Genomic DNA, 57,671 nt, shown 5'->3' with positions numbered 1-57,671 from the left:
GCGTCAGGAAGGCTTGCGTCAGACGGTTTTAGAAGCCTTAGACGAAACGAGTATCGGAGCTTTGCAATACATGATTAAAGTGCTGATAGATAATAAGCTGACCCGTTTTTCATCGGTTGTGAGAGCAATTGATACGTGGACAGGTTTGGGATGGGAATCTGAAAAAGAAACTACGGTTCGAAATATTATCGATTTAGCTCATGGATATTTTACCAATCCGGAAACGATTCCGAATGGTGTTAAAAGCAAAAATAATAACGAAGTGTATATGGCACTTTGGGTTCAGGGCGTTTTTGATGTAGAGAAAACAGTTCCGTATCTGAATGAACTACTACAAAACGGTACGGTTGAAAAGAAATCGCTGGCACTGAAATTTGCCGGAGAAACTAATGATCCGTATATCGAAATGCCGCTGTATTTTAAAGCATTAGAAGATGATAACCTACAGGTTTTGGCATTTGCAGTTCCAAGAATGAATGCTTTGCTGGAAGCGAACACAAAATCGAAGTTTTATATCGAAAATACAGATTATCCGAACTTCTTTGATAAAGTGTATCATCTCGCGCAAACTATTACCGAAAAAGAAAAAACGTTTGAAGGGAAAGTTTTTTCGTGGCTGAATATCAAGTTCGAAAGAGATACGCTTTATGCCGCAGCGATTAATTTGGTGGGTGATAACAACGAAAGATTAGAAGCCGTTCTGCAACATTTTGAAGGATTCTCCATTAATTTAAGAGAGAAACTGACCCGAAATTTATTAGGCAGTTTTTACAGCTATTCTTTCAACAGCCATCAAAACAATAGCGATAAAAAAGAACCAACCGATTTTCAGAGGAGTTTTGCGCTGCGAATTCTAAAGGACAGAGGGGAATCTCTTGTGGCTTCGGCGGTTAATGTTTTGAATAATCTGAGTTTAACGGAAGAGGAATTAGCCGGTTTTCAGGAATTATTTAAACGTAAAAATTCGAATTTAAAGAAGAATTTAACGGCAATTCTGATAAAGCAGGACGATCAAAAAGTGATCAATTTTGTTCATCAGACTTTAGAAAAAGGCGATTTAGAACAGCGTATGTCGGTTTTGGATTTGATGCTCCAGCTTCAGAAAAATAACAAACTGACAGACAAAGTAAACGACTGGGTAAAAGAATATCAGCAAAGACCGAAAATTACCGAGAAAGAAACCAAATTTATTGAGCAGTTAGAACCTTCTAAAAAGAAAGATCTTTTAAGTGCAGAAAACGGTTATGGGTTTTTTACGCCAAATGAATTTTCTCCTTACGAACTGCCAAGACCAAAAGCAGATTCTTTGTATGCTAAATCAGTAAAAACAGAACAATACGGTTTCTCCAAATCGATGTCGCATATTAAAACTGAGATTGCGAAGCTTTATAAATTATATGAAGCGAATAAAAATTACGAATACGAAATTGAAAACTATGACAACAGCAAATCGACTGTTTTACTTGGCAATACGTTTAGAACATTAAAAAATCTAAAGGACGAAAAAGACTCAGAATTAGCAGCAACCAATTATCCGTTGTATGAGGTTTGGGCGGACTGGTTTGAAAATTCAGGTTTAGCCGAAAGAGATTTGTTTTTAATGACGCTGGTAAGCAATTGCGACCGAAAAATCTGGAGGGATTTTCTGGAAAAACATGTTTTTTATTATAAAGAATTATTGCCGCACCAAAACAAAAGAGGTTACGATTGGGATAATGCTATTTTGCAGATTTTAAATGCTTTACAATTAAAATATTCCTTTGAAGAAAAAGCCGATTTCCTAATCGACGCCTGCAGCAATTTGTATGCTGATCTTCCGACATCGGTAATCGAGTTTGAATACAAACCTGCTAAAGACGAATATTATTACAATAACAACAATGGAAACGGCTGGCAGAGTCAGGGCTTTTTTGATATCTACCTGAACAAAATCGATTTACTTGATTTAACAGAAGAACAAAATACTAAAGTCTGGAATCTGCACAGGTGGAGACAATTAAACGGTTTAGAAAAAAACAGGCCTTTTGCTAAGCCGCCAATTCATTTGTATTGTGTTGCGTTTGAGCAAAAATTAATAACAGAAGGCGAATTGTACGAAGGAATTTTAGAAAGCGAAAGAATTTCTGTTTTAACAGGTGAAGGCAAACATTACAGACATTTTGGAAGTGAAGATTTAGCGAACAGATTTCCGTTTCTGGTCCCGATGATCAATAAAATCAGGGAAACATTTTTGGATGTTGAGGTAAAAAGAGGCGATTCTAATACTTCGGTAACACATTTGGTGCAGAGTTTCCAGAAGATTTTTGGCGCCAACCGTTTGGTCGAACTAATTACAGCACTCGGAAAAGCAAGTTTGTACAAAGGTTATATCTATTCTTGGGGTTATACCGATTTAACGAAACAGAAATTATTCAGTTTCTTATTGAAAAGATGTTATCCGTTGGAAACAGATACACAGGAAAGTTTTGATGCATTAATTAAAAAAGCCAAAATCTCAGAAGAAAGACTGATTCAGACTGCGATTTATGCGCCGCAATGGCAAAAGTTTATCAGCAGTTATTTAGACTGGAAGGGTCTGGATGAAGGAATCTGGTGGTTTCATGCGCACACCAAAACAGCGTCTTACAGTGCGACCAATTCAGAATTAGAAAGTGAAGCGGCAAGATTTTCGACTTTAGATTTGCAGGATTTTAAAGATGGTGCTGTAGATAAAGACTGGTTTACATCGGCTTACAAAAAATTAGGAAAAGCAAAATGGGAGCTTTTATACGAATCTGCCAAATATGTAACAGACGGAAACGGCCACAGACGTGCAAGATTGTATGCTGACACGATTACGGGAGATTTAAAAATCAGGGAAGTTACCGCCAAAGTAAAAGACAAACGCGATCAGGATTATTTAAGGGTGTACGGATTAGTTCCTTTGAGTAAGACAAGTCCGGAAAAAGATATTTTGGCACGTTACGAATATTTACAGCAATTCAAAAAAGAAAGCAAAGAATTTGGTTCGATGAAGCAGGCGAGTGAAGCTTTGGCGATTCGTGTAGCTTTAGAAAATTTAGCCAGAAATGCCGGTTACCCGGATCCGGTTCGTTTGACTTGGGCAATGGAAACGAAGCAAGTTCAGAATATCTTATCAAAAGAAACCGAAGTGGTTTTAGACGATGTCACAATTAGTTTGGTCATTAACAAAGAAGGAAAAGCAGATTTAGTTACGTATAAAGCAGGGAAGGAATTGAAATCGATTCCGCCGAAATACAAAAAAGACAAAGGCATTCTGGAATTGACAAATCACAGAAAAACCATGCGCGAGCAATGGACACGTTCCAGAAAAGGTTTGGAAGAAAGTATGATTCGCGGTGACGAGTTTTTATTCGCAGAAATGCAAAACCTTTTTGAACATCCAATTATTTCGAAACATCTGGAGAAATTAGTTTTTATTTCAAACGACGATCAGATTGGTTTTTATGTCGATGGAAGTTTGGTAACTGGTTTAGGCGAAATGATTGCTTTGAATGAAAAGCAGACTTTTAGAATTGCGCATTGTTTTGATTTGCATAAAAATAATGTATGGACAGATTATCAGAAATATTGTTTTGATACTAAATTACAACAGCCATTTAAGCAGGTTTTCAGGGAATTGTATGTTCCAACGCCAGACGAATTGAAAGAGAAATCAATTTCAAGACGTTACGCAGGACATCAGGTTCAGCCGAATCAAACTTTAGCTTTATTGAAAACAAGAGGCTGGAAAGTAGATTATGAAGAAGGATTACAGAAAGTTTTCCATAAAGAAGGTTATCAGGTAAAAATGTATGCCATGGCAGATTGGTTTTCGCCTGCAGATGTAGAAAGTCCAACTTTAGAAACAATCGAATTCCATTCTTTAAAAGAGTATAAAAACATTGCTTTTGAAGATATTAATCCGAGGATTTTTTCAGAAGTAATGCGAGATATCGATTTGGTTGTAAGTGTCGCTCATGTTGGAGGAGTTGATCCTGAAGCAAGTCATTCTTCTATCGAAATGAGAGGCGTTTTATTGAGAGAAACACTTCGACTGTTTAAAGTGAAAAATGTTGAGATCAAAGAAAATCATGCAATTATAAAAGGCCAACTGGCAGACTACAGCGTGCATTTAGGCAGTGCCGTTGTGCATCAGCTTCCGGGTAAATATTTATCGGTCCTGCCAATTCATTCGCAGCACAGAGGACGTTTATTCCTTCCATTTGCTGATGATGATCCGAAATCGGCTGAGGTAATGTCTAAAGTTTTATTATTTGCGAAAGATAATGAAATTCAGGACCCGACTATTTTAAGTCAGATTGATAAAACGTATGCCTAATTATTATTCATTTGAAAATCCGAAATTAAAAATTTCATAAAAATTTGTTAATTTAAGATATAAAGGACTACATTTGCGTCGAATTAAAATAAAAGAAATACACATGAAACTTTCAGTAGCACAAAATTTTGACCATTTAGCAGGATATCTTCCGGCTAAAGAATCAGGATGTAATATGTATTTTTATGAAATTGAAATGTAAAATTTAGAGTTAAAACTCAACATAAAGTATAAAAGCGTCCTCAATGAAGGGCGCTTTTTTTGTTTAAGACTAAGAAAAGCAAATCAAAAAATGAGTAAAAAGACTTTAATCAAAAATAATTTAAAAAAATTGTACAAAAAATGTTTAATGATTAATCAAAATAGCGAAATATAATCTTGAAAAGTAATCTGATGAGAGACAGTCATTTGATACAAAAAGGGATCTGCACAAGTATGCGGACAGGGATTTTTATGAATTTTAAATGCATTTAAGTAATTGATAATCAATAAAATAATTCAAAAAATAATTTGGATAATTGATTTTTTCGACTTTATCTTTGCCGAAGAAAATCAGAACAAAGATTTTCAGATAAAAATGATTTCAAAATATAATACAACACATAAAATGATTTTTGATTTAAAAATATACAGCTTAGAACAACTACACCCGGGACACGATCTTGGATGTAACACAATACAGGTGCATGGACATGGACAATAGGATACGTATATCTTATAAATCTTGTAAGCACCTTTAACCGGGTGCTTTTTTTATGCCCAAAAAATAATGGTTTTGTATAGCAATTGGTAGATAGTCAGCGAGTTTGCTGGAGATTGAAGGTTCGAGCCCTTCCAAAACCACTTGTTCTCTAGAAGGAACTGGCTCATTGGGGTTACTGGCTAACCTTCCCGACTGTCTCTCGGGAGAAACGGGTTCGACTCCCGTATGAGCCGCTTATTTAAAGGTGCTGAGGTTCTGAGGGACTAAGGTATTGAGGAAGGTGCTGAGGTACAAAGGAGCAGAGGTTAAAAACTTAGCCCCTTAGCATCTCAGAACCTTAGAACCTTAAAACTAACTGGGAAGATAACGGTGGTTGTTTACCCGCCTTGGACGCGGGAGGTCGCAGGTTCTCCCGATAGCTATCGGGACTCTTCCTGTACAAAAAGAAACGTTTAATTAAAAAAGAAACAATGAAAAAGATAAGCACATTATTTGCTAAAAACCCTGCTGATTTAGGAAGGGTAATTAATAAAATCAATATCGAAAACAATTGGGTTTTTGATGGAAAAGCCATTGCAACCAGAAAATTCGACGGTACGTCAGCAGCCATTATAGGCGGAGAATTGTTCAAAAGATTTGATGCCAAAAAAGGACGAACAATTCCGGAAGGAGCAATTCCGTGTCAGGAAGCAGATCCAGTTTCAGGACATCACCCGCACTGGTTAAAATGCGACAGATCAAAATCTGAGGATAAACATTTCTTCGAAGCTTTCGATCAATTAGAAAACAAAATTGATGGAACCTACGAATTATGCGGACCGAAAGTACAGGGAAATCCTGAAAAATTTGAGAAACATACTTTGGTAAAACACGGTGCAGAAATAGTAGATTTTGTAAGTCTCAATTTTGATGATTTAGAAAATTTCTTGTCGGAAAATGATATTGAAGGAATTGTTTTCCACCACATTTCAGACGAAAGGATGTGCAAATTAAGAAAAACAGATTTTGGAATTAAACGCCTAAAACTGGAAGCTGTTTAATACTAAACACAAACCGTTGGGCGTAATTCATAAAGAGTATCCAACACATAGAAACATAGATTTAAATTGAAAAAGAGTTTAAAAAAAACTAGTTTTTACACATAGCTATGTTTTTTTATACAAGTGAAACGCCTTTTTTGAGAACAGAAAATCTATGTTCCTATGTGTTAAAATGATTACGCGCAACAGATTAAAAACAAGTAACATTTAAAATTAAAAACGATGAAACAAAAATACAACCGAATTGGCCTTGTAGGTATCGAACAGGAAGAATATGATAGTATAAAAGCCCAATATTCAGGACATATTATCTGGCACCAGTCCATACCAAAAATTGTGGTGAAAGAGGGCGTTTTGTATATGGAAAAATCGAACGGAATTGGGATGTTGCCTGTAGATAAAGTAGTCTATTACGGAATTTATGATAATGATTTCGAATTTATTACGGGTCTTGCCATTTGGAATGGAGATTGTTATCCGAATGCAGCAGCAATGGTGGACTGCCGATTTAAGATTCCGTGTCTGGTAAAAGCTTTGTCTCTTTCGAGATTTAGTGCTCCAAGAGGTTTTGTAAGTGCAGGGGCTTCTGTAAATGCAACAAACGATACAGTTGCAAAATGGGGAAACTGGCATTGTGGCGAAAATAAGCATCGTTTTACCGGTGAATGGGAAAGTGAATTTACCGCCACTATTGAACCGTATTATGAAGGAGAAGCTGTTCGGATTATGATGATTGGCGATACGTATTGGCAGATCAAATTAGAAGGAGACGATTGGTTAAAGTCTATTCATCCTGAAAACGCAGGTTTTATGCCTGTCGATGATGATTTGCTTGCCGATACCCTTCATATAAAAGAAGCTTTGAAAATGGATATGATTGGAAATGATTACATCTTAGCAAAAGACGGTTCTAAATACTTACTGGAAGTAAATCATATTCCGAATATCACCAGATTTGAAGACGTAAGACAAGTTTACTTATCGACTGTTATGGAATGGATTAACAAATAAATTTTAAAATAAAATGAACTGCGAAAAATAATTGCGCAGTTGTTTTGAAATATTTGCTAAGAAAATAAAAAGAAAAACAATTTTTGATGAAGAAAGACGAAAATATTTTGAATTGAAAAGAGGAGTTTGTGTAAATCCTGATTTGGGGACCACGATTTTACAACATGAAAACTTGTATTGATAAATTTAAAGAGATTTTCGTTGAATGAGGAAAACCGCCAGTTTAAAGGCTGGTGGTTTTAGTAATTAATGATTAAAATTTAAATAAAATGAAAACTACAGATAAAATTATTATTATCGATTTAGAAGCTACCTGTTGGCAGGGAGCAGTCCCGCAGGGCCAGCAAAATGAAATTATTGAAATTGGTTTGGCCGTTTTGGATACAGAAAACGGTGCAATTTCTAAAAATAAAGGAATATTGATAAAACCAGAGCGTTCCAGCGTAAGCTTGTTTTGTACTGAACTGACCACAATTACCCAGGATTTGCTGGATAAAAACGGAGTGAGTTTTGAAGATGCAGTTAACCAGCTGATTGATGAATACAATCCCGATTTGTATACCTGGGCAAGTTACGGTCAGTACGATCTCAATATGCTTAAAAAACAGTGTAAATCGTTTGGCGTCCAGTATCCAATGGGAGAGGAGCACATTAATGTTAAAGAACATTTTGCCGAAAAATTTGGGCTGGTAAAGCCAACCGGAATGAACGGCGCGCTGCATTTGCTTAATATTCCTTTGGAAGGAACACATCACAGAGGTATTGACGATGCTAAAAACATTGCTAAAATTTTGAACTGGTGTCTTAAAAATTAGAGTTTAATTTGTTATTGACAGCTGTTGTTTACTAAATGATAGCTGCAGAAGGGAACTGCAGATATTTTTTATTTGCAGTTTCTCTTTTGTGAAAGGAGAAATCAAATCCGGATGATTTTTGAGAATAAATAATAGTTTTAACAAAGTTCGGATTTAATGATATATTTGTGAATATACAGTTTTGTGGGATTTTTTAACCTTCATAATTGATTAAAAACCATGCAATTTAGCAATATGAATAAGACAGAAACTCCTTTTTTGGATACCATTTATCACCTCAGAACAATCGAACAGATTATTTTGACTGATAAACTGACCAGTATTTCTAAAACAGAAGAGAATGATACGGTTTCATTTTTGGAAACTGAATATGAAAGAGAGATTTTAGAATATCCTGGCGTTGCACCCAGGTTTAATGCTGATGTGGGATTATGGGCAGCAAAAATAGTATATTTTGCAGCACAGCTTTTATTATATCGAGAGCATACAATTAGTGATTTGAATGTACTTTTACCTGATTTTTCAGGAAAAGAAAATGCGTCTGCTGCGCTTTCTGCAGATCTTTGTCTGCGTTTTTTACCTCAGATTTTAGAAGAAATGAAACGAATTGATGCAGATGATCCTGTGATTCCAATTCTCGAAAGACATTTATATCAATTTCATTATTCAGCAATTGGGTTTGAAATTGAAATTGAAAAAATAGATTTTGATACCGTTGCTTCAAACGATTGTCTGCAGCAGCTGTACATCGACCGGATTGTCTTAAGAAAAGCAATAAAATTTACCGAATCTGATTTTATAAAAAAGCAATTAGAAACAGGATTTGGAGATTATAAAAAGATATTCTGGGCCCAACTATAAATTATCAAACGAATAAAAATTAGAAGTTAATAAATGAAAGCTACCGATAAATTAAATAGTGTTTTAAAGCACATTAAAGAAACTTTTGTTGGAAAAAATGAAATTATAGACCTGTTAGGAATTGGTTTGCTGGCCAGGGAAAATGCATTTTTGTTAGGGCCTCCCGGAACGGCAAAAAGTGCGATTATCAGAGCTTTGTCAAACGGAATTGAAGGCGGAAAAAACTTTGAATATCTTTTAACCCGATTTACAGAACCTAATGAAATTTTTGGCCCGTTTGATATTCGTAAATTAAAAGAAGGGGAGTTGATTACCAATACCGAAGGAATGATGCCCGAAGCTTCGATGGTGTTTTTGGATGAAATCTTCAACGCAAACTCAGCTATTTTGAACAGTTTACTGATGGCGCTTAACGAAAAGATATTTCGTCGTGGTAAAGAAACAAAAAAACTACCGGCACTTATGTTTGTTGGTGCCAGTAACGTTTTGCCTGAAGATGAAGCGCTAAATGCTTTGCTTGACCGTTTCCTGATTCGTATAAAATGTGATTATGTAGAACCGGATTTATTGCACGAGGTCTTATTGGCCGGATGGAAATTAGAAAGTGCATTGACCAAAGAAGTTCCAACTATCACGGCAGATGAAATCAGGGAATTGCAGCAGCTTTGCCGAAAAATCGATTTAACGCCTGTTCGTAAACAATATGTAGATATCATTCACAGTCTTAGAAATACCGGAATAAAAGTATCAGACAGACGTGCCGTAAAACTACAAAACCTGATTGCGGCAAGTGCTTTGATGTGCGGAAGAAATCAGGCGGTTTTATCTGATTTATGGGTTTTAAAATACATTTGGGACAACGAAGAGCAGATCGAAATACTGGAAGGAATCATCAATCAGATTATCGAAATGGATGCTTCGGCAGAGGCACACCCGCAGGCATTATACAACAAAACGCCTGACGCAGAAAGTGTGATGAAAGAAGTGAATTTTCTAATCGAAAAATGGCAGGATGAGAACCTTTCGTTTGAGGAACAAAATGTAATCAAAGATAAATTGAGATACATTCAAACCCGTTGCGACTGGATTAAAGATACAGAACAGAAAAAATATATTCAGGATCATATAGAATCTTTGTGGCAAAAAATACTTCAAACTATTTAATATGTATTTTTTAGAAATAAAAATAGAGCACAAAGATTTTTTGGGCAGAATTCGGCATTGGGATAATCTAAAAGTTGCTTTTGAAACTGATACTGTCTGGATCAGAGATTTTTCATCAGAGCAGATAAATTCGGCAGAAATTCACCAGATTCCGTACAAAATTGTATATGAAGCAAAAGAGAATTTATTGTTTGAAAAAGGCAAACTTTTGCCGTCTAAAAAACTGCCTTCAGGATTATTGTGGAGTCCAATTTTGCGTGCTTTACCGGTTTCATTGCCTAAATTCAATCATAATTATTTTGGCATTGACCAAAGACTGAAAATGAATTTAAAGTCGTCTGAAAATGTAAAACCAGCTTTCGCTATGCTGGTCAGCTTTGAGGAATTGAAGTTATACATCGAATCGGCACCAAAGTACAGACTCGAACCTTTAAAATGGGTAGTAATTGATAAAAGAATACTCCTGTTTGGGTTTCCGTTATTGCCTGTAAAAGGGAGTACATTTTGGATGAATCATGATTTTTTACTGCCAACAGGATATGATTTTGAATGGTTTTCTTTAACCGGAACATTTCAGGAAAAATTAAATCCATCAAAAGAAAACCTAATACTCTGGAACGAAGATAACAGCTATTCAGTAATTCCAAAAGAAACCATAAAACCACTTTCAATCAGCTCATTTCGCTTAACTTTTTCATAAAATAAAATGGAATTTCAAAAGTATTTTCAATCATATAAAGACTATTTCTGGGAATGGGACAATCAGATATTTTCTGAAGAGAGTGTATTTGAGTCGATCACAATTCCGAATGGACAGACGATTGGGTACGAAAAATTTGTTTTTGAAATCTTAGAATTTCTTTCAGATGACAGTATTCCGCCATTCGGAAGTTTACTATTGGCAATATTGGCTACAAATCCGGAAAATGAACAGGCAATCGAAATGGTTCATAATTTGGTAAAAAGCAAGAATATAGTAACGGCTTTCCCGCAGTCTCAGTCATTTCGAATTGGTGCCAGTATTGATTTTTTAAAAATACTTTCTTGTTTGCCTGTTGCGTATAAAACGGGTGAAAACAGAAAGAAATTATTCCAGACTATTTTTCATGAATGTCACAACAGGGTTTCATCTGAGAAAGCAAAAAAAATCATTGAAGAATATAAAAATCATAGACATCATTTAGTTCGTGCGGCTGTAAAAGAAGAATTTAATGAAGCAAATTTCAGAAAAGATTTAAGGACACTTGCTTTACTGAAAGTTAGGTTTCCTACAGTGCAGTCTGTTTTACATGCGATGGAAAACATTCCGCATCAGGATTTAAATGAAAAATTGAGTGAGGAAGTTTTAGAAGAGAATAATTTATCCGGGAATACAACCGATTTTGTTGATCAGCTTATACAGGAAGATAAGACATTTCATACTGCAAGTCTGATTAAGCGGCTTTGGTCAGGATTAAATATTCCGCTTCACCACAGCCATCCTAGTGAACAGCCATTGGGAGGAATTTCGGATTTAACCAATAAAGGCGATTTTGATAAACTAGTGATTTCTGAATTTGCTTATGATGATGATGTTTTCATGTCGAGAATTGCGAATAACGAAGCACTCTATATTCAGCGGGAAGTTCCGCCAGAAGCAGATAAATTTAAACGTATTTTATTAATCGATAATACATTAAAAAACTGGGGAAATCCAAAAGTTTTGGCTTTTGCATCAGCTATTGCCATTGCGAGACATCCTAAAACAGATATTGAATGTCAGGTTTTTGTGGTTGACAAAGGTTTTAAAGAAATTCCGATTACAAACGTTGATGAAGTTATTATGGCGTTGAGTGAACTTAGCGGAAAACTGGATTGCGCAGCGGGATTGGATTTGTTTTTTGAAAGAAATAAAATCAATAGTAAAAATCAGGAAGTTTTCCTTTTTTCTTCAGAAGAAAGTTTAAAATCAGTTCCAATGCAGAGAGCTGTTAATACGTATTTTAATGACATTAAATACGTTTTCGCAATTGGCATGGAAAATATAAATGTCTATAAAAATCATAATAAAGGAAGAAAAATGCTTCAGCAGATTGTGCTGCCTTTGGATGAATTATGGAGAAGAAATTATAAGGAACAAAAAGAGAAAGCAAAAAAAATAACAGATGAAAGCATATCTCTGCTTTACCCTGTTGAACAGTCTTATCAAAATGTTTTTTCTTATGAAAATGCGTTTTATATGTATCTCAATGGTAGTTTATTTATGTTCTCTAATGATAGATTTGATAAAGGATTTGTGAAAATAGCATCAAATCTTCCGTTTAAAAATGGTCATTTTGCTTTGAAAACAAATGTAAGGGGAGAGAAAATACTTTGGTACCATTATTATGATTTGATACACTACGCAAGTACCATAAATCTTAGCACAAAAGAGTTAAGAAGCTATAAAGATTTTAACCGAAACATCAATCAAAGAGCACTTAAAGTGTTTGAATATAATAATGATTTTTATTTTGGCGGGGGAGTGATTGATCATTTGCCTGATTTTTACCAGATTGCTAATGACTTTCGCTTAACAACAATGAGAAACCAGAGAGTAAGAGAGGCTTTTAACAGCAATCTTGAGGAAATATCTTCCTTCATTAGAAATTATAAATACAGTAAAGTTAAATACAGTGTAATTAAAAGATTAAACCGTGTTGTAATAGAAAAAAATGTTTTGAAAATTAATGATTATCATATTTCGAATCTTGAATTTCAAAAAGCCAGTTCTTATTTTAGACCTGATGACGCAATAGTATTAGAAGAAATAGTCAATCTTATTTTAAAAAATAAAGGAATATCACCTTTGGCTGTTGTAAAAATACTAAAAGAGAATGCTGATAAAACTTTAAAGCAAGCTAAAGATATTATCGATGAACAACTTAGTATTATTTTGACACGTGTAACAAGAAACGCTGCAGAGAAATTGAAAAAAGAAATTGAAAAAGAAGGAGCAGTTTGTTATATAGAAACACAATATTTTGAGTCTAAAGATGGTAGTACAATTACAAATAGAGATGGAATTTTGGTTTTTGAAAGTAGTGATACAAGAATTGAAGAGTTTAATATTCCATTTGTAATTAACATGCGTACAATTATGGCAACGGCAGGGAAATATGCCGGAAATGATTACTTTATTCAGGGGCATACTAAAGAAAGTATAACTGAGGAAGTATTCATAGAAAAATATCTTAAACCATTTATTTTACACATTTTACATCATGGAGCTTAAGCTAAAGATAAATTCGAAAAATATATTTCCAAAAGGAGGCATTTTAATTAAAAGTGCCTCTGTGGAAGTGTGGCTTCATGAAATTCAAAACATGGGGTTAACTCCCGATGCAGTAAAAGTTTTCCCGGTTCCATCTGTGCATGCCAATGAATTATTCGGTTGTTTGGTAGTATGTAATCAAAGTAAAATTGTTGAGATTAAAAAAAATAACTTTTTTCAATTGATTGAAAATAAATTGTTTGTTCCTGAATATACATCAATAACACCAGAATTGACGCAGCAAGAATGGCATACATTGTTTTCAGATGAATATCATTTGCTGCATCCGGAAATTGGTTTGGTTGAATTGAAAGATGAAGTTAAATGGACAGATTTGATTCAGTTTCCAATATCAAAAGAAATTGAAGTAACTGCGCCTTCAAAGACAGTTTCAATACCGCATTTTATAACTTCAATGCGCATTGAGGTTGATCAGGAAAAGATTTTGGAGGGTATTGAAAACCCGGTTTCAGAAGAAGAAATGATTGAAAAATTGCCTTTTAACATGAAGAAACTGTTGAATGGCAATAACCGCGAAATGGATAAATTCCTGGCTTATTTGGAGAAAAATCCGGAAATGGCAATGAAATTGGCAATTCCGCTGGATACCCTGGGAACAGGAAGAGGAGGTTATGGAGGCAGTTTTTCTTTTAATACCGGAATTGGCAGCCATTTTAATTTTGGATGGATTGCGAGATTTTTTGATAATCTTTCAGCCGGAGGAAATAATGCTACAGGTTTTTTTAGATACGGTTTTGTCTTATTGTTTGTGGTTTTAGCCAGAAGTTGCAAAGGTTCTGAAATCAAATCGGAGCTTCCGTCCATTTTAGTTTTTATTGGAATCATCATTTTTGTGATTTTTATGATTTCGTTGTTGACAGGATCACAATCAGGTTCTTCACGTTCTTCAGGCGGAGGTTCATTTCTGGTTGATTCAAAAAGGTTTAATACCCTGCAAAGCAGATATGAGAAACTGGCAGAGGATTATATTGCCAGGGGACAATATGAAAAAGCTTCTCATATTTATTTAAAGCTTTTAAAAAACAATCATAAAGCCGCATCGGTTTTAGAAGATGGAAAATTATATCGTGAAGCCGGAGCGATTTATTTAAAGTATCTTCAAAACAAAAACAAAGCCGCAGAATGTTATGAGAAAGGGCATGCATACAGTGAAGCAATTGTATTGTATAAAGAACTCAACGAAAATGAAAAAACAGGGGATTTGTATTTGATTTTAAGAAACAAATCAGAAGCCAATACGTATTTTAATATAGTAATTGAAGAGTATAAAACTAATTTTCAATATGTAAAAGCGTCTTTAGTTTATAAAAATAAAATTGGAGACATAACAGAAGCTCAGGAATTACTTTTGCAAGGCTGGAAAACGAATAAGGATGCCGGAAAATGCCTCAATAATTATTTTGCAAACTGCAAGTCTGCAGAAGAGTTATCTCTTGCAATTACGACTATTTATAGGGAGGAAGTATCAGAAGCAAATGCTGCGGTATTTCTTCATTTACTGAAACATGAATTTACCAAACATGAAGAACTTGAAGAATCGATCAGAAATATCGCTTATGAAATTGCTGCTGATCGAATTGGTACAAATCCGGACGTTGCTTCAGAATTAGTACACTTTAATAAAAATAATAAGTTACTGCTAAAAGATGCGATGAAGTATAAACTTAAAATGAAAAAGTAAATTGACTTATATAATCAAATGAAGAAGCCGGCTTATGATTAGAGCCGGCTTTTGGTTTTTATGTGGTTACTTTTGCCTGCAATGCCATTCTGGTAGCCAGAATGTGCTCACAAGGTCCTTTTCGCAATTGATTTGATTTGTAAAAAGAACATTCACAGCTTCCTTCAATCAGACGATTGTCTTTGTCTAATACGGCAAGAGTATTGTATTTGAAATCTTTATCGTTTATTTTTCCTCTAATCTGCAAGGTATCAGCTTTGACAGTTGAATCGATTTTTATGCGATTTTCACTTATATAACGATTTGCGGCTTCTTCCTGTGGACTGGCAAAACGTAAGGTTTTCATATTTAAAGGTTCCTGAGTCAGCTCTCTTACACGGTAAAGACCTAAATTTAAATCGTAGATTACTCTTCCTGCCTGGGTGTATGCCGTTAACGATGCTGAAACTACAGACGGATCAAGATTTAGTTTTTTTGCTAAATTATCAGAGCTATCTAACCAGTTTTCTTTTAAAGCATTGAAAACTTTTTCCTGAGTAAATAAATCGACATTGCTTCTTGGCGCCATTAGATCAAAATTTCCGGCAGTACTCCAGTCATTTTTTGTCCAGCCGGAAAGCCCCAGTGTATAAGACATGTCTCCTAAATCAGCAATAAAAAAAGAAGGTAAACCAGATCCCAGTAAAACGACTTTAAAATTTCGGGCAACCGGAATCAGCCTTTCTAAAATTAATAAACGTCGTCGTCCCCAAATACGAATGGTTTTAGATTCATTTCCCTGAAAAAGAGAGCGGTGAAAGGTAATTTCATCGTATGAAGGTTCAAATACAGCTTTTATAGGTTTGTCCGGTTCGAGTACAAATCGCAAAGCCCTTGGTCCTTTTTTTTCTTTAAAACGTCGTAAATACTGGCACAAACTAAAAATATCCATAGGATGTAAATCCATTACAGTTGCAGGCAAAGTCATAGCTGAGCTTACCTGTAAAAATCCTCTAACCCATGAATCCGGCAGATCTATCTTTACTTCTTTATAAACTTGTTCATTGGTTGTTTTGGCTTCAAAACCTGACGGATCAATTTTGAATTCGGTTTCTTTATAATTTCTTATTTTCTGAAATTCATTGTACAATCCTTCCGAATAATCAATATTGGTAGTACCGCATTTAAAATCACTGATTTCTGTAAAGATATTATAGTTACAGCTCAGTTTTCCGTAAGAAGATTCATCCTTACTGAAACATTCAAAGAAAACTTCATCGGGATGTACCGTAATTACAGGGTCTAATACAAACCAGGCGTCTTTGTCATTTTTATATAAATAATCAAAATAAGCAGATTTGGCTTTGTTAAAAGGTCCTAGAACCCTTCCTTTTTCTTTCTGTACAACACTTAATTCTTCTTTCAATTCCTGAATGCGTGCGCGGACAGTTTCAATCTGAAAATCGGCCATATATTCGCTAAGCCATAATTTTTCCTGTTCAGCAGCCCATAATTTATACTGTTCTTTATCCTTTGGGAAAAAACGCAAATCCGAAATCACAACATCATGCAATGCAGAGATAGCTTCTCTAAAAGCTATTTTCTGGTTTAGTTTTCCAACAAAAAAAGTAGGTTCCCGCAAAGTATCAGGAGAAAAACTCATGCCTGTACTCGTTGAGGTGTTATTTACAATGGTGCTGCCGCTGTATTTATAGTCAAATAACATAACTTAGTTTTTAAGGATTAAATGGGTATGCAATTGCGGGAAAAGTGTTTTTAAATCGGTCAAAATTTCAATACAAGCCGCCTTATCCTGTATGGATGCCGTGGCAGAAACAGAATCAATAATTTCGGTTACAAAAATTGCTGCATCTTCACTTTTCTTTCCTTCCTGATGCAGGAATTGAAAAATACGCTGTTTTGCAATTCGGGATTTATGAACGCGGGTTAATACGGAACGGAAATAAAAATCAAGTTCCTTGATCTTAGATAAGTTATCTGTTGCATAGGTGCTGAGATAATTCGTGACAAAAAACTGAATATTGGCACTTGGATGCTGGCTTAATTTTGTTAAATAAGTTACACCATCATCAGGATTGAAATAGCGGGTAATCATTTCTTTTCCAAATTGTTCAACGGCAGGCAGTACAGAATCGACTATGTTGATGAGACATTCTAAATCCCAGTCGGTTTCATCGAATTCAGTTTTAAAAAAATGAAAAGCAAACGTTCTTGTATCATCCCAGGAAGTGTCTAAGATACCCAGCGCATTATTTCTTTCAGCACGGATGCGTTCTTTTTTATCCATAAAATAATTCCAGCACCATTGTCTTATGGCAAGAATTTCATGGTTTCCTAATGAGATAATCTGACGGATTGTAAAATCATCTTTACGGATATATTTTTTTAAGATTTCATACCCGGTCAGCTGGCTTTCTCTGTAGTGGGCATGGGTTAATTTGATAACATCCCGGGGTTCTAATGCTGTATTCCAATACTCGGTTGTTTCCTCAAGCATAAATCTTTTGAATATTTTATGTGCTCCTTCAAATTTTTCTTTTCGAATCATGGCATAAACCGTGTTGCGAAGTGCGATTGCAAAAAGGTCAGCATTTGATTTGCCCAATTGTTTGATGCGTTCGATAACAGATTCCAGGACATCCTGATATTCAGTGTTTAATAAATCTAATAAAGATTCACGATTGGTCAATAAATAATCTTCCTGATAGTTATTTAATAGCTGAATACCATTTTTTCTAATCTCAAAACTTTCATCTTGCAAAAACAAGGCGATTAGCGAGAACGGAATTTCTTTTGATGCTACTTTTTTAGATTTTAAAATTAAAATACTGCTGGCGAGAAGGTTGTTTGTTTTTAAATCGGAAGAAATTAAGCGTGCGATAATATCCCAGCTTAATTGCTCCAGCTGCGATAAAGCAATCTTTTTCAGTCGGTCTACAGCTAAAGCGGCTAAAGTATTATTTGCTTCAGATTCTTCAAATGAAAGAAGTTCGAGAATGATTTTTCCTGTAATTACTTTGGCTTTATCTTCAGTAAATGCAAAGCTTACCAAAGTATTTGTGATCCAGTTTTTTAAATCAGGAACGTTATTAAAGATCAGTTTTACAACACATTCAATATCATTAAGAAACAATGCTGTGTTTGATGCAATGTGGTTTTTTGACCAATTTCGTGCAGCCTCCGTTTTAGAATTCAGTACATTGGCAATAAAACTAATCTGAGATGCGAGTGTATCATTTTTCAGGATTATGGTTTCAAATCCTAAATAATTTGGAATAGCAAAATCACTATTCAATAAATTTAGAATACTGGTTTCATCAAAACGATCGATTAGAGTATTAAAATCGTTTCTTTCTTTTAAATTGTTATAAGCAAATTCATGAATGACATTCATTTGAGCCTCCATTAAAAGCTGAATGTAAGCTTCGGGAAAAGCGTCCCAATGTTCCGGAAATAATTCTAAACGATTTGATACAGTATCTGCAACAATTTTTTCTTCTTCCTGAACGATAAGACTCTGAGGCTTTTTTTCTGCCTTTTTACCAAAAAAAGTAGAGAATACTTTTTTGGCAGCATCCAGCACAGAGGTTGAACTTTGACCCGTTGCAGCATCTGAATTGTTTTTTCTCCCAGCTGTTTTATCCTGGACTTTGGTTACCTGACTGGGATTGAAATAATAATTTGAACTTGAGAAAATTTCCTGACCTAAAATGAATTTCATTTTTGAAGTCAAAATTCGGTTTTTGTCATTACCAAATAAGATGGTTGACAGCAACAATAAATCAGAACATTCAGGGTAATCTATTACTGTGAAATAATATTTTTTGTCTGTGTAATTGTATTGTCCATAAGTATCATAAGGACGTTTCTCAGCCTTAGTATAATTATCTTCGGTATATTTTAATAAAATAGATACTGCAAATTTGAGGTATTTTTTTGCTTCCATTTCAGAATTCAGTTCTTTCAGAAATCGAAGACTATTTTTTTGAAAATAGAGTTTGGTAAAATTAGAGAATGCAATTTTACTGTCTTTTCCTCTAAGCTCTTTTCCAATGTTAACTCTTTCGTTTATAGCGGTAATAAACTGAGAATTGTCGTATTCGCTTTCTAATGAAACAGTTCTGTTGAACATTGGAGATTCATTTTCAAAACGATAGGCAAGAACAGCAATTGCATCAGCATCGTTTCTCAAATGGGCCAGTTTATAAATAGCTCTGACATGTTTGAAATAAGGAGGCCTGAATGGAACTGCTTCCAGTAAAAAAACGACAATTTCGTGTAATTTTGCATCAAATTTTGCAGCCAGATATAATGCGGTTAGATATTTAATAGCATTATTTTCTAATTCTTCTTTTAGAAAAATGACTAACGAATCATAATCTTTTTTGTCAATGTAATATCTTGCTTCCTGAGGTATGGTCTCCAGAATTGATGCAATATGTTTTTGTAATTCGGTCTCTTTTAAGATTTCTAATAATCCTTCATGAGCCAGATTTCTAATGTATTCTTTTTGTTTTGCCTGTAAAGCGTATGATTTAAAAACTTCTTCTGCTGTAGCAGATTTTAGTTTTATTAAAGCCCAGATTGCAGAATAAGTTTGTAATTCATCTCCTTTTGAAGCTAACTTAATGATATAAGGAATGGCTTCCTGAATGTTTAGTAAACCTGCTTTCCAGATGACACGGCTGGTTTTCCATTCGGTATTAAAAGTTTGTCTGCCTGTCACGGCATCTTCTAAACGCTGCATAATTACACCGTTTACAGAATCGGGTTCAACACTTTCTAATGAAGGAAGATCAATAAGTGTTTCTATTTCTGATGCATATCCTTTAACTTTCTTTTCATTTTCAAGTTTATCAAAAATGATTTGCGCTTTTTCAGCCGAAACATATTCAGGGGTTTTGGTCCCTTCTTTTAAAACCGATCCTCTTCTTCCGTATCTAAAATTTACAACATAATTATCAGTGTCAATAGCGCATAAATCTATTTCGTATACTTTATCTGAATTCCCTTCTTTATAGAAAAGTTTAATCTGTTTAATTAATTTCATAATTGAAAAAGGGTATTAGTTAAAAAATATTCCACCAGTTTCCTGGCTTTTCATCAGGTACAATCGTTTCCTTTTTTTTCTCAGGAACAGAAGCAGGTATCGGAACTGTCTGTTCAGGAATACTTAGTTTGGTTATGGTGGGCTGACCATGCTTTGTTATGATGTTTTTCAAATTTTGTTTCAGAGTAGTTCCTTTTTCAGGATTCACCATATATACATAATTGATATAGCCTTCTATAGCATTGATTACACGAATCGCTTTTCCCCATTTTTGATCCTGCCATCCGTTTTTTTCAATGTTATGAAGCAGGGCGCGGAATTTTCGTAACTCATTACGGTCTATATTAAGTTTCTTATTCACGACCACTCCGGTAACTTTTTGCTGCATCCCTTTTCGCATAATGTGTATCTTATTGGGGTGAATTACAAAACCTTCTGATTCAATTATTTTTTTAGTGTAATATAATAGGCGGGAAACATTTTTACTGTTTTTTTCATTGGCAGAAAAAGTCATATCGTCTGCATAACGCGTATAACTGAAATTTAATTTTTTAGCCAGCCCATTGATTTTCTTGTCTAGTTTATAAACAATCATGTTGCTTATGGCGGGACTTGCAGGAGAACCTTGCGGTAATTTGCGTTCACCGGACTGTACATAATAGGTGATTCCGTCTAGCGAAGTTTCATTCATCTCAGAATAGGTGCATAATAGGGACAAAACAGTAGCGATTTGTTCAGAATAGCCAATTTTATGAAATAATCCTTTAACCCTTTTGTAAGTTACAGTAGGGAAGAAATCCTTTAAATCGATATTGACGACAATGTCTTTATTGATGTGTGGCTGTGCATTGGTTACAATAGACCGCTCTTTGATAAAACCATGCGCTTCAATTGTATGGGGTATTTTGTGAAGTATGTTTTCTAGAATCCAGGTTTGGATTTCTTTTAATTTAGATTTTGGAGCCGATATTTTTCGTTTGCCGCCTGATTTTTTTTCAACCTCAAAAGTATGATAATGACTAATTTTAGAAACCTTTCTGTTGTAAGCCAGATACTGTAAAGCTTTGAGGTCAAGCTGCATACTTTTTGCCAATGCTAATAGATCTTCAAAAACCGGAAGATTGTATTTTTCTAAAATTTTAGAATCAGTTTCTTTAGAATTTAATCCTTTAGATACTGTTTCTCCTAAATATAAAATTTGCTTTTCTTGTAATTGCTTCCAGTTTTCGGCTTTTTCCAGGCGTTTTTTTTCCTGGTTTAATTTGGTTTCGCCCCTTTTTTCTTTAGCAGCTTTCATTCTGGCTTTACGCATTTCGAGAACCATTGCTTCTCTGTTGCTAAACTTTCTATCCCTGGCCAAAAGCTCATTTAATTCCTGTTCAATCTTAGCTTCCTGATTAATCAGAATTTCAGAAAGTGTGGGTTCGGTTGCGGACTGCCAAAAACCTAAACGCTGCATTTCTTCTAATATATAGCTATCTTTTGAGGTAGCTCTTATTCTATCATAAATTTGTTGTTTACTAAGCTGTTCAGACATATTACAATTCGCTATTTTACATTAAAAAGCCCTATTGCAGTGAATAGGGCTTAAAGTTTAAAACCTTCGTATTTTCTAAGGACTATGTCTATCAACTCCCGAGAAAAGGTACTATGCGTACAGTTAATCTCGAGGAGGTGGAACCGAAACTGTACGCATAGTACCTTTTCTCATCCATAAGATAGAAGTAGTGCTGAATGTTAAATAATCTTACGCCGATGACGAAACATCATCATTTTCTTTATACAAGAAAAGCAAGGTATTTCTTAAACTCAAAACAAACATAATAAAAAACTTTTAATTGAATACCACTAAAATTGAAATAAGTTTTTTCTTTTTTTTAAGCATTTGTAACGGATGCTTTTACAAATGAATTTTGATATTTCAAGACAAATTCTTGTATAAAAAATAAAACGGCTGTCTTTTAGAACAGCCGTTTTCGTTTGGTTATATTATTTTGATTTAATTGTGACCGTATATTTTATCATAAAGATCTTTGTAGATTTCTCTTATCACTTTACGTTTTAATTTTAAGGTTGGAGTAAGCTGTCCGCCATCGATAGACCAAACATCCGGGGTTAATTCAAAACGTTTGATTTGCTCCCAGTGACCAAATTTCTTGTTTACTTCTTCAATTTCACTATCAATACGTTTAATAACATCAGGGTTTGTAGCAATTTCAGCATTCGTGCCTCCCAGAGTGATCTTGTGAATTTTCGCCCATTCTTTTACAAATTCAAAATTAGGCTGAATAAAAGCAGCAGGCATTTTTTCGCCTTCACCAATTACCATAATCTGTTCTACAAAACGGGATTGTTTCATAGCATTTTCAATAAGCTGAGGTGCAATGTATTTTCCGCCCGAGGTTTTGAACATTTCTTTTTTACGGTCGGTAATTTTTAGGAAGCCTTCACTGTCAATTTCGCCAATATCTCCTGTGTGAAAATAACCGTCTTTTAAAGCTTCAGCTGTTTTTTCTTCATCTTTGTAATAACCCAGCATGACGTTAGGTCCTTTACATAAAATTTCACCGTCTTCAGCAATTTTAACTTCAATATTACGAATTGGTTTTCCAACAGTTCCAATTTTAAAACCTTTGTTTCTTTGATCGTTTACGGCAATTACAGGAGAAGTTTCAGATAAACCGTAACCTTCCATAACCGGAATTTGTGCAGCAGCAAAAACTCTTGATAAGCGTGGCTGTAATGCGGCACTTCCCGAAACCATTAAATCCAGTTTACCTCCTAAACCTTCTTTCCATTTACTGAAAATCAATTTTCGGGCAATTTTTAACTGAAATTCATACCAGAAACCATTGGCACCGTAGGGTTCATATCTCAGACCTAAATCAATCGCCCAGAAAAACAGTTTTTTCTTAATGCCGGTTAATTCAGATCCTTTTGCGTAAATTTTATCGTAAACTTTTTCTAAAAGCCTTGGTACGGCAGTGATTACAGTAGGAGAAACTTCTTTTAGATTGTCGCTGATTTTTTCAATAGACTCTCCAAAGTAAACCGAAACGCCATAATATTGATAGATATACAAAATCATTCTTTCGAAAATATGGCAGATAGGAAGAAAACTTAATGCTGTGCTTTTTCCTGCGTCAAATGGAATTCTCGGCGCACTGTCCAAAACATTTGAAACAATGTTTTTATGGGAAAGCATAACGCCTTTTGGTCTTCCGGTAGTTCCCGAAGTATAAATTATAGTAGCTAAATCTTCTGTGTTTATACTGTTCTTTCTTGCTTCAACTTCTGTCTGATTACTTTCATCAGCACCCAAAGTCAATAATTCTGACCAGTGTTTGCAGCCAGCAATTTCGTTAAACGAATAAACCTCTTTTAAAGTAGGAACATTTGCTTTTATCGCATTTACCTTCTGAAGCACTTCTTCATCAGAAACAAAACAATAAATACTGCCACTGTGGTTTAAAATATATTCATAATCTTCTTCCGCAATAGTTGGATAAACAGGAACGTTTTGGGCTCCTGTCTGCAGGATACCAATATCCATTATATTCCACTCTGTGCGATTGTTAGAAGTGATTAAGGCAATTTTGTCATCTTTTTGAACACCTAGTCGCAATAATGCCCTTGAAACTGCATTGGCTTTAGCAATATAGTCATTGCTGGATGTTTTTTCCCAAGCCCCGTTTTTTTTGGTAGCTAATGCAACTTCAAGATTGTAAGTTTCTTGTTGGTAATAAGGAAAATCAAAAAGGTGTGTGATTGTAACCATTTATATGATATATTGAATTTTATTGCAAATTAAATAAAAATAAGGTATGATTTTTAATTTTACAAAATAAAAGCCGAAATTTTTAAATGGGTTTGTAAATCCAGCAAACGTTTTTATTTTTTGCTGTAACTTCCAATAAAAAACAAACGTTAATTAGATTCCGTATCCTTTACCTCAGTGCTATCACCATAATATTTTACACGATCTCCCATAAGATACATTTTTTTCTTGCCTGGAATAATCAAAAATTGCGTGTATAGCCATTCACCACTTCCTTTTATTTTGTACCAAAATGTATAAGAAGAACTGTCGAATCCTTCTTTGTAGATAGGAATTCCTTCATCACTGCATTTGATTCCCCATACCATCTCTTTTTTAGATAGATTTTCTAATTGAAAAATACCTGTACCATCAGCATTAATCTGGATAATGGGTTTTTGTTTTCCTTCAATTAAATAAATACCGGCAACAGGCTGACCTATGTCCGTAGTCATAAAATGTTCGTGAAATTTGTAGGTAATAGAGGTAACTTTAGCTTGCGAATGTAATTGTGATATACCTATAAAAAGGGCAAGAAAGAGTAGTTTTAAGGATTTCATCAGGATTGGGATTTAGTTTTTTATTCGTATTTTTTTTTTGCGATATTTTTTTTGCGAATATAGTTTAAATTGGAAAAGTTATTCAATTAATTGTAAAAAGCTTTTTTAAAATTTTATTTTCTTTAAAAAAAACTTTAAAAGTTCATGTGTTATAGCCCCTAAACTCCCCTAATATAGGATTTTGTTGAGTTTTTATTTACTGGAATAAAAGAATCAGAAGTGTTTTTGTCTTTAGTTTTCAACGATTTTTTTATCGAAAAATAAATATGTTTCTGTCTAAATGGTTATACATTTGCAATACTAAAAAGCAATATTTGTTGTTATATAGAAAAAGTTATATGAAAAATTTTTGGATTTTGTTTTTAATAAGCGCTATAGGTTTTGCGCAGGATTTTAATAAACTGGATGCCAACGGTAAAAAAGAAGGTGTTTGGAAAGGTACTTATGAAGTGTCAAAAAGACCTCGTTATGAGGGTACTTTCAGCCATGGAAAAGAAGTTGGAGTCTTTAAGTTTTTTGATGATACTAAAAAAGGAGATGTAATAGCAACCCGTGATTTTACAGCTAATGACGGAAGCGCCTATACTATTTTTTATGACCAGAAAAATAACAAGGTAAGTGAAGGGAAAGTGATTGGAAAAAATTATGAAGGCGAATGGAAATATTACCACAAGTCTTCAAAAATAATCATGACGCTTGAAAACTATAAAAACGGTAAGCTGGAAGGTAAAAGAACCGTTTATTATCCAAACGAAAAAGTGGCTGAAGAAATAACTTATAAAAATGGTCTGAAAGAAGGCATTTATAAAAAATTTGGGCAAAACGGTATTATTTTAGAGCAAACTACATATGCTAATAACCAATATAATGGTGATGCAATTTTTTATGATTCAGATGGAGTAGTAGCCTCAAAAGGTAAATTTTTAAACGGAAAAAAATCTGGAAAGTGGCAATTTTATCTGAAAGGGAAATTGACAAAAGAAGTCAATATGAGCGATCCTAAAAGCAACTATCGGGCAGATTCAAAACCTAAAATGGAATAGGTTTTTTCGTTATAAAAGGCTGTTTTAATTTAAAATAATAGTAAGTTTACTGCCTAAATCGATAATCTATGAAAGTTAAAACGCTACTATTATTTTTGTTTTTCTCAGCGACCTATGCACAAAACAAAGCCGAAGCTGAAAAACTTGTTGATGAAGGGATAGAACTTCATGACAAAGGAGATTACGACGGTGCAATTGGCAAATATAGCAAAGCTTTAGAAATCGATAAAGACAATTTATTGGCATTGACAGAAAAAGCAATGTCTTTAAATACGTCCGGTAAATATGATGAGTCCATACAGGTTGCTAAACACGCGATTTCTACCCACCCTAAAGAAGATCTCAGTACTGTTTATGTAAGTTATGCAAACTCATTAGATCATCTTCACAAACTTGATGAAGCACTGAAGATATATGATGAGGGAATTAAAAAATTTCCGGATTATTATCAGTTGTATTTTAATAAAGGAGTATGCTATGCTAACTCAAATAAATATGGCGAAGCTGTAGATTGCTTGCAAAAAGCACTTTTGGTAAACCCTAATCATGCAGGTTCATTAAATGCGATTGGAATCATGGAAATGAGCAGCAACAGAATTCCTGCCATTTTAGCTTTTTCAAGATTTTTAATAGTAGAACCACAAACGTCCAGAGCTAAAAAGAATCTTGAGAGTTTACAAAATTTGCTGATGCAGGGAGTGAAGCAGTCGGACGAAAAAATTACGATAAGTATTAATTCGGATATGTTAGCTGATCCAAAAGGCAAAAAGAAAGAAAATGATTTCTCTCAGACAGATTTGATCTTATCAATGGCGGCGGGCTTAGATTTTGATAAAAAGAATACAGCCAAGACAGATGTTGAAAAATTTATAGGAAAATTTGAAACAATCTGTGCCTCACTTGACGAAACAAAAAAAGGAAATTCAGGTTTTTATTGGCAAAACTTAGCACTTTATTTTATCGAAATGAAAGAGAAAAAATTGATTGAACCTTTTGCTTACATAGCATTTGCAAGTTCCGGAAAGGAAGATGTTTCTAAATGGCTTAAACAAAATCAGGCAGAACTTGAGAAATTTTATACATGGTCTACTGGATATAATTGGAAAAAATAATAAATATTCCGTGAAAGTAATCATTCTGACGGAATATTTTAAAAGGATAATTGAGTTAAATTTGCTTTGCTAATACTTTTTGACTAAATGGATTTAAACGAACTTACCGGAAGATTTTTTTTGTTGTTCTTTTCAATTTTGGTTTTGTATTTTTTTTCCAACCGAAAAGATAACGAAACCATAAATCCACTGATGGTCATTGTGGGACTTTGTACTTTCTCGCTTTGTTATTTGTTTACAAAAATTGAGATTGGGGTAGGAATTGGTTTTGGCTTGTTTGCCATTTTTTCAATTTTAAGATTTCGCACACAATCTTTTACCGTAAATGCTATTATCTTTCTTTTTGCCACGATTACACTTTCTATTTTAGATATTATGTATCCATATGAAAAAATAGAAATTCTGCTGTTTTTTCAATTCATTATAATAGGATTTTATATTGTTGCTTCCATAATAGTGAACAGAAAAGCATCCAGATATTTGAATACTGTCAATGTTAAAATTGCATTAGCCCCTAATTTTTCTTTAAATAATGAAACTATCAGGAAATCTATTCAGGACAAAATGAATATCAAAGATTTAGACTTTAAAATCATCAATATTAATACAGTTGTAAACGAAATTGATGTTTTAGTTTTTTACTGATTATTCATTAAAAGGTCTGACTTGTTTGATGTATAACTCTCTGTTTTTGCCAACAATTTTAAATTCAATATCGACAGGATGGTATTGGTTTTTTCTCCAGTAGCGATACATTTTTTCTTCAATTTTTTTACTGACTACAAAAAGATTATTGATTTCTTTTCTATTCAATATGGGTTCATTGTTATTGAGATTTGAATTAGAAGTATAATCTACATCAAAATCTGTATCCTTAGTTCCGGTATTAAAATGATAAATAACAAACTGTTCGCAAACTTCTCCTTTTTTAGGTTTAACAACCGAATTTTCTCCTTTTTGCACGTTAACCGTAATTCCGGAGAAATTGGTTCTGAATATATTTTTTGTTATCACAACGCCATTAGCCAATTCATCAGGAAAAGATCTATGCACCAAAACGCCCATTGCAATGTTTTGCTGGTCAATGCCAAAAAGCTCTCTTTCGTTATACGAAGCTTCATTCCATACACTTGCCCAAACCTGCTTAATTGCTTTTTCGAATGTCTTGATACTGTCACCTAAAATACCGGTTTTAGAATCGTATAAACCGGCACCGTTAAAATCATCGAGATCTTCTGCATTAGTAGAAGACCGAAATCTGAAATTTTTGAAAGCCACATTTTTAAAAGCTGTATTTAGCTTCGCAATCAGATTTGGATCGATTGGTTCTTTTTTAACAGCATCTCTTATCTTTTTTAACTGGAGATTAACCCATTGTACAGAATCTTTATGCGGATACGCTAAAAGTTCTTTTATCAAAGGTGCAATATTTTTCTTTTGAATGTGTTTTCTGTAGAAATAAAATGGAATTGCATGTGCGTCTTCCGGTGTTTTAAACGAAAATTCTTTTGAAGCAGCAATTAAGTAAGCCATGTTTTGTGCCTTTGAGCCAATGTAGTTCACCCCTTTTTTAGGGATTTTGGATAAATCCACCAATTGCGTTACACTGCTGTCTATAACCAGTTTTTTCTTTTTTGTATTGGTTTTCGGAACTATTTTTTTGTTGCTTTCTTTGATAAAAAAAGTATCAACCTTGATTTTTAATTCTACTTTTTTTGAAAGCAGTTTTTTGATGTTGTTGTCCTTATCAACGGTTGTGTAAGCCATTATCGGAATTTTTCTGTTTTTACCCAAAAGCACCAAATGACTTAACGGTGTCTGGAGTTCATTCACAATAATCCCTCTTACATTTGGTAAAATATCAGGTGTTCCGTCCAGAATTATAATTTCATCAGGACTTGGTTTTGTTTTTTCTAAATCTTTTATTTTATATTGCTTGAGAATACCCACATTACTTCCGGAAACAACTTCCTGATACGTAATTTCATTAAAAATATAATTTGATTTTACACACGGAATTTTAAATTTTTGCTGTTGAAACCATTCTGTTTGCTCAGGATTATTCAGGTAAAATTTTAAATCTTTACCAATAAAAGAAGAACTTGCAATTAAATGATAAAAGTGTTCAATTAATAAAACAGGCATATGATCTGAAGCTGCCAGTTCAAAAATCCATTTGTCAGTTCCCTTGATATGATTCAGGTTTCCCAATAAAAATTCTCTGCCTTTATCTGTATTACTGTAGTTGTTATCATTAAAGATATCAAGGTCTTTGCTGTATCCTAAATAATTGGTTACAAAATCATAATGCAGACGAATAAGTGTACTGTTAAAATAATACATTTTTTGCTTTTTCAAATCATAAATGACTTTTACTGATTCGATATTCGAAAATTTATCAGATAAGGGTTTGCCTCTAAATGCTTGGTATGCCTTATAGTTTGGTAAGGAAGCACTATAATTTTGGGCACTTAAAGTCGTAAAAATGAGTAAGAAAATAAAAGTAAAAAAGAGTTTTGGCATGACATTTTAATTGATGATTAAAAGTAATTAAAAAAGCCATAGGTTTTATCTACCCTTTCATTATATAAACTAATCAAAAGAGGTATAATTATCTATAATTTGATTTATCTTTGCACCCTTGTAAAAATATAAACGATTTAGAATGAAACGTGTAGTTGTTGGACTTTCCGGGGGAGTAGATTCGAGTGTTGCAGCTTATTTACTGCAGCAGCAGGGTTACGAAGTCATTGGCCTTTTTATGAAAAACTGGCACGATGACTCGGTGACTATTTCAAATGAATGTCCTTGGTTAGAAGATAGCAATGATGCTCTGTTAGTAGCTGAAAAACTTGGGATACCGTTTCAAACTGTTGATTTAAGCGAAGAATACAAAGAAAAAATTGTTGACTACATGTTCAACGAATACGAAAAAGGAAGAACTCCAAATCCTGATGTACTTTGTAACCGCGAAATCAAATTTGATGTTTTCATGAAAATTGCTTTAAGTCTTGGTGCCGATTTTGTGGCCACAGGACATTATTGTCAAAAAAGTGAAATTGAAGTTGATGGAAAAGCTGTTTATCAGTTAATCGCCGGAGCGGATAATAACAAAGATCAATCGTACTTTTTATGTCAGCTGTCTCAGGAACAGTTGTCTAAAGCATTATTTCCAATTGGAGCTTTGACTAAACCTCAGGTTCGTGAAATTGCAGCAGAAATGGAATTGGTAACGGCGGAGAAGAAAGATTCTCAGGGACTTTGTTTTATTGGAAAAGTTCGTTTGCCGGAATTTTTACAACAAAAATTACAGCCTAAAGAAGGAAAAATTGTTCAGATTGATAAAAATGATCCGATTTATACAGTTGAAAAGCCAGCCGGATTATCTTTGGAAGAAGAATTAAAAACGGAAGCCCAAAAGTTGAATTATCGTCCGGAAATGGGGAAAATCATGGGTAAACATCAGGGAGCTCATTATTTTACTGTTGGACAGAGAAAAGGGTTAAATGTTGGCGGAACTACTGATCCGCTATTTGTTATTGCAACAGATGTTGAAACCAATACAATATATACAGGTCTTACAAGCAATCATCCCGGATTGTTTAAAAAAGCCTTGTTTATAGAAAAATCTGAAGTACACTGGATTCGAACTGATATGACTTTGAAAGTAGGGGAAACTATGGAAGTAATGGCAAGAATCCGTTATCGCCAGCCTTTGCAAAAAGCAATTCTGCACCAATTTGAAGACGGAATGTATGTTCGTTTCGAAGAACCGCAATCAGCAATTACTGAAGGCCAATTTGTAGCCTGGTATTTAGAAAATGAATTAGTTGGTTCGGGAGTAATTTCATAGCTTTATACTTTTTTACAAAGGTTCTAGGCCTTAAAAAAGTAAATTGCTATTTTATGAAGATTCATTACTCCATTCTATTCTTATTGATTTCTACTGTGATGTTTTCGCAGGAAGATGCCTGGGTTTATTTTAATGCCAAGCCAAGTGCACAAACCTATTTAGACTCTCCGTTATTGATGCTTTCCCAGCGTTCTTTAGACAGAAGAACCAATCAAAGTATCGCTCTAAATAGTACAGATGTTCCCTTAGAAAAAACATATGTTGATCAGATAAAATCAAAGACAGGAATTACTGTTCTGGCAAAATCAAAATGGTTGAATGCACTTCATGTACAGGGAAGTCAAACTAATATTTTAGCATTAAAATCAATTTCATTTGTTGATAAAGTAGTTTTTGCAAATAAGGCATTAAATACAACGTCAAAAAAAGTTCTTGAAAATCAAATTGTAAATACAAAAGATAAACTCGAAACAGCAGCTAATTATGCCTATGGAACTTCGGCAAACCAAATTCAGATGCTTAACGGGCATGTTTTGCATCAGCAAAATTATACCGGAACCGGAAAAATAATTGCTGTTATGGATGCCGGTTTTCCAGGAGTAAATACTGCTCAGCCTTTTCAGAATCTTATTACTAATAACAGAATTTTAGGAGGATATGATTATGTTTCCAGAAATGATAATTTTTATGCAGGAGGTGATCATGGTACAATGGTACTTTCGACAATGGGAGGTTATAAGGAAAATGCTTTAATTGGTACTGCACCCGATGCGTCATACTATTTATTTATTACTGAAAGCGATCCTTTAGAAGCCCCTTTTGAAGAATCGCTTTGGGTAGAAGCAGCAGAAAAAGCAGATAGCCTGGGTGTCGACATTATTACTACCTCATTAGGATATTTTGGTGATCGCGATAATCCGGATTATAATCATACCTATAGTGATATGAACGGAACGACAAATTTTATTTCCAGAGGTGCAGAAATTGCTTTTAGTAAGGGTATAATTGTAGTAGCTGCTGCCGGAAATGAAGGAACTCAGACAGAAAAACATATCGGATCGCCTGCTGATGCTGTTTCCGTTATTACTGTAGGCTCTGTTACTGCCTCAAAAGTTAAATCATCTACTAGTTCTATTGGTCCCAGTTATGACGGAAGAATAAAACCTGATGTTATGGCTCAAGGTAATGCAGCTGTAGTTTCGAATACTTCAGGCAATATTATTACAGCTAGCGGGACTTCCTTTTCATGCCCAATTATGGCCGGAATGATTGCTTGTCTATGGCAGGCTTTTCCAACAAAAACAAATCAGGAAATTAGAGATATGATCATTAAGTCTTCGGATAAGTATTTAACACCTGATAATAATTACGGTTACGGAATTCCAAATTTTGGTACTATTACATTAGAAATTGATAGTTTCGTAAATAAAGATTTTACTGTTTATCCAAATCCTGCTAAAACCAATATCACATTCTCGTTTTCTGATGAAATAAATAATGCTACGGTTATTGTTTACTCTATTTTAGGACAAAAAGTAATTGACAAAAAGATAACGGGTCAAAATCCAAATCTTTCTATAGAATCATTAAAAAGCGGACTCTATTTTTATATTTTTGATGCTGATGGTCTGTATAAAACGGGAAAGATTATAAAACAATAATAGTTTTGAATGAATAAAATTACCCAACTTTTTAATATAAAATACCCAATTATTCAGGGCGGTATGATTTGGAACAGCGGTTATAAATTAGCTTCTGCTGTAAGCAATGCCGGTGGTTTAGGGCTTATTGGTGCTGGATCGATGTATCCGCAAGTATTGCGTGAGCATATTCAGAAATGTAAAAGAGCAACTGATAAACCATTTGGTGTAAACATTCCGATGTTGTATCCAAATATTGAAGAAGTTATGAATATAGTGGTTGATGAAGGAGTGAAAATTGTTTTTACTTCGGCAGGAAATCCTAAAACGTGGACTTCATTTTTGAAATCAAAAGGAATTACGGTTGTGCATGTTGTCAGCAGCAGTATTTTTGCTTTAAAAGCACAAGAAGCCGGAGTTGATGCCATTGTAGCAGAAGGTTTTGAAGCCGGTGGTCACAATGGCCGTGATGAAACCACAACACTGACTTTGATTCCGATGGTAAAAGAAAAAATCCAGATTCCGATTATTGCTGCGGGTGGAATCGCTACCGGTAGAGGAATGTTGGCCGTGATGATTTTAGGTGCTGATGGTGTTCAGGTTGGAAGCCGTTTTGCAGCCTCAGCAGAATCGTCTTCACACCATAATTTCAAACAAAAGATATTAGATCTAAAAGAAGGGGATACCCAATTGACACTGAAAGAATTAGCGCCAGTACGTTTGATTAAGAATAAATTTTATGAAGATGTTCAGGATTTATATAAAAAGTGCCCTTCAAAAGAGGATTTAGCACAGCTTTTAGGGAGAGCAAGAGCAAAAAAAGGAATGTTTGAAGGAGATCTTGAAGAAGGTGAACTTGAAATAGGACAAATTGCAGGATTGATTCATGAAATCTTACCTGCAGAAAAAATAATTCATGAAATGATTACCGATTTTGAAGCTGCTTGTCAGGAAAAAACTAAATTTGAGTTTTAATAGCCCCTATAACTACATTATGAATATTTCACGTCACTATATAATACTTCTTTTTCTCGTATTAGCAATACAGCAAACCTACAGTCAGTCTTATCGATTTAAAACATCGGGTTTTAGTGTTTTAGAAAAAAACGATAAAGGAAAATGGGGCGAATGGTCAAATCTGGATCTGGTTAATCTTTCTGTAATATTAGATACAGAAAAGCACAGAATTGTTGTGTATTCGCAGGAAATACAGCTTTTTAATATTATTGAATATATCGAAAGGGAAGAAAATGATACTGATATTGTCTATTCATTTGTATGTAAGGACAATAGCGGTATTGACTGCAAAATTTCAATTATTACACGTAAAAAACAAGACTACCGTAAACAGTTGTACATTAATTATGAGGATCATATTATTGTGTATAATATTTTTAATGTGTAGTTATTCAAAGTTTTTTAGATAGGGAATAAAAAAAACAACCCCGACAATTTTTTAAACTGTCGGGGTTGTTTTTATATAATTTTCATTATTTACTTAGAAACAATAACTACTATTTTATTAAAATCGGCAGCTGCATTAATAACTGATTTGTATTGTTCAAAACTGGCTAGAGGATAATTTATAAGGTTATAAAATTCTGTGTTTTCAACCGTAATTTCATTCTTGTTTTGAGTGTAATTACTGGTAAAAGCAGCCTCAGTTTTACCATCAAGGTCTGTTTTGAAATTCATTACAAATTTATCCAGATTTTTAATTGTTGCGCCTTCCGGTAATATAATTTTAATTTTTCTGGTATAGTAATGCGGATAATGAATTTCTATAGGAAGTATACGTTTGTCTTTTTGATAAAGTTCCATTTGTCTTCCAATTGTCTGTCCCACAGAAAATAAATAATTTGGGCCTGCTTTCTGGATCATGTCTTTACCATCAAAAGTTAGGTTTAGTTTATAAGGTTTTTTGCCAATAAACTCAGTTCCGTCATTTTCAGTAGTAAGTGTTTTGTATTCGCTTTGTAAAGTATAATTTTCAGAAATGTTTTTTAGCATTGTTTTATACTGATCAGCGGACACAAAGTCTTTTATAGGTTGGAAATTTAATCCGGAATACCCTCCATAAGTCATATTACTTGTAACCAAAGGATTTTCAATGTCTTGTGTAAAATCGACAGTAATATCCATGTAGTCATGCGTAATTTCAGTCCCTGGAATTTCGATAAAATTTACTTCTCCAATCCCCATCGGAACACCTGCAAAAATTTTTTCTTTTATGAATAATCCATTGTTGTTTCCTAAATAATTTGGAAATAGGGGTAAACGATATTCTATTTCAGTTGGGGTAAGGTATTTTTTTATACCTGGGAAATAAAATAAAAACTCGTTAAGATTTTCGTGACTTTCAAAGTCTTTGTCAAAAGGAATTTTATATCGGTTTGAAGTGAAAACAATATTTTGTTCTATTTTAAAGTATTTAAAAACTGCGGTATATAATTTTATAATATCCAGACTATTCGCCTGCTTTGTATTGATAACATCACTCAAAGATGGTTTTGAGTCTGTATACTTGTCATAAATAATTGTTTTTTTAATCTTGTTCTCAATATTCCAAATTTGCTCCTGAGGATCTTTTGACTCAGGAATAGATTTACAGAATGCTGCAATTGCTTTTTCTTGTTTTTTATCTAAAACCGGATTGATTCGCTCATAAGTATTGGTTGCGTATTCTTTAAAGTTATTCAGATTTTTGGCACCGGAGTATAGATTCTGGTCCAATTTATAACGGAAAAGTTTTAATCTGACATCCCAATTCGAATATTCTTCATCATCTTTTAAAGCTGCTATATCTTTTTCAGATATGCTAAGAACCTTTTTATTTTCCAGCTTATTTTCATCTAAAACGGGTTCACTTAAACCATTGTATGATTTAGTTTTGAAAATTAGATGCACGGGTGTAATCAAATCAAAATTAAATTCGGCAATTGGATATTGATCCTGCATTTTAATGGTATTCCCATTTAAATCAGGAGCCTCTTCTATTACATATAGTTTTTCTATGACAGCTCCCTTTTCAAGACCGTTAAGAGCAAAATAGTTGTATTTCATGCCTTTTTCCTCATCAACTTCTTCTTTAATATCTTTTTTGTCCAAATTAATGACTTTTCCATTTTTTAAGATTACACGTACTTTAGTAGTCAGAATATTCTCCTGATTGCCAAATGGGATGTAAACTTTGTTATTGCGTTCTATAGCATCATCAGAATTAATATATTTTTTTTCGTGTATTAATCGGTATTGGGTCGCCGTATTTTTATCTACAACAATTTCTATTTTTAATGTACGGTTTAAGAAAATTTCCTTCTCATCTGCATATTTTTTTGGGACGTCAATTTTGGTATCTTTTTCGTTCCAGTCATAGGTTTTAAAACTATAATCCTGAGCAAAAAAAACAGATGTGCTTAGGATTGTAATTAAGCTGAGGAACTTTTTTAGGAATTGTTTTTTCATTATTTTTCGAGTAAAATTATGGTTTCGTTATAATTAGTTTTTAGTTTTTTGATTGCCTCGTTCCAGGGTTCAAAATCGTTTTTATTAAGTAATAATTTTTTTTGTATCAAGCTGATATTTAGATATAGAATATTATTTTTTAGTTCGTATGTAAAATGAGCTTTTATATAATTATTATCCAGATCAAAGTTTTTAGGCAGATATTTTATATTGTAGTTTTTAGGAATTTCTAAAGTATATTGTGTTGTAAATTGCGTCAGATATTCAAATTCATATTGCGAAACGCGGTCTTTTGCAATGATTGCCTTTTCTAAAAATTTATCTAAAAACAAATTCACATAAATTTCTTTATCCACTTTTACGATATAATTATCAAGGTCAAAATTGTAATCAATTGCATACGGTAAATCTTTATCAGTTAGATTTTCTTCTTTAAAATCTTTTAAATCGAATTTATTATTTCCTTTTAAAACCAGAGATTTGATCATTTCTCGACGCGCTTTATTTGCTGCATCACCAATTTGCATTAAAGTATGGCTTCGGTTGTAACCGTAACGCTCCATCTTTGCAGATCCGCTCAGTTTGCTGTTTTCAATTTTTAAATTTATTGTTTCCCTAATTTCGTTTTGATTTGCAGGAACGACCGGTACCGGATAAATTTTGTATTGACTATTTTCACTAAAAAGAACTTCTTTTCCTTGTATAAAAGCCGTTGGAATTCCGTATCGGGTTTCTTTATCAGTTGCATCTAAAAAGATATACTCATCACCCTTTTTAAAAACAGCAATCATATGATTATCAACTGAAGGTGTCGCCAAATCATTATACGAATATGGAATACTTCGTGTACCAATCCAGGCAATGGTAACATTTTTTACATCTGCATATTGTGCCATACACGAAATAATATTGCCCATATCTTTACAATCTCCAAACTTTCTTTCGAATACCAAACTGGCTTCACGCGGAATAAAACCTTCGTATCCGTTTTCAAAAGCAATGTATTTGATGTTTTCTTTAACCCAATAAAAAATAGTTTTAATTTTTTCCTCATCCGTTTTTTTGTCTTTGGTAATTTCCAAAGACAGTGCTTTTAACTCCGGATCTTCTTTTTTGTTTAAGTTTTTTACAAACTGTTGATAATAATTATACAGCTCAGGAATGTCTCCCAAAACCGGAGTTGTTTTGTTGTTTATGGTGTATTCTTTTATATAAAAATTGATATGGGGTACTATATACAAATAACCTGGCGCATTTTCTTCGTATTTAGCAGGTTTTATATCAGATAAGGTCCATTTATGAATCCATTTTCCCTTTTTTTCAGTCTTTGAATAAGAAATAGTTTGATTAGGATCATTAAAAATTTTATAATCAATAACAATGTTTTTGTCAGCCCTGATTTCCAAAGAAGAATTTTGTATGGGTATAGCATCACCAAATATAAATTTGTGAAGCAGATGCGGATCTAAAAACTGTGTTTGATAGTTGTATACTTTTTTTGCTCCTGTTTCTATGTTCGGAAATGTAAGCTGACGTTCTTTTACATCATTATAAAAAACAGAACTTTGTTGTGATTGTTTTTCAATGGTCTGGGTTACCTTTATCTTTTTTTCTTTCCCATTTTCATTAATAACGGTATACGCATCATAGTTTTTCAATAAAATTAAATCAGAATAAGAAAAGGATTCTTTGTTATTAAATATTCCGTTTTGGGTCAAAACCATTGACTCATAATGATTGTCCTGTATAATTTTTAAGCCGTTATTTTCAATAGAAATATCATATACTTCAGCGTTTTGCAAAATGATTTCATTATAGTCCGGATACAGGTTTTTAATATCCTGAAACGATTTTTGTGCAATTGCCAAAATAGAATTTAAAGCGAAGAATGCAGTCAGAAAAAAAGTTTTATTTAATAATTTCGACCAATTCATCTGAATCATATTTTTTGGTTTGTGTAAGTTTTCCGGCACTGTAAATCAAAGAATTTCCGTGTAATTCGTCATTTCTAAATGATAAATCGGCAATAAGCATTCCATCTTCTTTGAAGTATAATTGTTTACCATCAAATCCATTATTAACAAAGTTTTCTTTTTTAGATGGTTTGCCATTTGCGTAGTATTCAGTTCTTTCACCTTCTAAATTGTTGTTTTTGTAGGTACATTCATATTCAGGTTTACCCTCTATATTATTGATGATAAATTTACCGTTTATGCTTCCTTTATCTAAAGTAAACTGGATTGCAATTTTTCCATTAGGGTAAGAAGATGTAATTTCTGAAGTTTGTTTTTCAATAGTTACCTTTTCATTCAACTCTCCTGTTTTGTTCTTTCGGATAAAATATCTTGGGATATTGTTTTGATAGCCAATGATTACTAACGCTTCTCCTTTTTGATTATAGTAAATGGTTTCGCCCTCAATAGAGCCGTTTACTGATGAGTATTCCATCATTTTGGATTTGTTGTTATAGTAACGAATCGTTTTTCCATTTTCAACTCCAAAAAGATATTCTTCTGTAATTCTTAGATTTCCGGCGTAATCGTAATGTTTGCTTTGCCCGTTTAATTTACCGCAATAGTAGTTTCTCTCTGAAAGAAGACTGCCAACGGGGCTATATGTTTTATATAAATTATGGACTTTTCCGTTTATATATTCAGCTTCAGTTATTTTAGTTTTGAATTTATCTAATGCACTAAATTTACCATTCAAAATACCATTTGTCATTTCATAATTTTTGATATAAGCCCCATTTTGAAATGATAAAGTAAATTTTTCGGTTTTGTTTTTGTAATCAATTTCATTTTCAAGTTTTCCTTTGGTATCGAAAGTTTTGCGATTTACCATATAGCTGTTTATATAATGCTCAATAATAGATATGTTTCCACTTTGAGTGTATATAAATTTGTCAGAGGCAACATCATTAGCAATCATAAATCCTTCAGTACTGACTTTTCCGTCAGGATAAAAAGTTTGAAATGGTCCGTTTTGTTCTCCTTTTTCGTAGTTATAAATTTGATTTACTTTATTTCCATCATAAGTTTCATAGCGCCCGCTTATGGTATCGTTAGTAGAATTATATTTGCTAGATAAATCACCATTTAAGAGGTAATTTGTACTGATGCCATTTGTTTTTCCATTAACATATGATTCATTTAGACTGGTAATCCCTGAAGAATATAAATACTTCCATTCGCCCGTTCTTTTTCCTTTTTCAAAAGCACCTTTTATTTTGAGCGAACCATCAAAATTTTTAGTTTCAAAACTTTTTTTGGTCAGATTTATTTCTGTTCCTTTTGTTGAATTTGAAGTAAACTGCAAACCAGACTTTAACTCTCCGGATTTATATTTCTCTTCAAAATATTTATTCCCGTCATTATCAAAACAGTCATATGTTTCTAATTCTCCTTTGTCATTATAAAAACTTTCATATGATTTTTTGCCATTTTCAAAATACTCGCTTGATTTGGTAATATTGCCTGAAGTATAAATATTTTCTTTTTCTAAAGTTGAATTTGGGTAGTAAGATTTGTAAGTTCCATCGATAACACCATTTTTATAAACAGCTTCAGATTTTACGAGTTTACCATCAAAGTATTGTAAATAGTTGCCTTCAATCTTATCATTTAAGCAATTATAAGTTTCTGTTAAAGCTCCTGACTCATTATAAGAGTTATACTTTCCACTCAATTTCCCATCAGTAACATCAATTTCGGTTTTTTTGGTTCCTGTTTCGTACAAACATATAAAAGTACCGTTACGTTCGCCATTAGTAAAATTTACTTCACAGTTTTTACCTCCATTTGGATAGTAGGAAGTACTGATTCCATCAAGTTTATCATCTTTATAATTTTCAATTAGAGCTAAATTTCCATTTTCATAATAAGTAGTCCTTTTTCCATCTAATTTTCCTGCAGTAAAATATTTTTCTTCATTCAGCATTCCTTTTTCATTATAATATTTTTGCTGGCCATCAAGAAGTCCATTTTTAAAATTTAGTTCTCCACCTAAATTTCCGTAGACATTTACGTATTTACATTTACCATGAAACTCTCCATTTATTTGAGGACCAATTATAAAAGGTTTTTCATTTCTGATGGTAACGACTACATCCTCAGTATTTCCAAAAATATCCAGTTTTCTTTTTGCAAAAACAGACCAGAAATTTTTTAGCAAATAATCATCACGGAAAGAAGTAATTTTTTTCTTTTGCTTGTTCAGTTCTTTTCCAAGTTTATTTTCCATAGAAAGTAGACTGTAGTAAGAGTAGCCCTCCAGCTGATTTTTTTCAACAAGGCTTTTCACCCACGGAATGTAAGTTGTTTCAAAGAATCCGTCACCCATTTTATGTTCTGTTGCATATTCGGCAATGGCCTGGACCTGGCGTGTTATTTTGTCATCGATACCCGACTTAATTTTGTAGACCTTTTTTAATGGTAATTGATTTCTTAAGATTGTTTCAATATCTTCAAAATTATCACCGGATTTTGAAAAAACTAATTTGTTTTCGTTAAGGTAATTTTGGCCGAAATTGGCATTTAGATTCATAATTGCCTCATTAGCATATTGTCCTGTTGGGGCAATGGCAAGATAACTCATTAAGGCAAGTGCGCCTTCGGTTATTTTTCCGTTTTCAAAAGCCATTATACCTAATAAATAATGTGACTGTGCATGATTTGGGTTATTTGTAACAACTCTTTTAAGCAGGTCAAGCGCTTTTTGATTTTCTTTTTTACGGATATATAGTATTGCGTAATTATACAGAAATGTAGATGAATAGGGTAAATATTTTTCGCCTTCTTTAAAAATTTTTTCAGAAGATTCATATTCCTTTTCATCGCTTAAAAATATAGCATACATCCTGTATAAATCAGGATATTCAGCCATTTTTCCTTTAGAATATAAATCTTCTAAGAATGTTCTGAGTTCGCTTTTTTTATCTTGAGCAGAGAGTGTTAAACCTATTTCGTACTGAGCATTTAGATATTTAGGATCTGTTTTACTGATTTTGTAATATTCTTTTAAGGCTTCGTCATATTTTTTATCATCGTGCAGGCTGGCGCCTTTGCTAATTATAGACCCACTATTGTATACAGAAGCATAATCAGTTTGTGAATAGTTTTTTGAAAATGAAACTAAAAAAAACACCAATAAAAGTTTTTTCATTATGAATTTAGGTTTTTCAAATATAAAAATTTTGGATAAACCTGAATCAATTATAGGTATTTCTTTATTAATTATTTTCGCATACTCTTAAGATGTAATGATACTTAAAAATAAAGCGTTAAAATATTGAATATTCTAAATTTAGTTTAATCAATATCCTTGATAAATTCATCATACTCTAAATAAAACATTTCCAGGGCATTCATTTTTTCGAAAAAGAAATCAAAAATAATATCCCAGTTGTTGCGATTGCTAAATCCGACCCCGGATTTTTCAACCCAGATTCTGCTAATGGTCTTGCCGCTTTCCAGAGTATAGTTTTTTTCGAAAACCAAATCTTTAATAAACTCTTCATTCAGAATGTTTTTTAGAGCTTCTAATTTTTCAAAATAAGCAATTCGTTTCTCATCGCTTCTTTGTTCTATATCAATTAAAACTTGCGCTTTTTTATTGTCTACATAAAATTTAAAGGAAAAGTCTTTGATCTTGGTATTATAAAGTACCCATTTTCTAGGATACTTTTCGGCAAAAGCCACCCAGAATTCTCTTTTTAGTTTTTGTGATTCTTCTCTGCTGTACATTTTCAGGGTTTTGGTTTTAGAAAACTTGTGAAAACGCGTTTTCTGGGCTATATTTATAATTTATTTGAAAGTACAAAAATAAACTTTGATTATGGATTTTCAAGATTTTTTGCAATATGTTCCTAAATTAATTCCGGTTGAACTTCCGGCTGATAAAGCACATGTAAAAATGGCTCCTTTAGAAAGGATTCAGTTAATGAAAAACCTTGATTTATCAACCAAGACCCCAAGAATTGCAGCCGTTATGATGTTGTTATATCCTAAAGATGATAAAACACATTTGGTTTTAATTGTTCGTAATGCTTATAATGGCGTGCACTCTTCTCAAATTGCTTTTCCGGGTGGTAAGTATGAAATTTCAGATGCTGATTTTCGTGAAACGGCTTTGCGCGAAACGCACGAAGAAGTAGGAATCTCATCTGAAAAAATAGAGATTATTAAGCAATTTACACCAATGTATATTCCGCCAAGTAATTTTTTAGTACATCCCTTTTTAGGAATTTCATCACAAGAACTTTCATTTTACCCTGATATCAGAGAGGTCGCAGATATTATAGAACTCCCGCTTTCAGTTTTTTTAAATGATGAAATTATAATTGAGGCCACACTATCAACCTCATATGCTACTAATATTTTAGTTCCTGCATTTAATATTCAAAATCATGTTGTCTGGGGAGCAACGGCGATGATATTAAGTGAATTAAGAGAAGTTTTGAAAATTACTTTTGAAAAAAAGATTTAAAAACGTAAATTTAATGATTTGATATTCATTATTATAAGTGGTTATTTTTGAAAAAGTTTATGAAAATTTCCAGAAAAATAATTTTTGTATGTTTGCGCCTTAACAAAAACACATAATTCACTGCTATGGGATTGTTTAAACGAAATCCTTTTGGACATATATTATTTATTAAAAAATGGTTAATCCGCATTTTGGGAGCCATGACACACAGGCGATATAGAGGTTTTAATGATTTACAGATTGATGGATCTGAAATAATTAAATCATTACCTGATACGAATGTTTTGTTTATATCCAACCATCAGACCTATTTTGCCGATGTGGTAGCGATGTTTCATGTTTTTAATGCAAGCTTAAGCGGTCGTCAGGATAATATTAAAAATATTGGGTATTTATGGCAGCCAAAAATGAATATTTACTATGTTGCGGCCAAAGAAACGATGCAGGCTGGTTTACTGCCAAGAATTTTAGCTTACGTGGGAGCAATTACCGTAGAAAGAACCTGGCGCTCAAAAGGGGTGGACGTAACTGAAAAGCGTGATGTTAATCCAAATGATACTGAAAACATTAGAATTGCTCTTGAAGATGGCTGGGTAATCACATTTCCACAGGGTACTACAAAATCGTTTAAACCTGTTCGTAAAGGTACTGCACACATTATCAAGCAGCATAAACCTATTGTAATACCAATTGTTATTGATGGGTTTCGCCGTTCATTTGATAAAAAAGGCCTTCGAATGAAAAAGAAAAATATTCTGCAATCATTTATTATCAAAGAGCCTCTTGAGATTGATTATGAAAATGATACTATTGAAGAAATTGTTGAAAAAGTAGAATATGCAATAGAACAGCATCCATCATTTTTAAAAGTTATCCCGGCAGAAGAATTAAAAGTACAGGAAGAACTTAATGAAATGAGAAGATGGAGTTATAAGGCTTCAGAAAACGAAAATTAGATTTTTAAAAGTTTCAAGTTTAATTTCAGTTTAACGACAGTAGAATTTCAATAAAAATTCAGGCAATTCCCTTTATAATTTTAGTAATTTAAATCTTAAAAATCAATTTTCTTTAGCTCTTTGTAATTAGCATGTAATCTACGTAATAAAGTTCCGTATAGAAGTCTGTAAATACACCAGAACATCCCGAAAAACACTAAAGTAAGTAAAACCAAAGCAAGTATGGAAAACAACATTGCTTTGCCGTTTAATGCTAATTTATCTCTAATGATTGCCATGTCAGGATTGTAAACATATCCAATAAAGAAACTTAATACTGAAGAAACAACGATCATTGCCAGGTTGTACCAAACATAATACTGAACCGTTCTTCTGGTTTTTAGAATACTGCTCATTAATAACTTCGTTGATACTGTTGTGGAAATTGTTTTATAATTTTTATAGAAGAAATAAATAAAAATTAAAACAACAGCATAATTAAAGTACATCAAGACTTCCATATAAAGTATAATTTCAGGATGATTTATTTTTTTGAGAATATCATCAATATTCGAAAAATAATTTGAAGCAGTCCAAAACAGTACTTCCAAAATACTGATAATCAAAATCCACTTTACGGTTGAAGATGATTTTTTGTGAATCATTTTGTAGATTTCTTTCTCAGAAATTTGTTCAAAAGAATCCGCGTTCTTTTTCCAGTCTTTTTTTAATAAATCCAGTTCTTTCATGGTGGTATTTTAAGGATTTAATATTTTTTTAAGTTTGCCTTTAATTCGGTTCATTTTTACACGCGCATTTACTTCACTGATACCTAATGTTTCGGCTATTTCCTGATAATCTTTGTCTTCCAGATACATGAAAACCAATGCCTTTTCAATATCATTTAGCTGATATACTGCTTTGTACATCAGTTTAATCTGTTCTTCCTCTTCATAATTGTAGTCAACATCTTTTACAAAATGCTGATGGCTTTCATATTCTACAGTCGATACGGTTCGTTTGGTTTTTCTGTATAGGGTAATGGCAGTGTTTAAAGCAACACGATAAGCCCAGGTCGAAAATTTGCTGTCTCCCCTAAATTTAGGATACGCTTTCCAGAGCTGAATGGTAATTTCCTGAAACAAGTCTTTATGGGCATCTTCGCCGGCAGTATATAACCTACAAATCTTATGGATTATATTTTGGTTTGCCTGTAATTGCACAACAAAAGACTGTTCTAAGTTTTCGCTCATAGTGTATTAGTAGTGTTGAAATCTATTTTGTTACACACGAATTATAATTTTCTGTTTTTATAATAATTAATCATCAAATCGATAAACTTACTATAGCTTTCCATTCCGTCTTTTTGATTGTTTGTTTTTAAGAAATTGTCATAAAGAAAGTGAAATCCTTTGTCAATAAAAGTGTCGTATTTCTGCCAAAAATCATGACTTTCCTTGTAATTTTTTAGAATTCCTGTGTGCGTTTGTTTTTTTAACTGTTCAAAAATTCTCTCATTTTTAAATTGCCAGATTCCAAGGCAATAGCGCAGAGCAAAACTATATCCTGAATATTGATAATATAGGTTGTCATTTTTAACCGATGCCAGAACTCCAATAAAATTACATTCGCTTTCACTTGCAAAACCCATTTGATGTGCCATTTCATGAGAACTCGTAAGAGGAAAGTTATACATAGGTAATAAATCATTCACCTGAGCTTCATTGGTAAAGGGATTCAGGTAGCCTCCAAAACCCATGTAGGTTAAAGGAATACTGAATAGCGATTTTTTTACACTTAAGGTTTCGTATTTAAAATAAGAATGTTCTTTGGACAGATTATCGTATCCGTTTAAATTCATCTGAAAAACTTCTTTCTGTGAATAAGGGAAAACTACTTTTGAGCTGTCACTTTTGGTAATCTTCAACTGAATTTCATTCGTTTTAACGATTAATCTTTTTGTAAAAGCTAATAATTCAGCATCTGTATATTCTTTTCTAATATCTATTTTTTGAAAAAGCGGTTCACGGTAATAATTGAATGCCCAAAGCAGATGAAAGAAAAAATAAAAAACGGAAACTTTGCCTAAGATTTTAAGAAGATGGTCTTTCCATTGTGCCTTCCAGGTTTTTCTAATTTTCCAAAACCAGCCAATTATAGAAATAATTAAAATTGCATAAATACAATCACCTACAGAAAAAGGAATTCTTCCCAAAAGTGTTCTCGAAAAATGCGAAATTCTAATGTAAAAATTGTTACTGTAAGCTCCTTCAACAAAATCCGGAAAGAAAGGCAGGATTTTTAAAAAGATGATTTGAATTAAAAGAAATAAAGGTAAAATGTATTTTGATTTCACGGTATATATTTTGGATACGTAAATATAAATACAATATTAATTAGTATCGAAAAAGAATTTAAACTTTGTAACTTTGGAGCTCTTAATTGTTAAACATCAAACAAAATATAATGAGTCAGGAAATAAGAAATCTGGAGCCAAAAGCACTTTGGAATAAATTTGCAGATTTAAATGCCGTTCCGCGTCCGTCTAAAAAGGAAGAGCGTGTGATTGAGTTTATGAAGAACTTTGGTACCAGTTTAGGTTTAGAAACTTTTGAAGACGATATTCGAAATGTAATCATCAGAAAACCGGCAACTCCGGGAATGGAAAACCGCAAATCAATCGTAATGCAGGGACACCTGGACATGGTGCACCAAAAAAATGCTGATACGATTTTTGATTTTGATAAACAAGGAATCGACATGTATGTTGATGGTGACTGGGTACGTGCCCGCGGTACGACACTTGGAGCAGATAACGGTCTTGGAGTAGCTACAATTATGGCTGTATTAGAAAGTAAAGACATTCCACACCCTGCTATTGAAGCTTTGTTTACAATTGATGAAGAAACCGGAATGACCGGAGCATTAAATCTTAAAGGCGGTATTCTGCAAGGACAGATTTTGTTGAATCTGGACACGGAAGAAGACGATGAAATAGATATTGGATGTGCGGGCGGAATTGATGTAACAGCTACAAGAAGTTATCATGAAGAAGAAGTTCCGGAAGGTTCTGTTGGTCATATTATTACTGTAAAAGGATTAAATGGCGGGCATTCGGGAATGGATATTCATAAAGGATTGGGGAATGCCAATAAAATAATGAACCGATTATTATTTGACGCTTTCGAAAACTTCGGATTACAGGTTGCTGAAATTAACGGCGGAAGTTTACGAAATGCGATTCCAAGAGAAAGTGTAGCGAAAGTAATTATCTCTGAAATGTTCGATGAAGCTTATATTTTTGATATGCAGGAAATTATCAATGATATTAAAGCCGAGTATAAAACAACTGAACCAAACTTATCAATTGAAATTGTAAAATGTGATTTGCCAGAGAAAGTAATGGATTTAGGTGTTCAGGAAGGAATAATCAGAGCAATTTATGCTGCGCATAACGGAGTTTACAGAATGAGTGCCGACATGGCTGATTTGGTTGAAACTTCCAATAATATTGCACGTGTTATTGTAAAAGATGGAGAAATTTTGGTTGGATGTTTGACGCGTTCTTCTGTTGAAACTTCAAAATTTGATTTAGCAAATGCATTGCGTTCCGCTTTTGAATTGGTTGGCTGCGAAGTGGAATTTTCAGGATCTTACCCGGGTTGGACTCCAAATGTAAATTCTGAAATATTAGAAGTTTTAAAAGATATTTACGAAAAACAAAATGGAGAAAAGCCAAAAGTAGTCGCTTGTCATGCTGGTTTAGAGTGTGGGATTTTAGGAACAAATTATCCTGATATGGATATGATTTCTTTTGGGCCAACAATTCACGGTGCACATTCTCCGGATGAAAGAGCAAGTATTTCATCTGCTCAGAAATACTGGAAGTTTGTATTAGAAATCCTTTCTAATATTCCGGTTAAATAAGTTAACAGCCACAGTTTTTGGTAATCAGTTAGCTGAGAATTGAAAACTGTGGCTGTATCTATCAAATTTAATCCCTTTTAGGAGCGTTTTTCTTTTCTCTCTTTTCTTCTTTTTTTTCTTTAGCCGTTTTTAACGGTTCTTTTTTTGATGTTTTTTTAGCATCCTGACTCTTTGCCATAATATGTTGATTTTAAATTAAATTAATAACATTAAAGTAAATGTAGTGTTTTTAAAATCCTTAAAGACATAAAAAAATCCCCAATTTTTAAAATTGAGGATGATATATGTGTTTCTAAAAATTAATTTCGTTTCAATACCTTATATTGTTCGTAGCAGGCACTGATAGCATCCATAATTTGTAAATCATTTGCTTCCTGAATAAAAGCATCTGAATAACTGCATCGATGCAGGATTTCCGGAATTTCGTCCTTGCTTACACCTAACAATACAGATACAGTTTCGCGATCGTATTTTGATTCCAGAAGATTTCGAACAGTATCATCTTTTCTCATTTCTTTAAGCTTCTTAAGTTCTCGCCCGTTTTTACCAAAGAAGTTATAGAGCATATCGGCGGGATTAAAAATAGAACCCAAAACTTTTCCGAAAGCGTTTGGAGAATACTCACCTGCTTCGTAACCTTGTGTAAGCCCGGAAATACTATAACGGTAATTTTCTTTGGTTGGAATTAATTTTGAATCCACTTCAAGATAACCGGTTAAACTAAAAGGAGCAATAACAACTTCTTCAAGAGCAATTGCTTTTTCGGTAAGCTGAATTCTTGTGACTTTATTTTTTATCCAGTCATTTGTAACTCTGATTCTTAGGGATTGAAAACCTAAAATGGAAAAATGAAGGGTGTCGTTAACCTGAACATCTATTTCAAAATATCCTTTTGCATCAGACATAGCACCACGCACTTTGTTGGTGTTAATGACATTTACATTGGGAATAGGCTCTTTACTATTGTCGTTATAAATGTAACCGGAAACCCTTTGAGGAACAGTAGATGCTGTTTCCTGTGTGAAACCGATGGCTGAGAATAGTGTGAAAAAGAAAATTGCGAAATATTTCATATCCTGATTTAAAGCACTAAAAGTAGTAAATCGGGATTAAATATTTCGTAGTCTTAGAATATAATTATCAGAAAATTAACAAAGACACTGATAAGATTATTTGATGTAAGAAAAAAATCCCAAATTCCAATTATATCTGGAATCTGGGATTTGTATTTAAAGATATTAAATTATTAATCTCTTCTTGGTCTTCTTGGTCTTGGTGAATCACCAAAGCTTTCAGAACGTCTTGGAGCTCTTTCTGAACCTCCTTCGTTTCTTTTGAAACCTCCCTCTCTTGGGGCAGAATTTCTGTCGCTTCTGAAACCTCCTCCTGAACCTTCACGTCTTGGAGCTGAGTTTCTGTCACTTCTGAATCCACCTCCTGAACCTTCACGTCTTGGAGCAAAACTTCCTTCTCTTCTTGGTCCGCCAGAACTACGTCCGCCACCACGATTATTGTGGTCACGTCTTCCTCCACCGTCATTTTTAGAAATCTCAACATTAATACGACGTCCTTCTAATTGAACGTTGTTTAATACTTCCATTACTTTGTCAGTATGCTCTGGATCAGTGTTAAAGAAAGAGAAACCTTCTTTTACATCTACTTTGAAAACGTCATCACGACCTAAATCTAACGTTTCTTTTAGATAATCTTTTAAGGTCATCCAGTCAAAATTATCTCTCGATCCGATGTTTACAAAATAACGAACTGCTCCGTTATTATTAAACTCTCTTGGCTCAGAATCATTTCTCTCACGTCTTTCTCCAGATTGTGATGATAAATCTCTGTTTTTCTTGTAATAAGCAATAAAACGATTAAATTCAACTGAAACCATTTTTTTAATCAGCTCTTCTTTAGATAAATCTTCAAGAACATTGTTGATTGCTGGTAAGTAGTTGTCAATTTCGTGATCAACTTCAGTATCTTTAATCTTTGTTGCTAAGTGCAATAATTGAATTTCGCAGATTTCGATTCCGGAAGGAATTTGTTTTTCTTCGAATTTTTGTTTAATAATTCTTTCGATAGAAGAAATCTTACGCAACTCACTTTTTGTAACGATTACAATAGAAGTTCCTAGTTTTCCGGCTCTACCTGTACGACCAGAACGGTGGTTGTAAGTTTCAATTTCATCAGGTAACTGATAATTTACAACGTGTGTTACGTTGTCAACGTCAATACCACGTGCAGCAACGTCAGTAGCAACAAGCATCTGAATTTGTCTCCCACGGAAAGATTTCATTACACCGTCACGCTGTGCCTGAGATAAATCTCCGTGTAACGCAGCAGCGCTATATCCGTCTTCAATTAATTTTTCGGCAATAGCCTGAGTATCTCTTTTTGTACGGCAGAAAACTACAGAGAAAATATCCGGATTAGCATCAGCTAAACGTTTCAAAGCTTCGTAACGATCACGTGCGTTAACCAGGTAAAATTCGTGAGAAACCGTTGCAGAACCTGAATTTTTAGTTCCTACAGTAATTTCTAATGGGTCGCTCATAAATTGTTTTGCAATTCTGGCAACCTCTTGTGGCATTGTTGCAGAGAACAACCAGGTGTTTTTTTCATCCGGAGTATCTGATAAAATAGATACAATGTCTTCATAAAATCCCATGTTCAACATTTCGTCAGCCTCATCAAGAATACAGTAATCTATATTTTTAATGTTAACCAGACCTCTGTTAATCATGTCCTGCATTCTCCCCGGAGTAGCTACAATAATTTGCGCTCCTCTTTTAATGTCTCTGGCTTGCTCTGTAATACTAGCCCCGCCGTAAACTGCTACCACATTAATACCTTTTTCGTATTTTGAGTAGTTTTTAAGTTCGTTGGTAATCTGTAAACAAAGTTCTCGTGTTGGCGATAAAACTAATGCTTGTGTATTTCTGTTGTCAGCATCAATTTTTTGAATTAGCGGAAAACCAAAAGCTGCCGTTTTCCCTGTCCCTGTCTGAGCCAACGCAACCATATCTGTGTCTTTTTCCAATAATAGGGGAATCGCTTTCTCCTGTACTTCCGACGGATTCTCAAATCCTAGATCTAAAATCGCCTTCAGTAACGATTCATTCAATCCTAATTGTTCAAATTTATTCATATGTGTATTTAAAATAGGGTGCAAAATTACTGTTAATTATTCATATAAACTAATGCTATTTTAAGATTTGTGTTTTTGTTATGATTTGATTATCAAAAAGTTATGTTTGTAATAAAAAACATTTTGATAGTAAATCTAAAAAAACACGTCTCAAAATATAAAATTTACCTATTTAAATGTTGTATTTTAAACAATTATTTTGTTGAGTTCAGAAAATCAATTAGTTGCTCTGTTGCTTTTGCACGATGACTAATTTTATTTTTTATTTCTGAAGCTAATTCGGCAAAAGTTTCCGTATAATTTTCAGGCTGAAAAATAGGATCATATCCAAACCCGTGGTTTCCTGTTTTGCTGAAGGTGATTTCTCCTTTTGCAATTCCGGTAAAAAGATGCTGTTCTCCGTTTAAGTTTAATGCAATAACGGTCTTGAACTTTGCAGTTCTGTCAGATTCCTCTTTTAAAGCATCTAAAAGTTTATCCATATTATCATTTGCATCTTTTTGTTCTCCGGCATATCTCGCCGAAAAAACACCAGGTGCTCCATTTAGAGCTGTAACTTCCAGTCCGGTATCATCGGCAAAGCAATCGTAACCGTATTTTTCAGTTACATAATTGGCTTTTAAAATAGCGTTTCCTTCTATAGTATCAGCCGTTTCCGGTATTTCTTCGTGACAGCCAATTTCTTCCAGGCTTAATATTTGGATAGATCCGTTTAATATGCTTTGAATTTCTTTAATTTTATTCAGGTTGTTTGATGCAAAAACGAGTTTCATAAGTGAGCTTTTTTTAAAATAAATTTTTCGATAATTAATGTAACTGTAATTCCAAAAGTATATGCTATCAAATCAGTCCATAAAAAACCTTGTCCCAGGACATATCTTCCAAAAAGTGTTTTTCGTATTACAATAATCCATTCTGCCTGACAAAGCTGAAAGAATTCAATGCAGTAACAGACAAAAAGTGAAAGGATGCCAATTTGAACCGGTTTGTTTTTGATTAGAACTATTCTTGTCAAAATATAGATCATCACAGCATAGAGAAAATCTCCAAAGTACAATGGGATAAAATCAATTTTTCGGGAAATAATTCCAAGAAAAATGACCGATATAAGCAACAGTAAATAAAGTATTCTATAATTTTTCAAATGGAGCACTGGCTATTTTTAAGGAAATTTGAGATAAACAAAGTTACAAAGAAGTTGTAATTGATTTTGTAAATTGAATAATTTATAGGATTTGGAATAAATTATTGTCTTATTTTTACAAGAAAAAATCACTTTAAACGATAATAGGATTATGATAATAGATTCATTAGAAAATGCAGCAAAATATGAAGTTTTGCATCCGTCTTTTAAAAAAGCTTTTGATTATTTACGCAATAATGATGTGCAAAACCTTCCGGCAGATTTTAAACATGAAACAGATGGTGTAAAGTTTTTTGGTTTTCAGGGTAAAGGAAAAACAATAGAAGAGAGTCTGGTAACTTTTGAATGTCACGATAAAAATATTGATATTCAGTTTTGTATAAGTGAAACAGAAACTTTTGCATGGAAACCAAGAGCAGGCTGCAAAACTCCAAATGGTGGTTATAATGAAGAGAAAGATGTACGTTTTTTTAGTGATGCACCTGATATGTTTTTTAAATTGAAAGAAAATCAATTTGTAATTCTTTTCCCTGAAGATGTACATGCACCAATGATTACAGACGGATTACTAAATAAGATTGTAATAAAAGTTGAAATATAGCATCAAACCAAAAGTTATGATTAACAAAATATCCAAAGTTGCCTTTACTATTTTTGTTGTAATGTTGCTGATAAGCTGTAAAAATACCAAACAAAAACTTCAGGAGTATGTTGTTACGTACAACAAAACTATTGCTCCGAGCTTTAGAGCCGAAAATGTAACGCTTACTACAGCAAGAGGTTACATTAATGATAACAAAATAGAATTGCGTTTTGAAACTAATTTAAAACAAAACGAGGGCAAGAAAGTTGCTACTTCTGTAGCATTTGCAAGAATGAGACAATCCATGATTAAAAAAGATCAGATTCCAACAGAATTAATAGAAGAAGGAGTAGAATTCCACCTTTATTATTTAGCTGATGATAATACTGTTTTAAATAAGGAAGTGCTCACAAAGGAATCGCTTCAATATTTAAAATAATCAATCAAATTTTTATAATATACACCAATCAAATTCTTACATATAAAAGTCTCTTTAAGTTTAATTTAAAGAGACTTTTGTGTTTATAATATAAAATAAATAGAACAAGTGTTTTTATTTATTCTTACAAATTACTTTTTTCTAATTCTTAATTGATTTGTATTCAAGGAATTATGGGTTGTTTTTTTATACTCGGATGTTGTTTTGTGTCATAAATTAATTATGTTTGAGTTAAAAAATAACTATAAATCCAATAATTTATGAAAAAAACTACCCAAATCGCATTTGTTTTTGTTGTTGTATTAATGTTGGTAAGCTGTAAAAATACAAAGCAAAAAATTCAGGAACATGTAACGACCTACAATACTTCGAGTTCTATAAATGGTCCAAATATTACCAGTACCAGTGCCAAAGCATTTTTAAAAGATAATAAAATTGAAATAAGAATTGAAACCAATCTTGAGGAAACAGATGAAAACAAACTAGCTTACAGCAAATCATTTCCCGATTTATTGAAAGGAATGATCGAGAATAATCAGATTTCTAAAGAATTGATCGATGAAGATGTGAAGTTTGATGTTTATTTATTAGCCTATAATAACTCCATTATTGCAAAACAATTAATAGGTAAAGAAGAATTGGTCACTTTTACAGGTTCTGCAGTAAAAAAGGTCGCCGCAAAGCTCTGAATTTAGCTTTAAATATAAAAAAAGCCTCTTTGTAATTATGAACAAAGAGGCTTATGTATTAATGATTGGTTACATTCGATAAATTATCAGGGAAATAAGAGTCGGATAAATTTGCAAATTCATCTCCACGCATAAAAATATTGATGTCAACATCGGCAAAACTTGTTTTTCCGGCTGCTGCCAAAAGTTCATTAGCGGCATGAAGTGTATTTTTATGAAAATGATATACGCGGTCTGATTTATCGGTCACTACCAAACCCTTCATTAACATTTTGTTTTGAGTGGCTACTCCTGTAGGGCATTCATTATTGTGACAGCGTAGTGCCTGTATACAGCCCAAAGAAAACATAAATCCTCTGGCACTATTGCACATATCTGCTCCCAAAGCAATGGCGTGAAGAATTGAATATCCGGAAATAATTTTTCCACTTCCGATAATACGTATTTTGTCCCTAATATTTAATCCTGTAAGTGTCTTGTTTACAAATATCAGAGCGGGTTCAAAAGGCATTCCTACACCATCAGAAAACTCTAAAGGAGCGGCACCGGTTCCTCCTTCGGCACCATCAACGGTAATGAAATCCGGATAAATATCTTCAGCAATCATTTCATGACAGATAGCTTCAAATTCTGAGGTGTTTCCAATACATAATTTAAATCCGATTGGTTTTCCGTTTGATAAATCACGCAATTTTTTAATGAAATAAATTAATCCTTTCGCATCAGAAAAAGCATGGTGCCCTGGAGGAGAAAGAATCATAGTATGTGGTTCTACGCCTCTTATCTTTGCAATTTGCACAGTATTTTTAGCAGCCGGAAGTACACCTCCGTGACCTGGTTTAGCACCTTGAGAAAGTTTAATTTCGATCATTTTTACGTTTGGAAGATTGGCTTTTTCAGAGAATTTTTCAGGATTGAAATTTCCTTCTGCATCGCGGCATCCAAAATAACCGGTACCAATCTGCCAGGTAATATCGCCTCCTCCTGCTAAATGAAACTCTGTTAATCCGCCTTCTCCTGTGTTTTGGTAGAAATTTCCTTTTTTAGCACCAATGTTTATGGCACGAACCGCATGTTCACTCAGAGAACCAAAACTCATTGCAGAAACATTTAGTAATGAAGCTAGGTAAGGTTGTTTGCAGTCTGGTCCGCCGACTAAAACCCGTGGTAATTCTTCGTTTACTTTTGCCGGAAAAATAGAATGTTTGATTCCTTCGTAACTTCTTTCATTGAGATTTAACTGGGTTCCAAAAGGCGTATTTGAGTCAATATTTTTGGCTCTTTGATATACTAATGAACGCTGATTTCTGGAAAAAGGTTTTCCATCAGTAGATCTTTCGATAAAATACTGCTGAATTTCAGGCGCAATCATTTCAAAAAGATATCTGAAATAGCCCAAAACAGGAAAATTTCGCAAGATGGCATGTTTTTTCTGAAGGGTATTAAAAATTCCAATAACCAACAAAATGGGTAAAATAATTAGCAGTAAGAAACCAAGCTTGAAATAATAATATATGGCAGCAACAATTAGAAACAACAAGAAGCCGTAGATGAAGAATTTTTGTCTCATGTTTTTTTAATCTTAAAATATAAAATTTGATTTAGTTGAATCTCAGCCTGACATAAACATGTTTGATGCCTTTTTTGTCAGACTCTCTTTCATCTATCTCCAGGATATCGGTTAATGATTTCAACATTGGCGTCAGTTTAGAAAAACCATAATTACGAGGGTCGAATTCGGGTTTTTTCTTCACAATTAAGTTTCCAACATCGCCTAAAAAAGCCCAGCCATCATCGTCTTCAATATCTTCAATTGTGGCTTCAATTAAATCAATTGTACCGGTGTCTATTTTAGCTAAAGCCTTTGCAGCTGGTTTTTCCGCCGGTTTTTTTGAGTCTGTTGTAGCAGTCGGTTTGGGTTTTTTCTTTTGAATGGCACCATCCAGAACTTCAATATAAATGAACCTGTCACAGGCAACAATAAAGGAGTTTGGAGTTTTCTTTTCGCCAATACCAATTACTTTCATACCGGATTCCCGTAAACGAATGGCAAGACGTGTAAAATCGCTGTCGCTGGAAACAATGCAAAAACCATCCAGTTTACCTGAATAAAGCAAATCCATGGCATCAATAATCAGTGCTGAATCTGAGGAGTTTTTACCTACGGTATAACTATATTGCTGAATAGGAGTTATGGCGTGTTCGAGTAAAACGCTTTTCCACCCATTAGAATTTGGCTTGGTCCAGTCAGCATAAATTCTTTTTGTTGTTGGGGTTCCAAATTTGGTTATTTCTTCCATCATTCCTTTTACATTGCTGTAAGGTACGTTGTCAGCATCAATAAGAACGGCTAATTTTAGGTCTTTCGTGTTGCTTAAAGCCATTAGATCAGGTGTTAAGATTTTTTGTTTAAAGTGTTTTAAAATTAATAAAAATAAAAACAATGTGAGTGCCTTTTGTCAAATTTATAACATCTTTAAATTATTGAATTTTTGAAAATGAATTAAGATTTTACGAGGAAATTTACTTCAAGTCTGAAAATTTTTCCTTAAAAGTTTATTAAAGAGCCGTTTTGAAACCGAATCATTTTTAAATTATTATGATACCAATGAATAAATTTTTATTTTTGCTCGCTGATTAAATTAAAAAAATAGTACTACATATATTATGGTAAAAGATTTATTCGAAAGAATTCAGAACAATAAAGGGCCATTAGGAAAATGGGCTTCTCAGGCAGAAGGTTATTTTGTATTTCCAAAATTAGAAGGAGATTTAGGTCCAAGAATGAAATTTCAGGGAAAAGAGGTTTTGAATTGGAGTTTGAATGACTATTTAGGTCTGGCAAACCATCCGGAAGTACGTAAAGCAGATGCAGATGCGGCTTTACAATATGGTGCTGCTGCCCCAATGGGAGCCCGTATGATGAGTGGTCATACTAAATATCATGAGCAATTAGAAAATGAATTAGCTGCTTTTGTAATGAAAGAATCGGCTTATTTATTGAATTTTGGTTATCAGGGAATGGTTTCTATCATTGATGCTTTGGTAACAAGAAATGATGTTATTGTATATGATGTTGATGGTCACGCCTGTATCATTGACGGTGTTCGTTTGCATAGTGGAAAACGTTTTACATATAAACATAACGATATCGAAAGTATGGAGAAAAACCTGCAGCGTGCTACCAAAATAGCTACAGAAACTGGAGGAGGAATTCTTTTTATTACTGAGGGTGTTTTTGGAATGCGTGGTCAGCAAGGAAAATTGAAAGAAATTGTAGAAATGAAAAAGAAATACAATTTCCGTCTTTTGGTTGATGATGCACACGGTTTTGGAACACTTGGAAAAACAGGAGCAGGAGCAGGTGAGGAGCAAGGTTGTCAGGATGGTATTGATGTGTACTTTTCTACTTTTGCCAAATCGATGGCTAATATTGGTGCTTTTGTAGCTGCAGATAAAGACATAATTGATTATTTAAAATACAACTTACGTTCTCAAATGTTTGCGAAAGCTTTACCAATGATCCAAACAATTGGGTCATTAAAACGTTTACAAATGTTACGTGATAACCCAGGTTTAAAAGATAAATTATGGGAAAACGTAAACACTTTACAAAATGGTTTGAGAAATAAAGGATTTAATATTGGCGATACTAACACTTGCGTTACGCCGGTTTATCTTGAAGGAAGCGTACCGGAAGCGATGGTGATGGTAAATGATTTAAGAGAAAATTATGGTATTTTCTTGTCGATCGTAATTTATCCGGTTATTCCAAAAGGAATGATTTTATTGCGTGTTATTCCAACAGCATCACATACATTAGCTGATATTGCTGAAACGCTTACTGCTTTTGAAGCAATCCGTGAAAAATTAGTAAACGGGACATACAAGGAAATTGCTGCTAAAACTACTGTTGATTTAGATGCTTAAAATGTATTCCTGGTATGGGAATTATATAAAAAAATCCATTCGTAATACGAGTGGATTTTTTTTTATTCAATTAATTTTATAAGACCATAACAGTAAAATTTAAAATTATGAAAAAAATATTTGCAATAATGATTATGTTAAGTGTATTTATTTCTTGTAAAAAAGAATCAACACCAGCACCAGCGGAAATAATTCCAAGTCCTCCTAAAGAAGCAGAAATTGTAGAGCCAGCCGGAGATCAATGTTATACCTGGAATGCAAAAGGCAGTACTATTGAGATGAGTTTTAATGTAAACTCTCATCAGGAAGTAAACGGAAAACTAAGCTATAATTTGGCAGGGAAAGATAAAAATGAAGGAACTTTAATAGGAAACATTTATGGAGATACTCTTATAGCTGATTATACTTTTGATTCAGAAGGTGTTTCATCAATTCGGGAAGTAGCATTTTTACAAAAAGACGGAACTTATATTGAAGGTTATGGAGATATTGTAGAAGCAAATGGAAAAGTGAGTTTTAAAGACAGAAAAACATTAAAATTTGATGTAAAAAATACATTGACCAAAGTAGATTGTCCCCAATAATATATAGTTTTCTAAATAAGGCAATAAAAAGCGTCCGAAAATTTTCGGACGTTTTTTTATTGTACAGATTTTTAAAGCTTTTGTCCATTCTCTCAATCGTTTTACCATTTTTTTATCGTTTTATAATAATTTGAAGTAAAAGAAACATATATTATTTTATTGTAAATCACTAAATGTGGGTATTGTTTTGTAAGTCATTATTGACTGAATTTGTACCAAATTAAATTTTATAAAACACTCCATAGATATGATAAAAAAACTACTATTTCTCCTATTTCTATTTTCACTTTCGTCTATTGCCCAAACTAAAATAAAATTTAGTTATGATACTGCCGG

43 protein-coding genes and 1 tRNA gene (1 of these 44 running past the window's edge) are annotated in these 57,671 nt (G+C 33.4%); 25 read left to right on the top strand and 19 right to left on the bottom strand.

All coding sequences use genetic code 11. The features are described from left to right. The 10 genes from JE46_RS21430 to JE46_RS21385 form a co-directional block, all read left to right on the top strand. A protein-coding gene (locus tag JE46_RS21430) for a DUF4132 domain-containing protein (RefSeq protein ID WP_031457339.1) crosses the window boundary here: on the top strand, window positions 1-4,342 show its 3' portion. Its footprint begins 725 nt before the window's first position; only the last 4,342 of its 5,067 coding nucleotides appear in the window; its start codon lies off the left edge, out of view; its stop codon occupies window positions 4,340-4,342. 863 nt (window positions 4,343-5,205) lie between these two features. Continuing rightward, window positions 5,206-5,278, top strand: a tRNA-Asp gene (locus JE46_RS24145). A gap of 237 nt (window positions 5,279-5,515) precedes the next feature. Then, window positions 5,516-6,085 (top strand): RNA ligase 1 family protein, encoded by a 570-nt coding sequence (locus tag JE46_RS21420; RefSeq protein WP_031457337.1) that lies wholly within the window; start codon window positions 5,516-5,518, stop codon window positions 6,083-6,085. Window positions 6,086-6,307: 222 nt separating this feature from the next. Then, the gene (locus tag JE46_RS21415) at window positions 6,308-7,096 is read left to right on the top strand and encodes an ATP-grasp domain-containing protein (protein ID WP_031457336.1); all 789 of its coding nucleotides are present in this window, start codon (window positions 6,308-6,310) and stop codon (window positions 7,094-7,096) included. Window positions 7,097-7,365: 269 nt separating this feature from the next. After that, window positions 7,366-7,911 (top strand): 3'-5' exonuclease, encoded by a 546-nt coding sequence (locus JE46_RS21410; protein WP_031457335.1) that lies wholly within the window; start codon window positions 7,366-7,368, stop codon window positions 7,909-7,911. Window positions 7,912-8,145: 234 nt separating this feature from the next. After that, window positions 8,146-8,772, top strand: a complete 627-nt coding sequence (locus JE46_RS21405; protein ID WP_157505968.1) for a hypothetical protein — start codon at window positions 8,146-8,148, stop codon at window positions 8,770-8,772. 33 nt (window positions 8,773-8,805) lie between these two features. Continuing rightward, complete coding sequence (locus tag JE46_RS21400) at window positions 8,806-9,936, top strand: AAA family ATPase (RefSeq protein ID WP_031457333.1); 1,131 nt, start codon at window positions 8,806-8,808, stop codon at window positions 9,934-9,936. 1 nt (window position 9,937) lies between these two features. Continuing rightward, complete coding sequence (locus tag JE46_RS21395; RefSeq protein ID WP_031457332.1) at window positions 9,938-10,636, top strand: hypothetical protein; 699 nt, start codon at window positions 9,938-9,940, stop codon at window positions 10,634-10,636. Window positions 10,637-10,642: 6 nt separating this feature from the next. Beyond that, window positions 10,643-13,189 (top strand): ribosomal protein L7/L12, encoded by a 2,547-nt coding sequence (locus tag JE46_RS21390; protein ID WP_031457331.1) that lies wholly within the window; start codon window positions 10,643-10,645, stop codon window positions 13,187-13,189. Next, window positions 13,179-14,930 carry a hypothetical protein gene (locus JE46_RS21385; protein ID WP_051872973.1) on the top strand — a complete coding sequence of 584 codons (1,752 nt, stop codon included), beginning with the start codon at window positions 13,179-13,181 and terminating at the stop codon, window positions 14,928-14,930. The genes JE46_RS21390 and JE46_RS21385 overlap by 11 nt, the downstream gene beginning before the upstream one ends. Window positions 14,931-14,988: 58 nt before the next feature. On the opposite strand, the gene JE46_RS21380 is transcribed toward JE46_RS21385, so the two are convergent. The 5 genes from JE46_RS21380 to JE46_RS21360 form a co-directional block, all read right to left on the bottom strand. Beyond that, the gene (locus tag JE46_RS21380) at window positions 14,989-16,635 is read right to left on the bottom strand and encodes a hypothetical protein (RefSeq protein WP_031457330.1); all 1,647 of its coding nucleotides are present in this window, start codon (window positions 16,633-16,635) and stop codon (window positions 14,989-14,991) included. 3 nt (window positions 16,636-16,638) lie between these two features. Then, window positions 16,639-19,980 (bottom strand): WGR domain-containing protein, encoded by a 3,342-nt coding sequence (locus JE46_RS21375; RefSeq protein WP_031457329.1) that lies wholly within the window; start codon window positions 19,978-19,980, stop codon window positions 16,639-16,641. A gap of 19 nt (window positions 19,981-19,999) precedes the next feature. After that, on the bottom strand, window positions 20,000-21,517 hold the full coding sequence (locus tag JE46_RS21370) for a reverse transcriptase family protein (RefSeq protein WP_035136993.1): 1,518 nt from the start codon (window positions 21,515-21,517) through the stop codon (window positions 20,000-20,002). 462 nt (window positions 21,518-21,979) lie between these two features. Beyond that, a complete protein-coding gene (locus JE46_RS21365; protein ID WP_031457327.1) occupies window positions 21,980-23,758 on the bottom strand; it encodes an AMP-dependent synthetase/ligase in 1,779 nt (592 codons plus the stop codon). 149 nt (window positions 23,759-23,907) lie between these two features. Further along, complete coding sequence (locus tag JE46_RS21360; RefSeq protein ID WP_031457326.1) at window positions 23,908-24,357, bottom strand: hypothetical protein; 450 nt, start codon at window positions 24,355-24,357, stop codon at window positions 23,908-23,910. 338 nt (window positions 24,358-24,695) lie between these two features. Between JE46_RS21360 and JE46_RS21355 the strand changes: the two genes are divergently transcribed. From JE46_RS21355 to JE46_RS21345, 3 genes are all read left to right on the top strand, one after another. Continuing rightward, window positions 24,696-25,400, top strand: a complete 705-nt coding sequence (locus JE46_RS21355) for a toxin-antitoxin system YwqK family antitoxin (protein WP_031457325.1) — start codon at window positions 24,696-24,698, stop codon at window positions 25,398-25,400. A gap of 68 nt (window positions 25,401-25,468) precedes the next feature. Then, window positions 25,469-26,512 carry a tetratricopeptide repeat protein gene (locus tag JE46_RS21350; RefSeq protein WP_031457324.1) on the top strand — a complete coding sequence of 348 codons (1,044 nt, stop codon included), beginning with the start codon at window positions 25,469-25,471 and terminating at the stop codon, window positions 26,510-26,512. A gap of 87 nt (window positions 26,513-26,599) precedes the next feature. Then, window positions 26,600-27,157 carry a DUF4956 domain-containing protein gene (locus JE46_RS21345; RefSeq protein WP_031457323.1) on the top strand — a complete coding sequence of 186 codons (558 nt, stop codon included), beginning with the start codon at window positions 26,600-26,602 and terminating at the stop codon, window positions 27,155-27,157. On the opposite strand, the gene JE46_RS21340 is transcribed toward JE46_RS21345, so the two are convergent. Next, window positions 27,158-29,035, bottom strand: coding sequence for a PEP/pyruvate-binding domain-containing protein (locus tag JE46_RS21340; protein ID WP_031457322.1), 1,878 nt, complete (start codon window positions 29,033-29,035; stop codon window positions 27,158-27,160). It abuts the gene before it with no gap. A 142-nt stretch (window positions 29,036-29,177) separates the two neighbouring features. Between JE46_RS21340 and mnmA the strand changes: the two genes are divergently transcribed. Genes mnmA through JE46_RS21320 form a run of 4 tightly spaced genes read left to right on the top strand, consistent with a single transcriptional unit; the run spans window position 29,178 to window position 33,410 of the window. Beyond that, a complete protein-coding gene (gene mnmA, locus JE46_RS21335) occupies window positions 29,178-30,365 on the top strand; it encodes a tRNA 2-thiouridine(34) synthase MnmA (protein WP_031457321.1) in 1,188 nt (395 codons plus the stop codon). Between the two features lie 53 nt (window positions 30,366-30,418). Beyond that, window positions 30,419-32,026 carry a S8 family serine peptidase gene (locus JE46_RS21330; RefSeq protein WP_031457320.1) on the top strand — a complete coding sequence of 536 codons (1,608 nt, stop codon included), beginning with the start codon at window positions 30,419-30,421 and terminating at the stop codon, window positions 32,024-32,026. Between the two features lie 9 nt (window positions 32,027-32,035). Further along, complete coding sequence (locus JE46_RS21325; protein ID WP_031457319.1) at window positions 32,036-32,980, top strand: NAD(P)H-dependent flavin oxidoreductase; 945 nt, start codon at window positions 32,036-32,038, stop codon at window positions 32,978-32,980. 19 nt (window positions 32,981-32,999) lie between these two features. Then, a complete protein-coding gene (locus tag JE46_RS21320) occupies window positions 33,000-33,410 on the top strand; it encodes a hypothetical protein (protein ID WP_031457318.1) in 411 nt (136 codons plus the stop codon). 89 nt (window positions 33,411-33,499) lie between these two features. On the opposite strand, the gene JE46_RS21315 is transcribed toward JE46_RS21320, so the two are convergent. The 4 genes from JE46_RS21315 to JE46_RS21300 form a co-directional block, all read right to left on the bottom strand. Beyond that, complete coding sequence (locus JE46_RS21315) at window positions 33,500-35,470, bottom strand: DUF3857 domain-containing protein (RefSeq protein WP_031457317.1); 1,971 nt, start codon at window positions 35,468-35,470, stop codon at window positions 33,500-33,502. Beyond that, window positions 35,470-37,404 carry a DUF3857 domain-containing protein gene (locus tag JE46_RS21310; RefSeq protein ID WP_167343457.1) on the bottom strand — a complete coding sequence of 645 codons (1,935 nt, stop codon included), beginning with the start codon at window positions 37,402-37,404 and terminating at the stop codon, window positions 35,470-35,472. The genes JE46_RS21315 and JE46_RS21310 overlap by 1 nt, the downstream gene beginning before the upstream one ends. Beyond that, window positions 37,379-40,633, bottom strand: coding sequence for a toxin-antitoxin system YwqK family antitoxin (locus JE46_RS21305; RefSeq protein WP_031457315.1), 3,255 nt, complete (start codon window positions 40,631-40,633; stop codon window positions 37,379-37,381). The genes JE46_RS21310 and JE46_RS21305 overlap by 26 nt, the downstream gene beginning before the upstream one ends. A gap of 146 nt (window positions 40,634-40,779) precedes the next feature. After that, on the bottom strand, window positions 40,780-41,214 hold the full coding sequence (locus JE46_RS21300; RefSeq protein ID WP_031457314.1) for a DUF4268 domain-containing protein: 435 nt from the start codon (window positions 41,212-41,214) through the stop codon (window positions 40,780-40,782). A 91-nt stretch (window positions 41,215-41,305) separates the two neighbouring features. On the opposite strand from JE46_RS21300, the gene JE46_RS21295 reads away from it, so the two are divergent. Together JE46_RS21295 and JE46_RS21290 are read left to right on the top strand one after the other, a co-directional pair. Then, window positions 41,306-41,956, top strand: coding sequence for an NUDIX hydrolase (locus JE46_RS21295; protein WP_031457313.1), 651 nt, complete (start codon window positions 41,306-41,308; stop codon window positions 41,954-41,956). Between the two features lie 125 nt (window positions 41,957-42,081). Next, complete coding sequence (locus tag JE46_RS21290; protein ID WP_031457312.1) at window positions 42,082-42,912, top strand: lysophospholipid acyltransferase family protein; 831 nt, start codon at window positions 42,082-42,084, stop codon at window positions 42,910-42,912. Window positions 42,913-43,007: 95 nt separating this feature from the next. On the opposite strand, the gene JE46_RS21285 is transcribed toward JE46_RS21290, so the two are convergent. From JE46_RS21285 to JE46_RS21275, 3 genes are read right to left on the bottom strand one after another with little or no spacing between them, the layout of a single operon-like run. Continuing rightward, window positions 43,008-43,640, bottom strand: coding sequence for a hypothetical protein (locus JE46_RS21285; RefSeq protein ID WP_031457311.1), 633 nt, complete (start codon window positions 43,638-43,640; stop codon window positions 43,008-43,010). 9 nt (window positions 43,641-43,649) lie between these two features. Further along, complete coding sequence (locus JE46_RS21280; RefSeq protein WP_031457310.1) at window positions 43,650-44,144, bottom strand: RNA polymerase sigma factor; 495 nt, start codon at window positions 44,142-44,144, stop codon at window positions 43,650-43,652. Between the two features lie 41 nt (window positions 44,145-44,185). After that, window positions 44,186-45,247, bottom strand: a complete 1,062-nt coding sequence (locus JE46_RS21275; protein ID WP_031457309.1) for a DUF3810 domain-containing protein — start codon at window positions 45,245-45,247, stop codon at window positions 44,186-44,188. Window positions 45,248-45,357: 110 nt separating this feature from the next. On the opposite strand from JE46_RS21275, the gene JE46_RS21270 reads away from it, so the two are divergent. Beyond that, a complete protein-coding gene (locus JE46_RS21270; RefSeq protein WP_031457308.1) occupies window positions 45,358-46,818 on the top strand; it encodes an aminoacyl-histidine dipeptidase in 1,461 nt (486 codons plus the stop codon). Between the two features lie 299 nt (window positions 46,819-47,117). Here JE46_RS21270 and JE46_RS21265 read toward each other — a convergent pair whose 3' ends face one another. From JE46_RS21265 to JE46_RS21250, 4 genes are all read right to left on the bottom strand, one after another. Further along, window positions 47,118-47,891 carry a carboxypeptidase-like regulatory domain-containing protein gene (locus JE46_RS21265; protein WP_031457307.1) on the bottom strand — a complete coding sequence of 258 codons (774 nt, stop codon included), beginning with the start codon at window positions 47,889-47,891 and terminating at the stop codon, window positions 47,118-47,120. Window positions 47,892-48,064: 173 nt separating this feature from the next. Next, a complete protein-coding gene (locus JE46_RS21260; RefSeq protein ID WP_031457306.1) occupies window positions 48,065-49,966 on the bottom strand; it encodes a DEAD/DEAH box helicase in 1,902 nt (633 codons plus the stop codon). Between the two features lie 194 nt (window positions 49,967-50,160). Beyond that, window positions 50,161-50,739 (bottom strand): non-canonical purine NTP diphosphatase, encoded by a 579-nt coding sequence (locus JE46_RS21255; protein ID WP_031457305.1) that lies wholly within the window; start codon window positions 50,737-50,739, stop codon window positions 50,161-50,163. Further along, window positions 50,736-50,993: a ribosomal maturation YjgA family protein gene (locus tag JE46_RS21250; protein WP_236010663.1), complete on the bottom strand. Its 258-nt coding sequence runs from the start codon at window positions 50,991-50,993 to the stop codon at window positions 50,736-50,738. Before JE46_RS21250 ends, JE46_RS21255 begins: the two co-directional genes overlap by 4 nt. A 268-nt stretch (window positions 50,994-51,261) precedes the next feature. On the opposite strand from JE46_RS21250, the gene JE46_RS21245 reads away from it, so the two are divergent. The 3 genes from JE46_RS21245 to JE46_RS21235 all read left to right on the top strand — a co-directional run bounded on the left by JE46_RS21245 (window position 51,262) and on the right by JE46_RS21235 (window position 52,821). Beyond that, window positions 51,262-51,711 (top strand): YhcH/YjgK/YiaL family protein, encoded by a 450-nt coding sequence (locus JE46_RS21245; protein ID WP_031457303.1) that lies wholly within the window; start codon window positions 51,262-51,264, stop codon window positions 51,709-51,711. Window positions 51,712-51,727: 16 nt separating this feature from the next. Further along, window positions 51,728-52,132, top strand: coding sequence for a hypothetical protein (locus JE46_RS21240; RefSeq protein WP_031457302.1), 405 nt, complete (start codon window positions 51,728-51,730; stop codon window positions 52,130-52,132). A gap of 260 nt (window positions 52,133-52,392) precedes the next feature. Beyond that, window positions 52,393-52,821: a hypothetical protein gene (locus JE46_RS21235; protein ID WP_035136990.1), complete on the top strand. Its 429-nt coding sequence runs from the start codon at window positions 52,393-52,395 to the stop codon at window positions 52,819-52,821. A 58-nt stretch (window positions 52,822-52,879) separates the two neighbouring features. On the opposite strand, the gene JE46_RS21230 is transcribed toward JE46_RS21235, so the two are convergent. Further along, on the bottom strand, window positions 52,880-54,391 hold the full coding sequence (locus JE46_RS21230; RefSeq protein WP_031457300.1) for an FMN-binding glutamate synthase family protein: 1,512 nt from the start codon (window positions 54,389-54,391) through the stop codon (window positions 52,880-52,882). 31 nt (window positions 54,392-54,422) lie between these two features. Further along, the gene (locus tag JE46_RS21225) at window positions 54,423-55,205 is read right to left on the bottom strand and encodes an NYN domain-containing protein (RefSeq protein WP_031457299.1); all 783 of its coding nucleotides are present in this window, start codon (window positions 55,203-55,205) and stop codon (window positions 54,423-54,425) included. 283 nt (window positions 55,206-55,488) lie between these two features. On the opposite strand from JE46_RS21225, the gene JE46_RS21220 reads away from it, so the two are divergent. Continuing rightward, window positions 55,489-56,751, top strand: coding sequence for an aminotransferase class I/II-fold pyridoxal phosphate-dependent enzyme (locus JE46_RS21220; RefSeq protein WP_031457298.1), 1,263 nt, complete (start codon window positions 55,489-55,491; stop codon window positions 56,749-56,751). A gap of 107 nt (window positions 56,752-56,858) precedes the next feature. Then, window positions 56,859-57,335, top strand: coding sequence for a hypothetical protein (locus tag JE46_RS21215; RefSeq protein WP_031457297.1), 477 nt, complete (start codon window positions 56,859-56,861; stop codon window positions 57,333-57,335). Window positions 57,336-57,671: the final 336 nt, after the last annotated feature.

This window comes from Flavobacterium chungangense LMG 26729, assembly GCF_000735715.2.
GTDB lineage: Bacteria > Bacteroidota > Bacteroidia > Flavobacteriales > Flavobacteriaceae > Flavobacterium > Flavobacterium chungangense.
This window is presented reverse-complemented; position numbering and strand designations above follow the sequence as displayed.

What these genes read in the sequence shown, in the direction of transcription:
- JE46_RS21420 (WP_031457337.1), top strand. Translation starts at nt 5,516, where the DNA reads ATGAAAAAGATAAGCACATTATTTGCTAAAAACCCTGCTGATTTAGGA.
- JE46_RS21415 (WP_031457336.1), top strand. Translation starts at nt 6,308, where the DNA reads ATGAAACAAAAATACAACCGAATTGGCCTTGTAGGTATCGAACAGGAA.
- JE46_RS21410 (WP_031457335.1), top strand. Translation starts at nt 7,366, where the DNA reads ATGAAAACTACAGATAAAATTATTATTATCGATTTAGAAGCTACCTGT.
- JE46_RS21405 (WP_157505968.1), top strand. Translation starts at nt 8,146, where the DNA reads ATGAATAAGACAGAAACTCCTTTTTTGGATACCATTTATCACCTCAGA.
- JE46_RS21400 (WP_031457333.1), top strand. Translation starts at nt 8,806, where the DNA reads ATGAAAGCTACCGATAAATTAAATAGTGTTTTAAAGCACATTAAAGAA.
- JE46_RS21395 (WP_031457332.1), top strand. Translation starts at nt 9,938, where the DNA reads ATGTATTTTTTAGAAATAAAAATAGAGCACAAAGATTTTTTGGGCAGA.
- JE46_RS21390 (WP_031457331.1), top strand. Translation starts at nt 10,643, where the DNA reads ATGGAATTTCAAAAGTATTTTCAATCATATAAAGACTATTTCTGGGAA.
- JE46_RS21385 (WP_051872973.1), top strand. Translation starts at nt 13,179, where the DNA reads ATGGAGCTTAAGCTAAAGATAAATTCGAAAAATATATTTCCAAAAGGA.
- JE46_RS21380 (WP_031457330.1), bottom strand. Translation starts at nt 16,635, where the DNA reads ATGTTATTTGACTATAAATACAGCGGCAGCACCATTGTAAATAACACC.
- JE46_RS21375 (WP_031457329.1), bottom strand. Translation starts at nt 19,980, where the DNA reads ATGAAATTAATTAAACAGATTAAACTTTTCTATAAAGAAGGGAATTCA.
- JE46_RS21370 (WP_035136993.1), bottom strand. Translation starts at nt 21,517, where the DNA reads ATGTCTGAACAGCTTAGTAAACAACAAATTTATGATAGAATAAGAGCT.
- JE46_RS21365 (WP_031457327.1), bottom strand. Translation starts at nt 23,758, where the DNA reads ATGGTTACAATCACACACCTTTTTGATTTTCCTTATTACCAACAAGAA.
- JE46_RS21360 (WP_031457326.1), bottom strand. Translation starts at nt 24,357, where the DNA reads ATGAAATCCTTAAAACTACTCTTTCTTGCCCTTTTTATAGGTATATCA.
- JE46_RS21355 (WP_031457325.1), top strand. Translation starts at nt 24,696, where the DNA reads ATGAAAAATTTTTGGATTTTGTTTTTAATAAGCGCTATAGGTTTTGCG.
- JE46_RS21350 (WP_031457324.1), top strand. Translation starts at nt 25,469, where the DNA reads ATGAAAGTTAAAACGCTACTATTATTTTTGTTTTTCTCAGCGACCTAT.
- JE46_RS21345 (WP_031457323.1), top strand. Translation starts at nt 26,600, where the DNA reads ATGGATTTAAACGAACTTACCGGAAGATTTTTTTTGTTGTTCTTTTCA.
- JE46_RS21340 (WP_031457322.1), bottom strand. Translation starts at nt 29,035, where the DNA reads ATGCCAAAACTCTTTTTTACTTTTATTTTCTTACTCATTTTTACGACT.
- mnmA (WP_031457321.1), top strand. Translation starts at nt 29,178, where the DNA reads ATGAAACGTGTAGTTGTTGGACTTTCCGGGGGAGTAGATTCGAGTGTT.
- JE46_RS21330 (WP_031457320.1), top strand. Translation starts at nt 30,419, where the DNA reads ATGAAGATTCATTACTCCATTCTATTCTTATTGATTTCTACTGTGATG.
- JE46_RS21325 (WP_031457319.1), top strand. Translation starts at nt 32,036, where the DNA reads ATGAATAAAATTACCCAACTTTTTAATATAAAATACCCAATTATTCAG.
- JE46_RS21320 (WP_031457318.1), top strand. Translation starts at nt 33,000, where the DNA reads ATGAATATTTCACGTCACTATATAATACTTCTTTTTCTCGTATTAGCA.
- JE46_RS21315 (WP_031457317.1), bottom strand. Translation starts at nt 35,470, where the DNA reads ATGAAAAAACAATTCCTAAAAAAGTTCCTCAGCTTAATTACAATCCTA.
- JE46_RS21310 (WP_167343457.1), bottom strand. Translation starts at nt 37,404, where the DNA reads ATGAATTGGTCGAAATTATTAAATAAAACTTTTTTTCTGACTGCATTC.
- JE46_RS21305 (WP_031457315.1), bottom strand. Translation starts at nt 40,633, where the DNA reads ATGAAAAAACTTTTATTGGTGTTTTTTTTAGTTTCATTTTCAAAAAAC.
- JE46_RS21300 (WP_031457314.1), bottom strand. Translation starts at nt 41,214, where the DNA reads ATGTACAGCAGAGAAGAATCACAAAAACTAAAAAGAGAATTCTGGGTG.
- JE46_RS21295 (WP_031457313.1), top strand. Translation starts at nt 41,306, where the DNA reads ATGGATTTTCAAGATTTTTTGCAATATGTTCCTAAATTAATTCCGGTT.
- JE46_RS21290 (WP_031457312.1), top strand. Translation starts at nt 42,082, where the DNA reads ATGGGATTGTTTAAACGAAATCCTTTTGGACATATATTATTTATTAAA.
- JE46_RS21285 (WP_031457311.1), bottom strand. Translation starts at nt 43,640, where the DNA reads ATGAAAGAACTGGATTTATTAAAAAAAGACTGGAAAAAGAACGCGGAT.
- JE46_RS21280 (WP_031457310.1), bottom strand. Translation starts at nt 44,144, where the DNA reads ATGAGCGAAAACTTAGAACAGTCTTTTGTTGTGCAATTACAGGCAAAC.
- JE46_RS21270 (WP_031457308.1), top strand. Translation starts at nt 45,358, where the DNA reads ATGAGTCAGGAAATAAGAAATCTGGAGCCAAAAGCACTTTGGAATAAA.
- JE46_RS21265 (WP_031457307.1), bottom strand. Translation starts at nt 47,891, where the DNA reads ATGAAATATTTCGCAATTTTCTTTTTCACACTATTCTCAGCCATCGGT.
- JE46_RS21260 (WP_031457306.1), bottom strand. Translation starts at nt 49,966, where the DNA reads ATGAATAAATTTGAACAATTAGGATTGAATGAATCGTTACTGAAGGCG.
- JE46_RS21255 (WP_031457305.1), bottom strand. Translation starts at nt 50,739, where the DNA reads ATGAAACTCGTTTTTGCATCAAACAACCTGAATAAAATTAAAGAAATT.
- JE46_RS21250 (WP_236010663.1), bottom strand. Translation starts at nt 50,993, where the DNA reads ATGATCTATATTTTGACAAGAATAGTTCTAATCAAAAACAAACCGGTT.
- JE46_RS21245 (WP_031457303.1), top strand. Translation starts at nt 51,262, where the DNA reads ATGATAATAGATTCATTAGAAAATGCAGCAAAATATGAAGTTTTGCAT.
- JE46_RS21240 (WP_031457302.1), top strand. Translation starts at nt 51,728, where the DNA reads ATGATTAACAAAATATCCAAAGTTGCCTTTACTATTTTTGTTGTAATG.
- JE46_RS21235 (WP_035136990.1), top strand. Translation starts at nt 52,393, where the DNA reads ATGAAAAAAACTACCCAAATCGCATTTGTTTTTGTTGTTGTATTAATG.
- JE46_RS21230 (WP_031457300.1), bottom strand. Translation starts at nt 54,391, where the DNA reads ATGAGACAAAAATTCTTCATCTACGGCTTCTTGTTGTTTCTAATTGTT.
- JE46_RS21225 (WP_031457299.1), bottom strand. Translation starts at nt 55,205, where the DNA reads ATGGCTTTAAGCAACACGAAAGACCTAAAATTAGCCGTTCTTATTGAT.
- JE46_RS21220 (WP_031457298.1), top strand. Translation starts at nt 55,489, where the DNA reads ATGGTAAAAGATTTATTCGAAAGAATTCAGAACAATAAAGGGCCATTA.
- JE46_RS21215 (WP_031457297.1), top strand. Translation starts at nt 56,859, where the DNA reads ATGAAAAAAATATTTGCAATAATGATTATGTTAAGTGTATTTATTTCT.